The organism is Corynebacterium sp., from assembly GCF_052107835.1.
GTDB lineage: Bacteria > Actinomycetota > Actinomycetes > Mycobacteriales > Mycobacteriaceae > Corynebacterium.
In genome coordinates this window covers 1-49,862 of sequence record NZ_JBQEDF010000018.1, presented here as the reverse complement: position 1 = coordinate 49,862, position 49,862 = coordinate 1, and the positions used below count along the sequence as shown (strand labels likewise).

43 protein-coding genes are annotated in these 49,862 nt (G+C 69.2%); 27 read left to right on the top strand and 16 right to left on the bottom strand.

The window, feature by feature from the left end:
• Nucleotides 1-1,601: chaperonin GroEL (gene groL, locus ACTIL2_RS06685; protein ID WP_442336675.1), on the top strand; the 1,601-nt coding region annotated here is incomplete at its 5' end.
• A 210-nt stretch (nucleotides 1,602-1,811) separates the two neighbouring features.
• On the opposite strand, the gene ACTIL2_RS06680 is transcribed toward groL, so the two are convergent.
• Nucleotides 1,812-2,174: a WhiB family transcriptional regulator gene (locus tag ACTIL2_RS06680; protein WP_442336674.1), complete on the bottom strand. Its 363-nt coding sequence runs from the start codon at nucleotides 2,172-2,174 to the stop codon at nucleotides 1,812-1,814.
• A 428-nt stretch (nucleotides 2,175-2,602) separates the two neighbouring features.
• On the opposite strand from ACTIL2_RS06680, the gene shbA reads away from it, so the two are divergent.
• The gene (shbA, locus tag ACTIL2_RS06675; RefSeq protein WP_442336673.1) at nucleotides 2,603-3,187 is read left to right on the top strand and encodes an RNA polymerase sigma factor ShbA; all 585 of its coding nucleotides are present in this window, start codon (nucleotides 2,603-2,605) and stop codon (nucleotides 3,185-3,187) included.
• Entirely contained in the window at nucleotides 3,184-4,128 is a 945-nt protein-coding gene (locus ACTIL2_RS06670; RefSeq protein ID WP_442336672.1) for a hypothetical protein, read from the top strand. Before shbA ends, ACTIL2_RS06670 begins: the two co-directional genes overlap by 4 nt.
• A gap of 216 nt (nucleotides 4,129-4,344) precedes the next feature.
• Here ACTIL2_RS06670 and ACTIL2_RS06665 read toward each other — a convergent pair whose 3' ends face one another.
• Nucleotides 4,345-4,770, bottom strand: a complete 426-nt coding sequence (locus ACTIL2_RS06665) for a DUF5319 domain-containing protein (RefSeq protein ID WP_442336671.1) — start codon at nucleotides 4,768-4,770, stop codon at nucleotides 4,345-4,347.
• A 124-nt stretch (nucleotides 4,771-4,894) separates the two neighbouring features.
• Between ACTIL2_RS06665 and guaB the strand changes: the two genes are divergently transcribed.
• Together guaB and ACTIL2_RS06655 are read left to right on the top strand one after the other, a co-directional pair.
• Nucleotides 4,895-6,424, top strand: a complete 1,530-nt coding sequence (gene guaB, locus ACTIL2_RS06660) for an IMP dehydrogenase (RefSeq protein ID WP_442336670.1) — start codon at nucleotides 4,895-4,897, stop codon at nucleotides 6,422-6,424.
• Nucleotides 6,425-6,448: 24 nt separating this feature from the next.
• Nucleotides 6,449-7,600 carry a GuaB3 family IMP dehydrogenase-related protein gene (locus ACTIL2_RS06655; protein WP_442336669.1) on the top strand — a complete coding sequence of 384 codons (1,152 nt, stop codon included), beginning with the start codon at nucleotides 6,449-6,451 and terminating at the stop codon, nucleotides 7,598-7,600.
• 31 nt (nucleotides 7,601-7,631) lie between these two features.
• Here ACTIL2_RS06655 and ACTIL2_RS06650 read toward each other — a convergent pair whose 3' ends face one another.
• From ACTIL2_RS06650 to ACTIL2_RS06640, 3 genes are read right to left on the bottom strand one after another with little or no spacing between them, the layout of a single operon-like run.
• Entirely contained in the window at nucleotides 7,632-8,636 is a 1,005-nt protein-coding gene (locus tag ACTIL2_RS06650; protein ID WP_442336668.1) for a substrate-binding domain-containing protein, read from the bottom strand.
• Nucleotides 8,629-8,904 (bottom strand): hypothetical protein, encoded by a 276-nt coding sequence (locus ACTIL2_RS06645; protein ID WP_442336667.1) that lies wholly within the window; start codon nucleotides 8,902-8,904, stop codon nucleotides 8,629-8,631. Before ACTIL2_RS06645 ends, ACTIL2_RS06650 begins: the two co-directional genes overlap by 8 nt.
• A gap of 26 nt (nucleotides 8,905-8,930) precedes the next feature.
• Nucleotides 8,931-10,208 carry a Na/Pi cotransporter family protein gene (locus tag ACTIL2_RS06640; RefSeq protein ID WP_442336666.1) on the bottom strand — a complete coding sequence of 426 codons (1,278 nt, stop codon included), beginning with the start codon at nucleotides 10,206-10,208 and terminating at the stop codon, nucleotides 8,931-8,933.
• Nucleotides 10,209-10,388: 180 nt separating this feature from the next.
• Here ACTIL2_RS06640 and guaA point away from each other — a divergent pair, with 180 nt between their 5' ends.
• Entirely contained in the window at nucleotides 10,389-12,011 is a 1,623-nt protein-coding gene (gene guaA, locus ACTIL2_RS06635) for a glutamine-hydrolyzing GMP synthase (protein ID WP_442336665.1), read from the top strand.
• Between the two features lie 25 nt (nucleotides 12,012-12,036).
• On the opposite strand, the gene ACTIL2_RS06630 is transcribed toward guaA, so the two are convergent.
• Complete coding sequence (locus tag ACTIL2_RS06630) at nucleotides 12,037-12,477, bottom strand: hypothetical protein (RefSeq protein ID WP_442336664.1); 441 nt, start codon at nucleotides 12,475-12,477, stop codon at nucleotides 12,037-12,039.
• Nucleotides 12,478-12,532: 55 nt separating this feature from the next.
• Nucleotides 12,533-12,889, bottom strand: a complete 357-nt coding sequence (locus ACTIL2_RS06625; RefSeq protein ID WP_442336663.1) for a hypothetical protein — start codon at nucleotides 12,887-12,889, stop codon at nucleotides 12,533-12,535.
• A gap of 241 nt (nucleotides 12,890-13,130) precedes the next feature.
• Between ACTIL2_RS06625 and ACTIL2_RS06620 the strand changes: the two genes are divergently transcribed.
• The 3 genes from ACTIL2_RS06620 to ACTIL2_RS06610 are packed head-to-tail and all read left to right on the top strand — an operon-like array spanning nucleotide 13,131 to nucleotide 16,839.
• Nucleotides 13,131-13,889 carry a hypothetical protein gene (locus tag ACTIL2_RS06620; protein ID WP_442336662.1) on the top strand — a complete coding sequence of 253 codons (759 nt, stop codon included), beginning with the start codon at nucleotides 13,131-13,133 and terminating at the stop codon, nucleotides 13,887-13,889.
• On the top strand, nucleotides 13,886-15,529 hold the full coding sequence (locus tag ACTIL2_RS06615) for a Y-family DNA polymerase (protein ID WP_442336661.1): 1,644 nt from the start codon (nucleotides 13,886-13,888) through the stop codon (nucleotides 15,527-15,529). The genes ACTIL2_RS06620 and ACTIL2_RS06615 overlap by 4 nt, the downstream gene beginning before the upstream one ends.
• A 29-nt stretch (nucleotides 15,530-15,558) precedes the next feature.
• On the top strand, nucleotides 15,559-16,839 hold the full coding sequence (locus tag ACTIL2_RS06610) for a sucrase ferredoxin (RefSeq protein WP_442336660.1): 1,281 nt from the start codon (nucleotides 15,559-15,561) through the stop codon (nucleotides 16,837-16,839).
• Here ACTIL2_RS06610 and ACTIL2_RS06605 read toward each other — a convergent pair.
• The 4 genes from ACTIL2_RS06605 to ACTIL2_RS06590 form a co-directional block, all read right to left on the bottom strand.
• The gene (locus tag ACTIL2_RS06605) at nucleotides 16,811-17,491 is read right to left on the bottom strand and encodes an AMIN-like domain-containing (lipo)protein (RefSeq protein WP_442336659.1); all 681 of its coding nucleotides are present in this window, start codon (nucleotides 17,489-17,491) and stop codon (nucleotides 16,811-16,813) included. The genes ACTIL2_RS06610 and ACTIL2_RS06605 overlap by 29 nt on opposite strands.
• Before the next feature lie 75 nt (nucleotides 17,492-17,566).
• Nucleotides 17,567-18,250: a methionine ABC transporter permease gene (locus ACTIL2_RS06600; RefSeq protein ID WP_442336658.1), complete on the bottom strand. Its 684-nt coding sequence runs from the start codon at nucleotides 18,248-18,250 to the stop codon at nucleotides 17,567-17,569.
• The gene (locus ACTIL2_RS06595; RefSeq protein ID WP_442336657.1) at nucleotides 18,247-19,305 is read right to left on the bottom strand and encodes a methionine ABC transporter ATP-binding protein; all 1,059 of its coding nucleotides are present in this window, start codon (nucleotides 19,303-19,305) and stop codon (nucleotides 18,247-18,249) included. Before ACTIL2_RS06595 ends, ACTIL2_RS06600 begins: the two co-directional genes overlap by 4 nt.
• A complete protein-coding gene (locus tag ACTIL2_RS06590; RefSeq protein WP_442336656.1) occupies nucleotides 19,298-20,236 on the bottom strand; it encodes a MetQ/NlpA family ABC transporter substrate-binding protein in 939 nt (312 codons plus the stop codon). The genes ACTIL2_RS06595 and ACTIL2_RS06590 overlap by 8 nt, the downstream gene beginning before the upstream one ends.
• 167 nt (nucleotides 20,237-20,403) lie before the next feature.
• On the opposite strand from ACTIL2_RS06590, the gene ACTIL2_RS06585 reads away from it, so the two are divergent.
• Nucleotides 20,404-23,649 (top strand): error-prone DNA polymerase, encoded by a 3,246-nt coding sequence (locus ACTIL2_RS06585; RefSeq protein WP_442336655.1) that lies wholly within the window; start codon nucleotides 20,404-20,406, stop codon nucleotides 23,647-23,649.
• Between the two features lie 48 nt (nucleotides 23,650-23,697).
• Here the strand turns inward: ACTIL2_RS06585 and ACTIL2_RS06580 are convergent, their stop codons facing one another.
• Nucleotides 23,698-24,663 carry a MinD/ParA family ATP-binding protein gene (locus ACTIL2_RS06580; RefSeq protein ID WP_442336654.1) on the bottom strand — a complete coding sequence of 322 codons (966 nt, stop codon included), beginning with the start codon at nucleotides 24,661-24,663 and terminating at the stop codon, nucleotides 23,698-23,700.
• A 403-nt stretch (nucleotides 24,664-25,066) separates the two neighbouring features.
• Complete coding sequence (locus ACTIL2_RS06575) at nucleotides 25,067-26,482, bottom strand: lipase family protein (RefSeq protein WP_442336653.1); 1,416 nt, start codon at nucleotides 26,480-26,482, stop codon at nucleotides 25,067-25,069.
• A gap of 131 nt (nucleotides 26,483-26,613) precedes the next feature.
• On the opposite strand from ACTIL2_RS06575, the gene ACTIL2_RS06570 reads away from it, so the two are divergent.
• Entirely contained in the window at nucleotides 26,614-27,858 is a 1,245-nt protein-coding gene (locus ACTIL2_RS06570) for an alpha/beta hydrolase family esterase (protein ID WP_442336652.1), read from the top strand.
• Between the two features lies 1 nt (nucleotide 27,859).
• Here the strand turns inward: ACTIL2_RS06570 and ACTIL2_RS06565 are convergent, their stop codons facing one another.
• The gene (locus tag ACTIL2_RS06565; protein WP_442336651.1) at nucleotides 27,860-29,224 is read right to left on the bottom strand and encodes a C1 family peptidase; all 1,365 of its coding nucleotides are present in this window, start codon (nucleotides 29,222-29,224) and stop codon (nucleotides 27,860-27,862) included.
• Nucleotides 29,224-30,615, bottom strand: a complete 1,392-nt coding sequence (locus ACTIL2_RS06560) for an aminopeptidase C (protein ID WP_442336650.1) — start codon at nucleotides 30,613-30,615, stop codon at nucleotides 29,224-29,226. The genes ACTIL2_RS06565 and ACTIL2_RS06560 overlap by 1 nt, the downstream gene beginning before the upstream one ends.
• A gap of 155 nt (nucleotides 30,616-30,770) precedes the next feature.
• Here ACTIL2_RS06560 and ACTIL2_RS06555 point away from each other — a divergent pair, with 155 nt between their 5' ends.
• From ACTIL2_RS06555 to ACTIL2_RS06535, 5 genes are read left to right on the top strand one after another with little or no spacing between them, the layout of a single operon-like run.
• Complete coding sequence (locus ACTIL2_RS06555) at nucleotides 30,771-31,373, top strand: ECF transporter S component (protein WP_442336649.1); 603 nt, start codon at nucleotides 30,771-30,773, stop codon at nucleotides 31,371-31,373.
• Nucleotides 31,366-32,772: an ABC transporter ATP-binding protein gene (locus tag ACTIL2_RS06550; RefSeq protein WP_442336648.1), complete on the top strand. Its 1,407-nt coding sequence runs from the start codon at nucleotides 31,366-31,368 to the stop codon at nucleotides 32,770-32,772. Before ACTIL2_RS06555 ends, ACTIL2_RS06550 begins: the two co-directional genes overlap by 8 nt.
• A complete protein-coding gene (locus ACTIL2_RS06545) occupies nucleotides 32,760-33,539 on the top strand; it encodes an energy-coupling factor transporter transmembrane component T family protein (RefSeq protein WP_442336647.1) in 780 nt (259 codons plus the stop codon). The genes ACTIL2_RS06550 and ACTIL2_RS06545 overlap by 13 nt, the downstream gene beginning before the upstream one ends.
• A gap of 17 nt (nucleotides 33,540-33,556) precedes the next feature.
• The gene (locus ACTIL2_RS06540; protein WP_442336646.1) at nucleotides 33,557-36,202 is read left to right on the top strand and encodes a glutamate-cysteine ligase family protein; all 2,646 of its coding nucleotides are present in this window, start codon (nucleotides 33,557-33,559) and stop codon (nucleotides 36,200-36,202) included.
• 19 nt (nucleotides 36,203-36,221) lie between these two features.
• A complete protein-coding gene (locus tag ACTIL2_RS06535) occupies nucleotides 36,222-38,045 on the top strand; it encodes an alpha/beta hydrolase family protein (RefSeq protein WP_442336645.1) in 1,824 nt (607 codons plus the stop codon).
• A gap of 9 nt (nucleotides 38,046-38,054) precedes the next feature.
• Here ACTIL2_RS06535 and ACTIL2_RS06530 read toward each other — a convergent pair whose 3' ends face one another.
• Nucleotides 38,055-39,635: an HNH endonuclease signature motif containing protein gene (locus ACTIL2_RS06530; RefSeq protein WP_442336644.1), complete on the bottom strand. Its 1,581-nt coding sequence runs from the start codon at nucleotides 39,633-39,635 to the stop codon at nucleotides 38,055-38,057.
• 183 nt (nucleotides 39,636-39,818) lie between these two features.
• Here ACTIL2_RS06530 and ACTIL2_RS06525 point away from each other — a divergent pair, with 183 nt between their 5' ends.
• The 11 genes from ACTIL2_RS06525 (at nucleotide 39,819) to ACTIL2_RS06475 (ending at nucleotide 49,811) form a co-directional block, all read left to right on the top strand.
• The gene (locus ACTIL2_RS06525) at nucleotides 39,819-41,123 is read left to right on the top strand and encodes a M18 family aminopeptidase (RefSeq protein ID WP_442336643.1); all 1,305 of its coding nucleotides are present in this window, start codon (nucleotides 39,819-39,821) and stop codon (nucleotides 41,121-41,123) included.
• Nucleotides 41,124-41,615, top strand: coding sequence for a tRNA (cytidine(34)-2'-O)-methyltransferase (locus ACTIL2_RS06520; protein WP_442336642.1), 492 nt, complete (start codon nucleotides 41,124-41,126; stop codon nucleotides 41,613-41,615).
• Nucleotides 41,616-41,650: 35 nt separating this feature from the next.
• Nucleotides 41,651-42,532: a bifunctional methylenetetrahydrofolate dehydrogenase/methenyltetrahydrofolate cyclohydrolase gene (locus ACTIL2_RS06515; RefSeq protein WP_442336641.1), complete on the top strand. Its 882-nt coding sequence runs from the start codon at nucleotides 41,651-41,653 to the stop codon at nucleotides 42,530-42,532.
• The gene (locus tag ACTIL2_RS06510; protein ID WP_442336640.1) at nucleotides 42,529-42,936 is read left to right on the top strand and encodes a DUF3017 domain-containing protein; all 408 of its coding nucleotides are present in this window, start codon (nucleotides 42,529-42,531) and stop codon (nucleotides 42,934-42,936) included. The genes ACTIL2_RS06515 and ACTIL2_RS06510 overlap by 4 nt, the downstream gene beginning before the upstream one ends.
• Complete coding sequence (locus ACTIL2_RS06505; protein WP_442336639.1) at nucleotides 42,936-43,868, top strand: TIGR03571 family LLM class oxidoreductase; 933 nt, start codon at nucleotides 42,936-42,938, stop codon at nucleotides 43,866-43,868. The genes ACTIL2_RS06510 and ACTIL2_RS06505 overlap by 1 nt, the downstream gene beginning before the upstream one ends.
• Nucleotides 43,869-43,973: 105 nt before the next feature.
• Nucleotides 43,974-45,182, top strand: a complete 1,209-nt coding sequence (locus ACTIL2_RS06500; protein ID WP_442336638.1) for an extracellular solute-binding protein — start codon at nucleotides 43,974-43,976, stop codon at nucleotides 45,180-45,182.
• 1 nt (nucleotide 45,183) lies between these two features.
• Nucleotides 45,184-46,029: a sulfate ABC transporter permease subunit CysT gene (gene cysT / locus ACTIL2_RS06495; RefSeq protein ID WP_442336637.1), complete on the top strand. Its 846-nt coding sequence runs from the start codon at nucleotides 45,184-45,186 to the stop codon at nucleotides 46,027-46,029.
• Nucleotides 46,026-46,835, top strand: coding sequence for a sulfate ABC transporter permease (locus tag ACTIL2_RS06490; RefSeq protein WP_442336636.1), 810 nt, complete (start codon nucleotides 46,026-46,028; stop codon nucleotides 46,833-46,835). Before cysT ends, ACTIL2_RS06490 begins: the two co-directional genes overlap by 4 nt.
• Complete coding sequence (locus ACTIL2_RS06485; RefSeq protein WP_442336635.1) at nucleotides 46,832-47,830, top strand: sulfate/molybdate ABC transporter ATP-binding protein; 999 nt, start codon at nucleotides 46,832-46,834, stop codon at nucleotides 47,828-47,830. Before ACTIL2_RS06490 ends, ACTIL2_RS06485 begins: the two co-directional genes overlap by 4 nt.
• Nucleotides 47,831-47,948: 118 nt before the next feature.
• Complete coding sequence (locus tag ACTIL2_RS06480; protein WP_442336634.1) at nucleotides 47,949-48,767, top strand: SDR family oxidoreductase; 819 nt, start codon at nucleotides 47,949-47,951, stop codon at nucleotides 48,765-48,767.
• A gap of 57 nt (nucleotides 48,768-48,824) precedes the next feature.
• The gene (locus tag ACTIL2_RS06475) at nucleotides 48,825-49,811 is read left to right on the top strand and encodes a PLP-dependent cysteine synthase family protein (protein WP_442336633.1); all 987 of its coding nucleotides are present in this window, start codon (nucleotides 48,825-48,827) and stop codon (nucleotides 49,809-49,811) included.
• The last annotated feature ends 51 nt before the right edge of the window (nucleotides 49,812-49,862 follow it).

The following is a 49,862-nucleotide window of genomic DNA, read 5'->3' as shown; positions in this document are numbered from 1 at the left end:
TCGCATTCGACGAGGAGGCCCGCAAGGGCCTCCAGCGCGGTGTGGACACGCTGGCTGACTCGGTGCGCGTCACCCTCGGCCCCAAGGGCCGCAACGTGGTGCTCGCCAAGGCTTTCGGTGGCCCCACCGTCACCAACGACGGCGTGACCATCGCCCGCGACATCGATCTCGAGGACCCCTTCGAGAACCTCGGTGCGCAGCTGGTGAAGTCCGTCGCCATCAAGACCAACGACGTCGCCGGCGACGGCACCACCACCGCGACCCTGCTTGCCCAGGCACTGATCAACGAGGGTATGCGCATCGTCGCCGCCGGTGGCAACCCCATCGCAGTCAACGAGGGCATCTCCGCCGCCGCTGACAGGGCACTGGAGTCACTGCGCGAGCGTGCGGTGCCGGTCGCCGACACCGACGCGATCGCCAATGTCGCCACCGTCTCCTCCCGTGACGCCGAGATCGGCGCCAAGGTCGCCGAGGCCATGGAGAAGGTCGGCCGGGACGGCGTCCTCACCGTCGAGGAGTCCCAGTCGCTGGTCGACGAGCTCGTCGTCACCGAGGGCGTCTCCTTCGACAAGGGCTACCTGTCGCCCTACTTCGTCACCGAGGAGGAGTCCGCCCAGGCCATCCTGGAGAACCCGGCCATCCTGCTGGTGCGCGAGAAGATCAGCTCCCTGCCGGACTTCCTGCCCGTCCTGGAGCAGGTCGCCAAGGAGGGCAGGGAACTGTTCATCGTCGCCGAGGACGTCGACGGTGAACCGCTGCAGATGCTGGTCGTCAACTCCATCCGCAAGTCCATCAAGGCCGTGGCGGTGAAGTCCCCGTACTTCGGTGACCGCCGCAAGGCCTTCATGGACGACCTGGCCGTCGTCACCGGTGGCACGGTCGTGGACAAGGAGCTCGGCCACTCGCTGTCCGAGGTCAGTCTCGACCAGCTGGGCACCGCCCGCCGGATCACGGTCACCAAGGACGAGACCGTGATCGTCGACGGTGCAGGCACCGCCGAGGACCTGGAGTCCCGCCGGAACCAGATCCGTTCCGACATCGAGCGCACCGATTCCACCTGGGACCGGGAGAAGCTCGAGGAGCGTCTGGCGAAGCTGTCCGGGGGTGTCGCCGTCATCCGTGCCGGTGGTGCAACCGAGACCGAGGTCAACGAGCGGAAGCTGCGCGTCGAGGACGCCATCAACGCCGCCCGTGCCGCGGCACAGGAGGGCGTGATCGCCGGTGGCGGTTCCGTCCTGGTGCAGATCGCCTCCGAGCTCGACGAGCTGGCCGCCTCCCACGGGGGCGACAAGGCCGTGGGAGTGAAGGCCCTGGCCCGGGCGCTGCGGCGTCCCGCCTACTGGATCGCCGACAACGCCGGCCTCGACGGGGCCGTGGTGGTCTCGAAGATCGCCGAGCTGCCCAACGGTCACGGCTACAACGCCGCCACCGGTGAGTACGGCGACCTGCTGGCCCAGGGTGTACCGGACCCGGTGAAGGTCACGCACTCCGCGATCGTCAACGCCACCTCGGTGGCACGCATGGTGCTGACCACCGAGACCGCGATCGTCGACAAGCCCGCAGAGGCTGTCGCCGACGCGGGACACGGCCACCACCACTAGGCGGTACCGTCCGACTGAACGGCATCAACCCCCCTCCCCGACGCGTTCGGGGAGGGGGGTTTGCTGTGGTGGCACCGGTGACCCGGAACCCGTCGCTCCGTGAACTTCCGCACAGACCGCGATCACATGCCGATCACGACCTGGGGTTCCAGGGCAATGCGCGGCGCCGGTGGTGAGAGAATCAGGAGGACCCTGGGCCCGGTCGTGAGCCTAGGACGCCAGGCGGCGGGGCTCGGCGCGGCGCTCCGGGGCCCGCTCCGGACGGCGGTCGCCGCGGCGGGGCAGGCGGGTGGTCCGGTTCCGCTGGTCGAGGGCGGCGGCACGCTCGGACTCGCCCATCCCTCCCCAGATGCCGTAGACCTCGCCGACGGACAGTGCGTGCTCGCGGCACTGGGCCAGGACGGGGCATTCGTTGCAGATGGCCTTCGCGCGGTGTTCGCGCATGGTCCGGGCCCGGCCGCGTTCTCCGTCAGGGTGGAAGAAGACCGCGGACTCGGCGCCCCGGCAGGAGCCGTGGAGTTGCCAGTCCCAGAAGGTTGAGGCGGGTCCGGGGAGTTGGCTCGGCTGCGGCATGGAAGGTTTCTCCTGATCGTCGGGTGTTGATCACTTGCTGGGGACCAGAGTCCACGGCCCGTGTGAACACCAGGTAACCGTCTGCTGTTCAGTGTGTGACATTTGATTTCCACCGATTGACAGCAGTCCGGTTCCGAAGACGGTAATGAAAGAATAACTGCCTCTGACCTGTCGTGATGCCGGACGTCGTGGCGGGGAGGCGGGAGTGCGCACCGGGGTGAACTCCCGGCGAACTTTTTCCGTGCGCTGCCGGTACGTGGGGTACAGGGCGGGGAGTACTGCAACCGTGCCCTGCAGACGATAACAATGGTTGTCTGATGCGCTACGGTAATATGGTAGTTTCACCTCCACAGGACAGGCAGGTGGTGCAGCGCTCGACCACACAGAGGACGCGTTACTGGCGGCTACAACCGTTGATGACAAGGACCATGGCAGCTTCAGACGACCTTGATGGCTCATTGTCCCGACTGCTCCCGTCCGCGCTGGACGGGGACAGCCGGGCGGTCCAGCGCATCATCGACCTGATTCACCCGCCGGTCGTCCGTTACTGCCGGTCCCGGGTGCCGTCGACCAGGTACCCCACTCCCGAGGATCTCGCGCAGGAGATTTCCCTGGCTGTCGCCCGGGCATTGCCTGGCTACGATGACCAGGGGAAACCCTTCATGGCGTTCGTGTACCGGATCGCCGCGAACAAGATCGTGGACGCCCGGCGGTCGCAGTCCCGTGATCTTTCGATGCCCACGGAGGACGTGCCCGACAGCGAAGTGATGACCGACACCCCGGAAACCGTGGCGATAGAGGTGAACGCCTGTAACGAAGTGGCCGAACTTCTCGATACCCTCAGTGAAAAGGCACGGCACATCGTGTCACTCAGGGTCTTCGGCGGGTACTCCGCAGAGGAGACCGCGGACATCGTCGGTTCAACGGCAGGGGCAGTGCGCGTGGCGCAGTTCCGGGCGTTGGCGAAGATGCGGGAGACTCTGGAACAACGCGAGGACACGAGGACGAGATGATGGACAGGAACAGGTCGGGAGCCGACGGCTTCGAGGACGGCGCCATGGACGGTGCCGACCTCGATGCCGTCCGCGATGCCGACCGCCTGCTGGACGCCATCGGGACCGGCAGGACGCCGGACGCCGATGACGACCTGGTCCGTCTGCTCGCCTCCGCCCGGGCAGAGTCCGCCCGCGACATCCCCGCCGCACCGGTGGTCCCCACGGGAACCGCGGGCGCTGTCGGCGGGGAAGGGGACCCCGAGGCCACGGTCGTGGCACCTGCCGTGGGCGACGAACTGTCGGAACGCCGGAGCAGGCGTGGGGCCCGGCGGTCCGGGTCGCCGTTGTCCGCGGTCCTCATTGGCGGCGGAGTGGCGGCTGCCCTGGTGGTCGGCGGTTTCACGGTCGCCTCGATCAACGGGAACGGCCCCGGTGGTGACTCCTCCACCGTCGCCGAGAACACCGCGGAGCAGGGCTATGACCGCGGGAACGTCCCCAGTGAGGCACCGCCGGCTCCGGATGAGGGGGACGCGGAGGAGGGGGACGGGGCCCCTGCTCCGGAGGAGGCTCCCCCGGCCGAGGACGCCCCGCAGGACGAGGGCATGGTCCTCGCTGATCCGGAGACCCCGGAGGAACCCGCACCGCAGGACGGTACGGACACCACCGGCGACGGTGCAGAGGGTGGCGGGGCACCGGCCGAGGGCGATCCCGAGATCCTGGCGGAGACCCCGCCGCCGGAGGGCCCGATGGCGTTGAACGCCCCCAACCCGGGCTTCAACAACCAGGACCGTGGCAACGGTGCACCGGGTTCGACGAGTTCGTCGACGTCCGCCACGCCGCAGCCGGACGCTGGGCGGGGGTCCAGCGATGGCCACGAGCCCGCCCCGCAGAGTGGTCCCGAGATCGTCGAGACCCCCGAGCCCACCGGCGGGCAGATGACCATCCAGCCCGAGCAGTAAGGGAGCCCGGGGCGTGGCGTCCTGGGAGCGTGGGTCTTCAGGCCATGTCCGGGAGGCGCGACCGGCAGCACCGCACCGTTTTCGGTACCTCGGCTTAAGAGGAAATGGCCAAAGCGGTGCGAAGTTGCCGATGGGACCCTCTCCCCATGCCGATCAGAACTGCGGTACACCCCCTGCAGTGGGCCGACACGGGGAACAAGGTAGAGACCCTCGCTCCTAGGCCCAGCGCCCCCAGCGCCGGAAGCTGCGCGGACCCCGGCTGAGCCAGTCCGCGGCATCCGCGTATCCGGCGCAGTAGTCCCAGGTCACGTAGAAGTCCGGGTCGGGGTCCGCGCCCGGTTCGTGTACCGGGACCGTGTCGTCGTTGAGCATCGTCGACAGGTTGGACACCAGGATCGGCCAGTCGTAGTAGTGGAGTTCGTGGCAGTCCTCGCACGTCATCGAGATGCCGAGAATGCCCCTGGGCTCCAGCAGTTCACGGAACCTGCTCACGTTGGCCAGGTCCTCACGGAGCGCGGTGCGCTCCTCGTCGGACAGCGGCTCATCGATGTCATCGTAGGTGTCCTCGTCCATCATCGACGCCGGGTCCACCGGGTCGTCAGCGAACGGGTCCGGGGGCATCCGAGAGTCGTTGAAGTCCACGGCCCTCACCGTACCCGCTGCACCGGGCGAGGGGAACCACCTGATGCGTACTGCGGGCGCGGTCCGGGCTATCCTGTCTGGTAGAACCCAGACGGACGTGAAGGATGCAGGAGGCCTGACAGGCATGACCGATGCCCAGCTTGTGACCACTGGCGGCGACGACCCGGGGAAGGTGGAGTTGGTTGGTCTGACCTTCGACGACGTTCTCCTGATACCCGCGGCGTCCGACGTCATCCCCTCCGAGGTCATGACCACCACACAACTGTCGCGCAACATCACCCTCAATGTACCGGTGATCTCCGCGGCGATGGACACCGTCACCGAGGCCCGCATGGCCATCGGCATGGCGCGGCAGGGCGGGATGGGTGTGCTCCACCGCAACCTGTCGATCGAGGACCAGGCGGAGCAGGTCGAGATCGTCAAACGCAGCGAGGCGGGCATGGTCACCGACCCGGTGACCTGTTCCCCGGAGATGACCATCGGCGAGGTCGACGAGATGTGCGCCCGCTACCGGATCTCCGGGCTGCCCGTCGTCGACGGTGCCGGCCGACTCGTCGGCATCTGCACCAACCGTGACATGCGCTTCGAGGAGGATTTCTCCGCCAGTGTCGCCGACGTCATGACCCCGATGCCGCTGATCGTCGCGGAGAAGGGCGTGTCGGCGGACGCGGCCCTCCGGCTGCTCCGCGAGCACAAGATCGAGAAGCTCCCCATCATCGACGGTGAAGGGGTGCTGACCGGTCTGATCACGGTCAAGGACTTCGCCAAGCGCGAGAAGTTCCCCAACGCCGCCAAGGACGCCTCGGGACGCCTGCTCGTCGGAGCCTCCATCGGAACCGGCGATGATTCCTGGAAGCGCGCGGGGGCCCTGGTGGATGCCGGGGTGGACGCACTGGTCGTCGACACGGCCCACGCCCACAACACCGGTGTGCTGGAGATGGTCTCGCGGGTCAAGAAGGAGTTCGGTGACCGGATCGACGTCATCGGCGGAAACCTGGCGACCCGTGAGGCAGCCGAGGCGATGATCGAGGCCGGCGCGGACGCCATCAAGGTCGGCATCGGACCGGGCTCGATCTGCACCACCCGTGTCGTCGCCGGTGTCGGTGCCCCGCAAATCACCGCGATCCTGGAGGCCGCGGTCCCCGCCCGCAAGGCCGGCGTCCCGATCATCGCCGACGGCGGCATGCAGTACTCCGGCGACATTGCCAAGGCGCTGGCCGCCGGGGCATCGTCGGTGATGCTCGGTTCCCTGCTCGCCGGAACCACCGAGGCCCCCGGCGAGATCACCGTGATCAATGGCAAGCAGTACAAGATGTACCGCGGCATGGGCTCGCTCGGCGCGATGAAGGGCCGCGGCCTGCACGGCGAGCAGCGCTCCTACTCCAAGGACCGCTACTTCCAGGCGGACGTCACCAGCGAGGAGAAGCTCGTCCCCGAGGGCATCGAGGGCCGCATCCCCTTCCGCGGCAACGTCGACACGATCATCTACCAGATGGTCGGCGGACTGCGCGCGGCGATGGGCTACACCGGCTCCCGTAACGTCGCCGGGCTCAATGACGCGCACTTCGTCCGGATCACCGGTGCGGGGCTGCGCGAGTCGCACCCGCACGACATCCAGATGACCGTCGAAGCACCGAACTACTACCAGCGCTAGAGCGTCCGGGAAGAAGGAACTGCCATGCAGGAACAGGTGAACATCGGGATGGGCCGCGCGGCGCGGCGCGTCTACGGCTTCGACCAGGTCAACATCGTCCCGTCGCGGCGCACCAGATCGTCCCACGACGTCGACACGACGTGGCGGATCGACGCCTACCGCTTCGACATCCCCGTGATGGCGCACCCGTCCGATGCGGTTGTCACCCCGGAGTTCGCCGTGGAGTTCGGCAGGCTCGGCGGGCTTCCGGTGATCAACGCCGAAGGCCTGTGGGGACGCCACCGGGACCTCGACGCCGCCCTGGCGAAGGTGCGCGGGGCGGCCGGGGGAGGGGACCCGCTGGGTCTTCCCGAGCCGGACTACGCCGCCCAGCGGGTCCTGCAGGAACTCCACTCCGCCCCGGTGGACCACGGGCTGCTCGCTGAGCGGCTGGCCCAGGTGCGCGACTCCGGGGTGACCTTCGGAGTGCGTGTCTCCCCGCAGAACGCCCGTGACTTCGCCCCGGCCCTGGTCAAGTCCGGGATCGACCTGCTGGTCATCCAGGGCACCCTGGTGTCCGCCGAGCACGTCTACTCCAACGGTGAACCGCTGAACCTCAAGGAGTTCATCGGTTCGATGGATGTGCCCGTCATCGCCGGTGGCGTGGTGGACTACACCACCGCGATGCACCTGATGCGCACCGGAGCCGCCGGTGTGATCGTGGGTGCGGGATCGACCACGAACAGCCATGCCCTCGGCATCGACGTCCCCATGGCCACCGCGGTGGCGGACGCGGCCGCCGCACGTCTGGATTACCTCGACGAGACAGGTGGACGCTACGTCCACGTCATCGCGGACTCGCAGATGCAGGTGTCCGGGGACATCGCGAAGGCGATCGCCTGCGGTGCGGACGCGGTGGCGCTCGGTGCCCCGCTGGCGATGGCGGAGTCCGCCGGAGGGCGCGGAAACTTCTGGCCGTCGGTGGCTGCGCACCCGGGTCTGCCCCGCGGTGAGGCTGAGGCGGTCTACGGGGTGTCCGGCACCCGGGACACGGTGCCGCTGGAGAAGCTGCTGTTCGGTCCGACGGACAACCCCTACGGCGAGGAGAACCTCGTCGGCGGGCTGCGCCGCTCGATGGCGAAGTGCGGCTACACCGATCTGAAGAGCTTCCAGAAGGTGCCGCTGGCCGTGCGCTAGCTGTGGCTCCCTGCCCCCATCGGGGACGGGGTTACCGGGCGTCCTGCAGCAGCTCCACAACGTCCCCGCCACTGAACGGGTCCCCCTCGTAGACGCTGCCGGTGGTGCGGTGGTCGAGGCGTTCGCCGACCAGGTCGTAGGCGTCGCCGGGCAGCGGGTAGAAGTACACGCTCGGCAGCAGGTCGGCGACCCTGTCGACGTAGTCGGACGCGAAGTCGGAGATGTCCCCGCCCTCCAGCGCCTCGGTCGACACGTAGATGAACAGGGGGCGGGCCAGGGGGCCGTAGGATCCGTCCTGCGCATTCTCCAGGGAGGGCTCCACCCCGTCGATGCTGACCGTGGCGAGCTGGTCGAGATTGTCCTGGTCGTCGAGGTAGTTCCCCACGCCGGTGAACCCCAGGGCGTTCGGGTCGTCGGCGATTTTCGCGGAGATCTCCGCTGGGTCATCGACGGCCTCGTAGTCGTCCCGGATCGCTCCGGACTCACCGGTGACCACCGTGGTGAAGTAGTCGAAGGTGGCCGAGCCCTCGCCTCGTCCCACCAGGGAGATCTCCTCGTCCGGCCATTCCCCGCGGACATCGGACCAGGTGGTGATCTCGGATCCGGGTTCCCAGATCGCCCGGAGTTCCCCGGCCGTCAGGTCGTCCACGGCGCTGTTGTCCGCGTGCCGGACGAGGGTGATCGTGTCCAGGGCGACGGGCAGCTCCACGTAGTCGACGCCGTTCTCCTCGCACATGGCCATGAAGTCGGTGGCCTGACCGTCTCCGGGGATGGCCTCCGAGGCGTTGTTGATGTGGGTTTCCCCGGCGCAGAAGCGCTCGAACCCCTCGAGGGTGCCGTTGGTGGTCTGGTCGACGGACGCCCCGGTGTCCCGTGCGACGGCAGCGGTGATGGGATTGACGGTTGCCGAGCCGGAGGCCAGCACGGGGCTGTCCTGGTTGCTGTCGTCGTCCCCGCAGGCGGCGACCCCGAAACCGGCGGTGGCGGCGACGGTGAGCGCGGTGAACGTCCGGCGCCCCCCTCCGCGGCTAGCCATCACGGGGCTCCAGTTCCTCGCGGCTCTCCCGCAGCTCATCGACGAGTTCGTCGAAGAAGAGGCGTACGTTGTTCCACCGCTCGGAGGTGGCGTCCAGCAGCGTCGGCAACTGCTCGATGGCATCGTGCTGTGCGCGGAGGCGGCGGTGCTCGGCGAGTTCCTCGCGGAGTGCGCGGAGCGCCTCCTCGGCGTCGACGAGGATCTGCTCGAGCTGCTCCTCGGTGCCGGTGGGTGGTGTCGGGCTCGTCGGTGGTGTGGAGTCAGCCATGGTGTGTGCTCCCTAGGGAAGTGAGGTCAGAGAAGTACCGTCAGCAGGATCAGCAGGGCGGGCAGCAGGAGGAAAACCCCGATGACCCACACTGCGACATAGAGTTTGTTCTCGGCGCCGAGTCTGGCCAGCGTCGTCGCCCCCCAGGGCGGGATCCAGCGCAGGAACGGCAGTCCGTAGATCACCAGCAGGGCGAAGAGGTTGTAGAGCACGTGGACGAACGCGGCCTGCAGGGCGAGTTGCGCCTCGACACCGGAGAAGGCGAAGGCGGCGATCAGCGCGGTCAGGGTGGTTCCCACGTTCGCGCCGAGGGTGAACGGGTAGACCTGCTTGATGCTGAACGTGCCCGAACCGGCGAGCGGGACGATCAGTGAGGTGGTGGTGGAGGACGACTGCACCATGACCGTGATCAGGGTGCCGGAGGTGATGCCGGAGACCGGCCCGCGTCCGATGGCGGTGTGCAGCACCTGCTTGGCGCGGCCGACCATCACGACCTTCAGGAGTTTGCCGATCATGCTGATCACGCCGAGGATCAGGGCGATGCCCACCAGAATCAGCGCGATGCCGTCCCACGGGGTCGGCAGCGGGCTGAACACGGTGCCGATGAGGTCGCCGAGGGGTTCGGTCACGGTGGTCACCCCGTTGCCGAGGCCCTCGAACACCGCGGCCAACGGGCCGCCGTCGCTGCCGGCGAGCTGGTCGGAGAGCCAGGACGAGGAGCGTTCCAGGATGCCGAAGGTGAGCTCCAGCGGCAGGAAGATGATGACGGCGAGCAGGTTGTAGAAGTCGTGGATGGACGCGGCGGCGAAGGCCCTGCGGAAGGAGTCCTTGTCGCGGACCATCCCGAGACTGACCAGGGTGCTCGTCAGGGTGGTGCCGACATTGGCGCCCATCAGCATGGGGATGGCGGTGGCCATTGGCAGGCCACCGGCGCACAGGCCGACGATGATGGAGGTCACCGTGGTGGACGACTGGATCAGTGCGGTGGCCAGCAGGCCGATCATCAGGGCGACCAGCGGGTTGGAGGCGAAGGAGAAGAGCTCCTCGGCCTGGTCGCCGGTCGCCGCCTTGAATCCGTCGCCGACGACGGAGACGGCGGTGATCAGGACGTAGATCCCCAGGACGACGCTGATCCAGTTCGCCCAGTTCAGCGCCCTGCCCTTGAGCCCGAGACGTTCCAGCGGACTGGGCGGGGGCACCTCATTGGCGGTGTCCGCCGAGGTGTCGGTCGCCGCCGTGGCGGCTGCTGCCCTGGCGTCTGATGAGGTGTCAGTGGTGGGGTCGTGTGTGACCTCTGCCGGCACGGATCGTCTCCATTCGTCGTCAGGAACCCGTTGTCGGTTACTGAACTGAGTGCAGGCCGTTCACCTTGAATTGACGCACCCGGAAAGTGAACGGTAAATGAACACTCCGGGCCCTGCCGAAACCGCTGGTCGGGTACCACCCGGATAGTGCCCCCGCAGGCGTTCGGTAGAGTACGGGGGGTGACACAACAGCAGCAGTCCGGCACACCGGCCGGCAGTCCCCGTCCCGTCCTCGTCGTCGACTTCGGCGCCCAGTACGCCCAGCTCATCGCCCGTCGCGTGCGTGAAGCCAGGCTGTACTCCGAGGTCATTCCCCACACCATGACCGCCGAGGAGGTCGCCGCCAGGAATCCGGCGGCGTTGATCCTCTCCGGCGGCCCGTCCTCCGTCTACGCCGACGGTGCGCCGTCCCTGCAATCCGGTCTGCTGGATCTCGGCGTCCCGGTCTTCGGTATCTGCTACGGCTTCCAGGCCATGACCGACGCGCTCGGCGGCACGGTCTCGCAGACCGGTGACCGCGAGTACGGTCGCACCGACATCGAGGTCGACGGCGGTTCGCTGCACAACGGTTTCGAGGCCACCCACAAGGTGTGGATGAGCCACGGTGACGCGGTGTCCGAGGCCCCCGAGGGCTTCGAGGTCACCGCGCATTCCGAGGGCGCACCGGTCGCCGCCTTCGAGTGCCCGGCGAAGCACATGGCCGGGGTGCAGTACCACCCCGAGGTGCTGCACTCCCCGCACGGCCAGGAGGTGTTGACCCGCTTCCTCTATGAGATCGCCGGGCTGGAGCCCACCTGGACCGCCGGCAACATTGCCGAGCAGCTCATCGAGGCTGTCCGTGAGCAGGTCGGCCCGACCGGCCGCGCGATCTGCGCGCTCTCCGGTGGCGTGGATTCCGCCGTTGCCGCCACCATCGTCCAGCGTGCGATCGGCGACCGGCTGACCTGTGTCTTCGTTGACCATGGTCTGCTGCGCGCCGGCGAGCGCGAGCAGGTCGAGAATGATTTCGTCTCCGCCACCGGTGCCAGGCTGGTCACCGTGGACGAGCGCAAGGCGTTCCTGTCCAAGCTGGCCGGGGTCACCGAGCCGGAGGCCAAGCGCAAGGCCATCGGCGCGGAGTTCATCCGCTCCTTCGAGCGTGCGGTCACCGGGGTGCTCGTCGACACCGCCGGCGAGGCCGGTGCGGACGTGGATGCCGCCGATGCCCCCACCGTCGATTTCCTGGTCCAGGGCACCCTGTACCCGGACGTGGTGGAGTCCGGCGGCGGTAGCGGCACGGCGAACATCAAGAGCCACCACAATGTCGGCGGGCTGCCGGACGACGTGGAGTTCACCCTGGTGGAGCCGCTGCGTCTGCTGTTCAAGGACGAGGTCCGCGCGGTCGGCCGTGAGCTCGGCCTGCCGGAGATCATCGTGGGACGCCAGCCGTTCCCGGGGCCCGGGCTGGGCATCCGCATCATCGGCGAGGTCACCGAGGACCGCCTGGAGACCCTGCGTGCCGCCGACGCCATCGCCCGTGCCGAGCTGACCGCCGCGGGTCTGGACAACACGATCTGGCAGTGCCCGGTCGTGCTGCTCGCCGACGTCCGGTCGGTGGGTGTGCAGGGCGACGGCCGCACCTACGGTCACCCCGTCGTCCTGCGGCCGGTGACCAGCGAGGACGCCATGACGGCGGACTGGACGCGCGTGCCCTACGAGACGCTGGAGAAGATCTCGACCCGCATCACCAATGAGGTGGCGGAGGTCAACCGTGTTGTCCTCGACGTCACGAGCAAGCCCCCGGGAACCATCGAGTGGGAGTGAGCGGGTAGGTGGGGGAGACGGTCGGTCAGTTGTCCCGGCCGGTCTGCCGCGCTTCGGCGCGGGCGATCTCCTCGAGCTCGCGGGTGCCGTCCATGCGGGGCACGACCTGCCAGGTGTAGACACCGGCGACGGCCCAGGCGATCACGGCGATGGCCCAGTGGTCGAACTGGAAGGCGGGGACGAGCATCAGGGCCAGCCAGATGGGGAACAGGGGGATGACCTGCTTGATGCGCGTGGTGTAGCGGTCGCCGCGGGCTTCGACGGCGGCGCGGACGTCCCGCCGGTAGGGGTGGCTGAAGATCCACAGCAGACCGGCGCCCACGAACACGACCAGCATGATCACGCGGAACCCGACGGGCAGCGGTGTGGCCAGGGCGCCCACGCCCGCTCCGATCAGGACGGCGGAACCGGCCCGTACCTGGCGCGGGGTCTCTGGGGTCATGTTGATGCTGTCGCTACTGGCCATGGCGGTTGAGTCTACCCGGCGACCCCTTGGGTTGGTCCAACCGTCAGTCCGGCCGTCACTCGTTCAGGTACTCGCATCCCGGTACGGGGCTGTCGACGTTGGCGAATGGACCGCACCAGGGGAACAGCGGGGTACCGCCGGACAGGGGCATGGCGGTGGAGGCCAGTACGGCAGTGGAGATGGCGCCGATCGGGTTGTACTGGGCGGCCCACAGGGCGTCGCTGCCGAGCGCTGCCCAGCCCTCCACTGATGCTCCGGGGGACCATCCTTCGGCGGGGGTGAAGGCGGACCCGGTGGCGGGGAGGTCCTCGGCGGGTGGTTCGTCCTGCGCCATGGCGGGCGCGGTGGCCAGCCCGGTGGCGAGGATGGCGGTGCTGAGACCGATGGTGAGGCGGCGTGTGGTGCGGGACATGGTGTTCCTCCTGAAACGTGGAGTGGTGGTGGAAAATGTGTCCTCCCCCGAAAGTAGCGGCTCCCGTGGCGCGGTGCAGGACGTTTGACGGTCCTGGCCCCTGCCACTACCGTTGGACGGTATCGAACAGGTGTTTGTTTCCTGTTGTTCCGGGAAGAACGTTGTCCGGTCGGCAGGGTAGAAAAATACGTGCAGTTCAACAGGGATAACAGCAGCGCAGGAGGAGGTGTGACGGATGGGTGTGACAGGGCTCCGTGCGGGGGACAATGTCGCTGACGTGGTCGAGGAGCTGCGCGGAAAGATCACGCGCATCACGGGGGAGCCGGGGCCGCTGCCCCGTGACCCCGTCCGGCGTGACGGTGACGGCGCCGGTGGCCCCCGTACTGCAGGGCCGGCCGGTGTCCCCGTCCCGTCGTGGCTGGGACGCAACCTCGTCGCCGGGGCCCTGCCCCGTGGTGCGGTCACCGCGGCGGCGGACTGCCCGGCGGCCCTGGTGGATGTCCTCTCCACGTTGACCGCCGGTGGCGGGTGTGCGGCGGTGGTCGGCTATCCCCGCCTGGCGCTGGCCGCGGTGGCGGCCGGCGGTGGGGACCTGGAACGTCTGGTGGTCGTCCCGGACCCGACCCCGCATGCCACGGCGGTGCTCGGCACCCTGGTCGAGGGCCTGGACCTGGTCCTCTACGCCGCACCGGCGACGGTGTCCCCGACGGCGGCGCGTCCGGTGGAGGCCCGGTTGCGGCGCAGTGACTGTGCCCTGCTGGTCTGTTCCCCGGCGATGCCCGCTGCGGGGGTGAGGTCCTGGCCGAATGCACGCCTGCACCTGGACTGGCGGGCCGAGGGGGTCACGGGCCTGGGCGCCGGCTCGGGCCGGGTGCGCGGTGTCACTGTCGCCGGGCGTGCCTGGGGACAGGGACAGCCGCCGCAGAGCTTCCGGGAACTCGTCGGTGGCCGGGGCAGTGCCGGGACCGGTGCTGCGGTGGTGCAGGAGCTGGCGCAATGACCTCCCGTGTTGTCGTCCTGTGGTTCCCGGACTGGCCGGTGTACGCCGTGGCGGTGCGCCGCGGCTGGGACCTGCTGGCGCCGGCGGCCGTGGTGGACAACCACCGTATCCATGCCGCGAACGCGGCAGCCCGGCGGGCCGGTGTGCGCCACGGGATGAAGGAGCGCCACGCCCTGGGTACCTGTCCCGCGCTGCAGCTCGGGGAGGTCGAGGAGGCCGCCGAGGCGGAGGCGCACGAGGAGGTGCTCGCCGCGCTGGAGGACGTGGCCGCCGGGGTGGAGACCCTGCGTCCGGGACTGCTCGCCTTCCCCGCCGCCTCCCTGGTCCGCTACTACGGCTCGGAGGAGCGGGCGGCCGAGCTCCTCGTCGACGCGGCCGCCAGGGCAGGTGCGGACTGTCTGGCCGGTGCCGCCGATGAACTGGTCACCGCGGTGTGGGCGGCGAGGGAGGGGCGCAGCGTGGACCCCGGTGGGTCCAGGGGGTACCTGGCTGATCTGCCGCTGCGGGTCCTGGCCGCCGAACCGGCCCTGGGTGCGCCGGGGGAGCTGGTGGACGTGCTGTCGAGGCTGGGCATCCGGACGCTCGCCGACTTCACGGCCCTGCCCCGTGCCGATGTCTCCGGACGCTTCGGGGCGGATGCCGTCCATTGGCACCGGATCGCCGCCGGTGAACCGGAACGGCCCGTGTCCCCGCGTCGGATCGCCGCCCCCCTCGAGGCGCGCATCGAGCCGGACGAACCGGTCGCCGACACCGGTGCCGCGGCATTCCTCGCCAGGCAGGCCGCCGTGAAGCTGCACGGCCTGCTCGCCGATGCCGGACAGGTGTGCCTGCGACTGGCCGTGCGTGCCCACCTGGATCCACCGCCGGGGTACGACGGGCCGCTGAGCGTCGAACGGGTCTGGCGGTGCCGGGAACCGCTGGCGGAGGAGGACACCGCACAGCGGGTGCGCTGGCAGTTGGACGGGTGGCTGACCCGGGTCCGTGGTTCCCGGCCGGACGACGCCGACGTCCCGGACGGCGTCGGCGGCATCCGCGCCATCGACCTCGTCCCGGTGGAGTGCCTCCCCGCCGGTGAGGTCGCTGAGGCACTGTGGGGCAGACCGGACGCCGGGATCCGCGCGGCCCGTGCCGCCGCCGCCCGCGCCCAGGCGCTGCTCGGTGTCCGCGGTGTGCTGCGTCCGGTGCATCGTGGTGGACGTGCCGTGGCGGGACGGGTCGTCACCGTGCCCTACGGTGACGCCGACCCGGACGACGTCGCCGCGTTGGGCACCCGGAACTGGGACGGGGAGTTGCCCGCGCCGCTGCCCGCACTCATCGGGGCGCCGCACGCCGGAAGGGAGATGCCGACGACCCCGCGCGCCAACCACCCGGCCGCCGCCGTCCAGCTGCTCGACGGGGCGGGTGAGCAGGTGTGGGTCACCGGGCGTGCCCTGATGAGTTCGCCGCCCACCGCGATGCGGTGGGGCGCGAAGGTCCACCGCATCACCGGCTGGGCCGGACCCTGGCCGGTGGATGAGCAGTGGTGGTCGGAGGCCGGTTCCTCCCGCCGCTACGCCCGCGTCCAGGTCGCCACCGACGAACCCGGCGCCTACCTGCTGGTGTGCCGCGGGAAAGCCTGGCGGATCGAGGCAACGTACTGACGGACCGGCGGCGGACTAGAATCAGTGCCATGCCCACCACCAGGAACCCCCGGTCGGGGATGTGCTCCGACATCACCGCCGAGCCACTGCCCGGCACCGCGAAGACCGGACGGCTCACCCTCGCGCTCGAGTACCCGGGCGGCTGGGGCAGGGACATCCTCGACGGCGGGGCCCTCGGCGGGGAACTGTCCGGGACCATCAAACGCTGGCTCAAGGACAACCGTGCCCAACTGCAGTTCATCCGGCGTCCCGGACGGGAGGGGCAGGCCGGGCGTGCCACGTCCACCCTGTTCATCGCCGACGCCGGCCCGGAGGACGGGGCCACCCCGCCCACCCTGGAACGCATGGAGATCGCCGGGCCGGAAGCCCTGACCGGTGTCGACCTCTCCACACCCGGTGCCACGCCCGGGGCGACCCCTGTCGCCGGTCCGCTGCTGCTGGTGTGCACCCACGGCAAACGCGACCGGTGCTGTGCGGTGAAGGGGCGTCCACTGGCCGCCGCCCTGGCCGGGCACGTCGCCGACAGCCACCCCGACGCCGTCTGGGAGTCCTCGCACACCAAGGGCCACCGCTTCGCGCCGTCCATGATCCTGCTGCCGTGGAACTACTCCTTCGGCACCCTCGACGCCGGCGCCGCGACGGCGATGGTGGACGACGTCCTCGTGGGACGTCTCCCGGTCGCAGGCAACCGGGGACGCGGCACCCTGCACACCCAGGGCCAGGTCGCCGAACTCGCCGTCGCCGAGCTGCTCGCCGGTGAAGGGGAGATGGTCGGGCTGTCGGAGCTGACCGTGGAGGGGTACCGGGGCGAGGAATCCGACCCTGATGCGCCCGGCCCCGATTCCCCGGCGGATTCCCGGGCCGCTGCCGCCGACTACGCCGCGGTCGCCGACGCCGTCGACGCGGAGGACCCGACGCTGCGGCAGCGGGCGGGCGAACTCATGGTCCAGCGCGCCGAGATGAAAATCACCGGACGCTACGGCGAACTCAAGGACCTGAAACGCCAGGGCCACTTCCAGGCGGTCTCGGATTTCGAGCGGGCGGTGAAGGAGGCCGCGTCCGCCCGGGACGTCTACGGCAAGTACAGCAAGTACAACAGGAAACGCCACCGCGACCCCAAGGAGCCCAAGCGTGCTCCGCAACTCCTCGTCCGCCGGCCCGGTCACGCGGGCCAGCCGGGGAAGGCCTGGTTGGTCACCCTCGAATCGCAGGCCTGCTACCCCGTGGTGTCGTCCTGCGGTGACTCACCGAAGCAGGGGAGGGCCTGGGTGGCGGTGGACGTTACTCCGGATCACTCACCGGGTGCATGATGTCCACGACCAGGCGGGTGGGGGAGTCCAGCAGGTTCACGTTGAAGGAGAGGTCGGCCTCGTCCAGTCCGACGACGATGCGCTGCTGCCCCTCGAAGATTCCCTCGACGTCCACGGAGTTGACCAGCGTATTGGCGGCATTGGTCACCGGGGGGCCATCCGCGCCACCGTTCCCGGGGAGGACCAGCCCGCGTACATCGATGACCAGCGCGGTCTCGCCGTCGTAGTCGATGGGCCGACCGGAGCCGTCGGCGGTCGGGGAGTCGTCGTCCGCCACGAACCAGCCTGGTGAGCCCCTGCCGTCGAGTTCGATGACCACCCGGTCGAAATTGCCGTGGGTCCCCGCCCTGACGTCGACGACGTCCAACCGGGTCCCGTCGGCGGGCAGGACGTCCAGGGGCTGCGACCCGGGCAGCGGACCTGATTCGCTGGACGTCCGCGGCTGGGGCGACGACAGTTCCGCACCCGGCGCCGCCGGGCTGTCGGAGGCGGGCGAGTGCGCGGAGTTCGCCGGACTGAACACGGCGTCCTCCCCGTCGCCGTCCCCGTTGCCGCAGGACGCGAGAAGCGCACAGAGACACCCGCCGACCACGACGGCCGCCCCGAGGGTGGAGGGTGTCGCGGTGCGGCGGGTGAGCACTGAATTATTCACGTGGTCAGAGATTACCGGGGCAGGTGACGGAACACATCACTACAGCGCGGATTGTGACCGTAACGTGACCGGACGCTACCTCCGCATGATCCTGCGGGCCAGCCAGTTGCCGAACAGCTGCGCAATCTGGACGATCACGATGATCGTCACCAGGGCCACGTAGGTCACGTTGTTGTCGAAGGCACGGTAGCCGTACTGGATGGCGAAGTCACCCAGGCCGCCTGCGCCGATGTAGCCGGCCATGGCGGACATGTCCACGATCGCGATGAACATGAACGTCGCGCCCAGGATCAGTGGGCCGAGGGCCTCGGGGATGATCACCGTGAAGATGATCCGCACCGGTCCCGCACCCATGGCGCGCGCGGCCTCGATCACACCCGGGTCGATGGCGACCAGGTTCTGCTCCACGATGCGGGCGGCGCCGAAGGACGCGGCGATGATGATCGCGAAGGTCGCGGCGTTGATGCCCAGGATCGACCCGGTCACGATGTTCGTCAGCGGCCCCAGGGCCGTCAGCAGGATGATGAACGGGATCGGCCGGACGATGTTGACCAGGATGTTCAGGATCCAGAACACGGGACGGTTCGCCAGCACACCGCCACTGCGGGTGGTGTACAGCAGGATGCCGAGCACCAGGCCCACCAGCCCGCCGATGACCAGGCCCCAGATCGCCATGTAGAGCGTCTCGACGATGGCGTCCTGGTAGATCGGGCTCAGGAATTCCCAGTTGGTGTCCGCGGCGAGGATTGACTTATTCATCGGATCTCCTCGATCTCCGTCGTGGTGGACAGGGTGCGGTAGAACGTCTCGACGGCCTTCTCACCCGCGGCGTCCTGCGCCGTCATGCGGACGGTGAGCCGGCCGAAGGAGTGCTTCTGCAGCGTGGTGACGCCGCCGTGGACGATGTTCACGCTGACCCCGGCCCGTTCCACGTCGGAGACGGCGGAGAAGAATCCCGCGCCCTCCTTCATGGTGACGGTGAACAGGCGTCCGGTGTCGTCGTTCAGCGACTCGGCCTCGATCATGTCGGGGGTGTTGCGCAGTGAGGTGGCCACGAAGTTCGCGGCCGTGTCCGTCCTCGGAGCGGAGAAGACCTCGTAGACGGTGCCCTGCTCCACAACGCGGCCGTTCTCCATGACGACCACCCGGTCGCCGATGGTGCGCACGACCTCCATCTCGTGGGTGATGACCACGATGGTGATACCGAACTCCTCGTTGACCTTGCGCAGCAGCTCCAGGACCTCACGGGTGGTGGTGGGGTCCAGGGCGGAGGTCGCCTCGTCCGCCAGCAGCAGGGAGGGGTTGGTGGCCAGCGCACGGGCGATGCCCACGCGCTGCTTCTGCCCGCCGGAGAGCTGCTCGGGGTAGGAGCGGCCCTTGTCGGATAGTCCGACGAAGTCGAGGAGCTCGTTCACCCGGGCCTCGCGTTCGGTCTTCGACAGGCCCTGCATCTTCAGCGGGTAGGCGATGTTGCCCGCCACGGTGCGCGAGGTCAGCAGGTTGAACTGCTGGAAGATCATGCCGATGTTGCGGCGGATGTCGCGCAGCTGCCGTTCGTGCAGCGGGACGATGTCCCTGCCGTCGAGCAGCACCTGGCCGCTGGTCGGCTTGTCCAGCCCGTTGATCTGGCGGACCAGGGTGGACTTGCCCGCCCCGGAGTAGCCGATGATGCCGACGATCGAGCCGGACGGGACGGTGATCGAGACATCGTCCAGCGCGGTGATCTCGTGCTTGCCCTGGGCGAAGACCTTCCCGACGTTGCGGAACTCGACCTCGGTGCCCTTGGTGGCGAGCTGGTCGGTCGCCTTACTCATCGGAGTCTTCCGGGGTTCCCTGGTCGCGGAGCTTCTCCTCGGTGTCCGCCAGGATGTCCTCGAGCTCCTCGGCGGTGAACTCGGCCTTCACCGCGCTGCCGTTGGTGTCGTTCTGGACGGCCTCCTGGACCTCGTCGCTGTGCCAGATCTCGACGAGCTTCTGGTAGTCCTCGTTGTCCTTGTCCTCCTGGGTGGTCACCCAGACGTTGACGTAGGGCTGGGCGTCGGCGTCGTCCGGGTCGTCCTTGTAGACGGCGTCCTCCGCGGTGACGTCCGCGTTGGCCAGGTAGTTGTTGTTGATGACGGCCGGCGTGCCGTCGTTGTAGGCGACCGCGGTCTGGACAGCCTCGACCGGGGTGACCGTGACATCGGACTCATCGGTGACGATGTCGTCGGGGCCGGGGGTCAGGAGGGCATCGTCCTGCAGGGTCACCAGGCCGGCGGCGGCGAGCACCTTGATGGCACGGCCCTGGTTGGTGGTGTCGTTGGGGATGACGACCTCCCCGTCCTCGGCGATGTCCTCGACGCTGTCCGCGTCCTGGGCGTAGACGCCCATGGGGAAGGTCTGGGAGGAACCGAAGGGCACCAGGTCGTCGTCGGCGTTCACGTTGTACTCGGCGAGGTACAGGATGTGCTGGAACTGGTTGACGTCCAGGTCGCCGCCGGACAGTGCGGGGTTCTGCTGGTTGTAGTCGGTGATGTTCTCGACCTCGACGTCAATACCCTCCTCCTGGGCCTTCTCCTGGAAGACCTGCCACTGGCTCTCCTGTGCCTCGGTGGAGCCGATGGTGATGGTGCCGCCACCGTCTCCGTCTCCGGCACCGTCATCGTCACTGCCGTCGTTCATGCAGGCGGTGAGGCTGGCAGCGGTGGCTGCGGCGACGACGCCGGCAGCGGCCTTGCGGGCCGAACGGTTGAAACGCAGGGTCATGGTGTCCTCCTCAGGACGTCAGGGGTCGGGACGAACCCGGTTCTCTCATCCCGGGGTGTCCGGGTAATGCTAGTAGTAGTACCGCATAATGAACCGCTCTGTCTACTTCGGTTCCTTTCGCTGTGATCCGTTCGACACCGGGGCGGTACCGGGTTACTGTCGAACGTATGTTCAGTAACGCGGGAGCCCTCAGCTGGTCACGCCTGGAGCGCATCCTCTCCGGCGTGGACACCGGGTTCCTGCACGCCGTCGGCGAGGGGGAGGGGGGACGCGAAACACTGTGGAATGAGGGGACGCAGCGTCCTGCACCGGGACGCTCCACCGTCCCCTTCGCCGAACTGCACGCCGCCGGCTCCTACAACTTCCTCCACGGGGCGAGTGAACCCGGGGAGTACGTCGACGCCGCCGTCGACCTCGGGCTCTCCTCCATCGCCGTGGTCGACCGGGACGGACTCTACGGTGCCGCCCGCCTGGCCACCGCCGCCGCCGAAGCGGGGATCGGCACCGTCTTCGGTGCTGAACTCTCCGTCGCGGGAACCGGTGAACCACCCCTGACCGTCCTGTGCCGGGGGCAGGACGGCTACCGCAGGCTCTCCCACGCCATCACCGCCGCGCGCATGGGGGCCACGGGCGGGGAGCAGAGCAAGGACACCGCCGACTACCCGCCGCTGCCCGATCTCGCCGCAACCGCGGACGGGACCTGGTACGTGCTGATCGACCACCACGCACTCGCCTCCGGGACGGCCACCGGCACCATCGACGCCTTCGGCGCGGACAACTGCCTCGTCGAACTGGCACTGACCTCCAGCCCCGCGGACGTCGACCGCAACGCCGCCCTGCACGACCTGGCCGGCCAACGGGGGATCGCCGAGATCGTCACCACCGCAGCGACCTGCGCCACCCCGTCCCAGTCCCGGCTCTCCGCGGCGAAAACCGCCCTGCACGACCGGGAGGACGTGGCTGCCGCAGCCCCGCGGACCCATCCCCTCGGCGGGGCCTGGCTGCACTCCGGTGACGAAATGGCCACCCTCGCCGGTGACTGCGACTGGCTGCACGCGGCCATCGCCACCAGCGTGCGCATCGCCGCCGAATGCACCTTCACCCTCAACCTCGTCGCCCCGCAGCTGCCGCACTTCGACGTCCCCGACGGCCACACCGAAATGACCTGGCTGGCCGAACTGACCCGCCGCGGCGGTGAGCGCCGCTACGGCACCCGCGCGGACAATCCGCGTGCGTGGGACGTCATCGACCATGAACTGCGCATCATCGAGGACCTGGGCTTCCCCGGCTACTTCCTCATCGTCCACGACATCGTCGACTTCTGCCACAGCCACGGCATCTTCTGCCAGGGTCGGGGTTCCGCGGCGAACTCCGCGGTCTGCTTCGCACTCGGCGTCACCAACGTCGACGCGGTGGCCGCCGACCTGCTCTTCGAACGTTTCCTGTCCCCCGAACGCGATGGCCCGCCCGACATCGACCTCGACATCGAGTCCGGCCGCCGCGAGGAGGCGATCCAGTACGTCTACTCCCGCTACGGACGCGACAACGCCGCCCAGGTCGCCAACGTCATCACCTACCGGTCCAAGGGTGCGCTGCGGGACGCCGCCCGCGCGCTGGGCCACGACCCCGGGCGGGTGGACGCCTGGTCACGGGGCCTGGAGGAGCCGCCATCGCCTGTGACGAAGTTGGCGTCCCGGTTGAAGGGGCAGCCCCGGCACCTCGGCATCCACTCCGGCGGCATGGTCATCTGCGACCGGCCCATCGCCGATGTCGTCCCCACGGAGTGGGCGCGTATGGCCGACCGCTCCGTGCTGCAGTGGGACAAGGACGACTGCGCCGCCGTCGGCCTGGTGAAGTTCGACCTGCTGGGCCTGGGCATGCTCGAGGCCCTGCACCACGCCGTGGACCTCGTCGAGGAATCCACGGGCGAGCGGGTGGAACTGTGGCAGCTGCAACCCACCGACCCGGATGTCTTCGCCATGCTCGCGGACGCCGACGCCGTCGGGGTGTTCCAGGTCGAGTCCCGCGCCCAGCTCGCCACCCTGCCCCGGCTGAAACCCCGCACGTTCTACGATCTCGTCGTCGAGGTCGCGCTGATCCGGCCGGGGCCCATCCAGGGCGGCTCGGTGCACCCCTACATCCGCCGGCGCAACGGTGGGGAGGAGGTCACCTACGACCACCCGTGCCTGGAACCCGTCCTGTCCCGGACCCTGGGCATCCCGCTGTTCCAGGAGCAGCTGATGCAGATGGCCGTCACCGTCGCCGGATTCACCCCCGGCGAGGCGGACACGCTGCGCCGGGCGATGGGCTCCAAACGCTCCCCGGAGAAGATGGAGAAAATGCGTACCCGCTTCCTTCACGGCGCCCGTGACCTGCACGGGCTCGGGCCCGAGGTGGCGGAACGGTTGTGGGACAAGGTCGTCGCCTTCGCGTCCTACGGCTTCCCCGAATCCCATGCGCAGTCCTTCGCCTCGCTGGTGTACTTCTCCGCCTGGTTCAAGTACCACCACCCCGCCGAATTCTGTGTGGCGCTGCTGCGTGCCCAGCCGATGGGTTTCTACTCCCCGCAGTCCCTGGTGTCGGACGCCCGGCGCCACGGGGTGCGCGTCCTGCCGGTGGACGTCAACCGTTCCGGGGTCGAGTCCTCGGTGCAGGACGGGGCGGTCCGGCTCGGCCTGGCATCCGTGAAGGGCATCGGGGAGGACGTGGCGGCCGCCGTCGTGTCGTCCCGGCCCGGCAGCCGGGGCTACTCCTCGATCGCCGACCTGTCCCGCGAGGCCGGGCTGACCGTGGATCAGGTGGAGGCCCTGGCCAGCGCCGGGGCATGCGGTTCCCTGGGCATCAGCAGGCGCCAGGCCATGTGGGCCGCCGGCGTCGCGGCGACGGAACGTCCCGGTATGCTGCCCGGGACCTCATCGGTGTCCACCCCCGCACTGCCCGGGATGAGTGCCTTCGAACTCGCCGCCGCGGATGTGGCCGCCACCGGTGTGACCGCTGACGGACATCCGGTGGAGCTGCTGCGTGCGCGGTTGGACGCCTGGCCCGGGCCGTTCCCGGTGGTGCCCGCCTCGTCACTGCGATCGGTGGAGGATGGACGGCGCATCCTGGTCGCGGGGGTCGTCACCCACCGGCAGCGGCCCATGACCGCCGGCGGGGTGACCTTCCTGGGGATGGAGGACGAGACGGGCCTGGTCAACGTGATGATCTCCCCGGGACTGTGGCGGGCCCGGCGGCGGATCGCCTCGACCTCCCGGATGCTGGTGGTCCGGGGCATCGCCCAGACTGACGGTGGCGCGGTCACCATCGCCGCCGACCAGCTGGAGCCGCTGGAGCTGGGTGCGCCAGCCGCCGCGTCACCCTCCGTGGCATCCTCCACCCAGTCCCTGGCCTCCCCGTCCCGCGATTTCCGCTGACCTGCCGTCCTCGTCACGGAGAACCCTGGTAGATCTTCTCAGAGCCCGTCACACCGCGGCGTGGCGGTGCCAGCTCAGGAAGTCCTCCGCCACCGTTGCCGCGAGTTCCCGGTACGCCCGGAACGTCGACGGGTGCAGACGGTCCAGGTCGACCACCCCGCCCTCGGACAGGTGGCGGTCGAAGGGGATGCCGCGCACCGCGCGCGTCCTCGCCGAGAAATGCGAGGCCAGGATCTCCGGGTCAACGGCGGCCTGGCCCGGGTGTGCACCGGACACCACGACAACCGCATTCGCCACCAGGTCACCGTGGCCGTGGTGGTCCAGCCAGTCCAGGGTCGCCTCCGCGGAACGTGCCCCGTCCAGGGCGGGCGAGGTGACCAGCACCAGCATGTGCGCCAGATCCAGCACACCGGACATGGCCGAATGCATCAGTCCCGTCCCGCAGTCGGTGAGGATGATGTTGTAGTGGTGCTGCAGGATGTCCACCGCCTGCCGGTAGTCGGTCTCGCTGAATGCCTCGGAGACCGCCGGGTCCCGGTCGGAGCCGATCACTTCCAGACGGCTGGACGCCTGGCTCGTGCATGATCTGATCTGCGGGTACCGTGAGGCGTCCGGTAGGTTGAGCAGGTCCCGCACGGTGGGCGTGGCTGCTTCGGCGGCGTCGTCGACGACCCTTCGGGCCAGCGTCCCGAGATCGGGGTTCGCGTCCACCGCGATGACGCGGTCGCCGCGTCCCGAGGCGAACATGCCGCCGAGCGCGACCGTGGTCGTGGTCTTGCCCACGCCACCCTTCAGACTGAGCACGGCGATTCGGTAGTCGCCGCGCAGGGGCGTCCGGATCCGCTCGGTCACCTCACGCCCGGCGGCCTGGACCGTGGATTCCCCGGGGTTCACCCGGCCGCCGGACATGCGGTGGACGAGACGGCGCCAGCCGGAGGGTGGGGCGGCGTCCACGGCCCCGACCATGGCGGTGGCGTCCAGTGTCGACGTGTCGAGTCGGGTAGGCGTGGTCATGGCTGGTTCCCCCTGTGTCCGGCGAATGCTGGTGGTGGCCGGTCCCCTTGTTGTCCCGGCCCGTGGTTGAGGATACCTGGTATTATTGCTTCGCGAAGGGTTTTAGTGGGGAATGTTCTTGTGGGGCAGTGGAGGGGTAGGACGTGGCATACCTGGGTGGCATGTCCTGCGGATCACCTGGGGGCATCTGGTGGACCGGAAGCTCCTCCGCAGGACCGTGCTCGACGGGATCCGTCTCTGTGAGCTGCGTCGGGCTGGGAGTTGTCCGGTGGGTGCTGAGGTGCTGCGCGGGCGGGAGAAGTCCTACCAGTTTTCGGTGGTAGGACTTCCCATCACCTGCGGTTATACGAGTTCAATCGCCCGAACACTGGTAGGACTTCCTATGCCACCCGCTACCGCGGGCCTAGAACCCCCCGCAGTTGCTGGGCGCGGGTTCGTCATTGAACCGGTCGACCATGTACTGGAATGCCGTCCCCGCGTTCGACAGCATCGGCACAGCATGGTTGATCACGAATCCCGGCAGCACCTCCGGCATCGGGTCGGTGGTGAACTGCACCGTCCCCTCGGCCTCACAGTAACGTGCGGCGGTGTCGCGGGCCTGCTCCCAGGGGATGGTGTCGTCGTTCTTGCCGTTGACCATCAGCATCGGCGCGTTCAGGTCCTTGTGGGTGTTGGCCAGCTTGTAGCTCTCCAGCACCTCGAACAGTCGCTCGTCCTCGCGGGCGATCTCACCGAACGAGCGGCCGTCCTTCGTCATGGTGCGGGTGTCGGTGAATGCCCAGCGTCCCACCGTGTCACCGATGCAGCGGTCCTTCGTGTCGGCCAGGAACTCCTTGCCGCGCTCGTTGAAGTACTCGTCCTGCAGTGGTGCCAGTTCCGGGTGGCGGGCCAGTGCGCCGTTGAGCGCGAACCCGATCACGCCGGTGATCGCGTGGTCGTCGACATAGTCCACGACCTCCAGCAGGTCGGACGGAGGCGCACCGGCGAAGGTGCCCTTGACGTTGAGCTCGGACGCGTAGGTTGATGCCTGCTCGGCCGCTGCCGCTGAGGCGCCGCCACCCTGCGAGTAGCCGTAGAAGCCGATGGGGGAGTCGCCGGGCAGGCCCAGCTGGGACAGTCCGGCACGCGCGCCGTCGAGTGCGGCGGTGCCCTCCTCCAGGTGGTTGACGTAGGTGTGCTGGCCGGGGGTCCCCAGGCCGATGAGGTCCACGACGACCACATTCATGCCCATCGCGCTGGCGATCGCATGGAAGGGGTACTCGTAGTTGAGGTTGACCGCGCCGTTGCCGTCGTCGAAGCCGAAGAGCTGGTGGGACGACCGGGACGGTGCGCAGATGTCACCGGCGCCACGGGTGCCGGGGGTGAACACCATCGTCGGCGCCTCGCCCTTGCCCTGCCACTTCCCGGTCGGCTTCAGGACGGCACCGCTGGCGGCGACCCGTTCACCGTGCTCGTTGGTGGTCGAGTAGAGGATCCGCTCGGCGCTCCCCGGGCCACCGTCGGAGGCCATATTCAGCAGCTGCGGGGCGTCCTGGCTGCGGATGATTTCGCCGGGGTTCTCGGGGAGGGTCTCCGGGGGCACGTAGAAGGGGTTCGAGCCGTCGGCGTTCGACTCGCCGGAGAACGGTGGGACGTCGACGCCGGGCAGGACGGACTCGCCGGAGAGCACACTTCCGGAGGCGTCCGTCTCCGGGGTCCCGGGCGTGTCCTGGGCGCCTGCGGTTCCCGCGGCGGTGAGGGAGATCGCGGCGGTGGCGGAGAGGGTCACGAGGGAGAGTGCGGTACGTGACAATGGGGTGCGGGATGTGAGGCGCTTCATGGTGGGAACGCTAGCGGAGAAAAGCTTACTTGGTGCTGAAATCAAAATAACTGGGTGACATGCCCCTCAAATACGCCCCGGGGTGCGTGGCGGAGTTGATTCAGGTGGTGATGACCACTAGAAATGGGAGGGTGCAGCAGCCCCCCGAACTCCCCCCGGTCCGACGGTCGACGGCCCCTGTGCCCAGTCCGCGCCAGGAAACCGAGGGCGGCGAGGTCACGGAGTGGCCCGACCGTTCGATGTGGGCTGAACCCCTGGCGCAGCCGGAGCGTCCTGGGCACGACTCCCTGCGTGAGCGCCGCCCGAGGCTGTCCGTGGGACGCAGGGTCGGACGCTCCGTCACCCTGCTCGCCGCCACCCTCATGGTCGGGGCCCTGGTGTGGGTCGGGCACACCCCGGCCGGCGAGAACACGGCGGCCCTGGACAACTACCGCGAGCAGACCCTGAAGGAGAACGCCGACGCCGCGGAGGCGGCCGCCGCAGCGTCCGGCAGCATCGTGAACACCGCCGCGGAGGCGGAGCTGGGATCGGGGCCGAAGATCGACGGCCCGGCGCCCGGCGACACCAAGAAGATCACCCTGCAGAGTGGCGACCGCAAGCGCGAGGCGATCCTCTCCCTGCCGAAGGACTACAACCGCGAGGAGTCCTACCCGGTCATCCTGACGTACCCCGGCTACCGCGAGTCCGCCGAGAACATGCACAAGTACTCGAGGTTCGACCGCTTCCCGGCGATCGTGGCCACCCTGCAGGGCATCGGCAATTCCTGGGAGGGCGCCCCGTACTCGAAGACGAAGGACGGGGAGGACATCCGCTTCAGCCGTGACATGCTCGCCGCGCTGAACTCGACCTACAACGTCGACGGGTCCCGGATCTACGCCGCGGGCATGTCCAACGGCGGGGGCATGGTCGCCAAGCTGGCCTGCCGTCAGCCGGACCTGTTCGCCGCCGTCGCCTCGGTCGGCGGAGCCTACTACAAGGGCACCCGGACGAACTGTGTCGAGGACTCCGACCGGGCGCCGTCCTTCCTGGAGATCCACGGGACGAAGGACGAGACGATCGCCTACGGCGGCGGCAACCGGCACGGTGGGCCTTACATGGCGGCCCGGGACCTGGTGGAGGAGTTCGCCGAGCGCAACAACTGCCAGCGGACCCCGATCACCACGGCACTGGCCGGGGACGTGCAGCGTCTGCAGTGGCCGATGTGCCAGCCGGGCACCTCGGTGGTGCACCTGCGCGTCGGCGACGGCGGCCACACGTGGCCCGGCGACGCCTCGGGTGAGTCAGGTGCGGCGTCCAGTTCCGCGGAGGCGACGTCCTACTCGCTGGACGCCACCAACGAGGCGTGGGACTTCCTGTCCAGGCAGCGACTGACGTAGGTTACGCCAGCGCACCCATCGGGTCCCAGGCGGGCAGGACGTGCGGGGTGGCGAGTCCCTGTTCCGCGGCGGTGAGGACGTCCCGGTACTCCTCCGGCAGCCGGCTGCGGTGCACGGCGATCTCGAAGACGTACTCGTCGAACCAGTTGTCGTTCATCGTCCAGAACCCCTTCTCGGCGGCCTTCGGGCCCCAGGAGTTCTCCACGCGCCAGCGCAGCGGGACGTCAGCGCCGTCGGCACCGTCAGCCAGGTCGACACCGGTGAACACCATCGCGTGGGTCATCTGGGATTCGCCGGTGAGCAGCCGCTGCTCCTTCCCCAGGTCCAGGTCCACGCCGTAGAAGCCCTCGTAGTCGTGCAGGTTGGCGTCCCACACCCCGGCGTCGCGGTTGGCCTGTTTGGCGGTGTCGCAGCCGAACCAGACCGGGGTGCCCGCGACCAGGGAATCGACGGCGGCGGCCCTGATCACGGACATCGGCGCATTGAGGTAGGTGACCGGCTCCGCGCCGTCCTCGCCGATGACGTTGCCCAGGTACTCCACGGTGAACAGTTCGCCGTAGGGCGAGGTCTGCCGCGGGTCGTTGACCACGCACACGTAGTCGCCGAGGTCGTCGGGCAGGTAGTCGGCGGCGAACTGCGCCGGGGTGATCTCGCCGACACGGTGGAACTCGTCGTCCTTGGTGCGGTACTGCCAGACGAACGTCTCCGGAGGGGTGCCGAGGTGCACGGTGAGGATCCGGTGGATGTCCCGCAGCGTGGACCCGTAGGCGCCGTCGACCCCGGCCCGGATCCGTGCGGCGCCGGCCCGCAGGCTCGTCGACAGGTCGCGGTTCATCGCCCGGGTGTCGGAGGACGACCGGGTCTCCGGCATCGCGTACTTCGGCACCGCACCGTACTTGTCCAGCAGGGCGACGAACATGTTCCACTGCCCGCCGTCCTCGATCGGGTCGGTGAGCAGGTGCTGCACGGTCCGGTCGTCGATGTCCCTGTCGGCTAACTCCGTCATCGCGTTGAGGAAGAAGTTCGCCTTCTCCAGTTTGTCGAAGAAGTGCAGGTAGGACTGGGACAGTTCCAGGTCCTTGATGCCGGTGTCGGCCATCACGGTGCCGCGCAGGGCGTTGAGCCCGGCGAATATCCAGCAGCGTCCGGATCGCTTCTGGTCGGCGACCGCCCACTTGTCGATCTTCACGGAGGTGGAGGTGTCGGTGGTGGCGAGCACGTCGCGGTCCAGGGTCACGGTCTCCACGTCCGCGGCGGTGGCGGCGTTGCGGGCCACCCGGAAGGACGGGTCGTTGCGCAGGGAGTCGTTCAGGGCACCCAGGTGTGCCGGGTCGATTCCCGGGAGGGAAGTAGTGAGGGTAGTCATCAGGCCATCGCATCCCAGATCGGAAGGTCGGTTGTCTCGCCGCGGTCCAGGGCCGCGACGGCGTCGGTCAGGGTTGTCGCCGACGCGTCCAGGAAGCGCCGGGGCACCACGATCTGGAACACGTTCCCGGCGAACCAGCTGTCGGCCATTGTCCCGTACCCCTTGCCCGCCAGCTCGGTGTGCTCGGCGTGGCTGGAGGTGCCCCAGGAGTTCTCCACGCGCCAGCGCAGGCCGGAGGTGGAATCCGCGGATCCGCGGTCGTAGCCGGTGAAGACCATGCCGTGGGTCAGCCGCGACTCGGCGGTGGACATCTCGTCGGCCTTGGAGGTCGCCGAGTCGGTGCCGTAGAGGGCGTCGAGTTCCAGCAGGTTGGCGTCCCACACCCCGTTCTTCGCCACGAACTGCCGGTTGACGTCGCAGGCGAACCACACCGGCTCACCGGCGTCCAGCGAGGCGAGCGCGACCGTGCGCAGGTCGTCGATGCCGGCGGTGACGTAGCTGAAGTCGGGCGTACCCCACACGTTGTTCTCGTGGGAGATGCTGAACGCCTGCCCCACCGGGTGCCGCGGGTCGTGGACGATGCTCACGTACCCGTCGAGGTCCCCGGGGACGTAGCGCGAGGCGAACTCCTGCGGGGTCAGTGTCCCCCCGTCGTGGAAGACGTCGTCGGAATTGCGGTACTGCCAGGTGAACTCCGTCGGCGGCAGTCCGAGGTGCACCGCGATCACACGGTGGGCGTCGGCGACCACGTCGGCGATGACCGGTTCGGTGTCGGCCCCCTCGGCCACCGCGTCCCGCACCCGCAGTGCACCGCGGCGCAGGACGGTGCGCAGCCGTCCGTCGAGCTGTGCGGTGCGTCCGGACGCGAAGGTCTCCGGCATCGCGTACTTCGGCATCACCCCGTACTTCGCGACGAGGTTGGTGAAGTAGTTCCACTGGCCGCCGTCGGACGCCGCCCCGGCGAGGAGGTTGGCGACGGTACGGTCGTCCAGGTCCGTGGCACCTGCCTGGAAGAGCTGCTCCAGTGAGCGCAGGACGTGGTTCGACTTCTCCAGCTTGTCGAAGAACTGCAGGTAGGTGTGGGAGAACTCGAAATCCTTGAGCCCCAGCTCCGCGGCCACCCTGTGGCGGAAGACGTTGTACGCGGCGAACATCCAGCAGCGTCCCGACTGCTTCTGGTCACTGACCCCCAGCGAGTCCAGCTTGATCTCGGTGGTGGGGTCCAGCGCGACCACGGCGTCCCGGTTCAGCGCGACCGCGTTGACGTCTGCGGCGGTGACCGCGTTGCGTGCGATGCGCAGCGCCGGGTCGTCCGCGGGTGTCGCGAAGGAGTCCAGGGGCGGTAGAGGCTGCTGGGCGTGCAGGGGAGGCGATGAGGTCGATGCAGTCATGGGGTCCGTTATACGCCATCCGGCCGTCTGCTACAGTCGGCGCCAACCTCAACGGGAGCCCCACGGAAGCGGGCTGAGAGCGGACCTGACACCGGTCCGGACCGACTGAACCTGATCCGGGAAATGCCGGCGTACTAGGGAGAGTGCATCCACACATGGGAAGACGTCTGTCCGTGCCGCGAAGGTGGCGCGTCGTCGACATCGTCAGCGCCAGCGTCCTGGCCGTGGCCTGCGGGGTGGTCTTCTGGGTCTGGAGCGTGGTCGGCTCGGCCGGCTACGGCCTCTTCGACGCGGTCACCCCGGGCCTCGGCGGCCTGCTCAGTGGGGTATGGCTGCTCGGCGGGGTGCTCGGGGGCCTGATCATCCGCAAACCCGGCGCCGCACTGTTCGTTGAGCTGCTCGGGGCCATCGTCGAGGCGGTGCTGGGGACCCATTTCGGCCCCGGGGTCATCTACGCCGGACTTGCCCAGGGCCTCGGGGCGGAGATCGCCGTCGCGCTGTTCCGCTACCGGCGTTTCGACCTGCGGGTGGCGGTCACCGCCGGGGTGCTGGCCAATGTCGCGCAGTGGGCGCTGATGTTGGTGACCTCCGCGAACTACGCGATGAGCCTCACGTTCAATATGGTCCTGCTGGGCTGCATGGTGGTCTCCGGGGCGCTGCTCGCCGGGGTGTCCGGCCACTACGTGGTGCGTGGTCTGGCCGCGACCGGGGCGCTGGACAGGTTCGCCGCGGGCCGGGAGAGGCAGCAGCTTGTCTAGCCCCGCGACCGTCAGTGCCCGCGGCTACGGCTGGCGCCATGCGGGACGCCGCGACCCGGCGCTGAGTGGCCTGGACCTGAACATCCCCGCCGGCCAACGCGTCCTGCTGCTGGGGCCGTCCGGATCGGGGAAGTCCACGCTGCTCTCCGCGATGGCCGGGGTGCTCGGAACCGGGGAGGACGGCGAGGCCACCGGCACCCTCGACACCGGCAGCGCACCGGTGGCCCTGCTGGGCCAGGACCCGGAGTCACAGGTGATCGCCGCCCGGGTGGCGGATGACGTCGCCTTCGGCTGCGAGAACCTCGGCGTGCCCCGCGACGCGATCCCCGCCCGTGTCCGTGACGCGCTGACCACTGTGGGCCTGGATCTCCCGGACGACCACCCCACCGAACGCCTCTCCGGCGGGCAGCAGCAGCGCCTGGCGCTGGCCGGTGTGCTGGCGATGCGGCCCGGACTGGTCCTGCTCGATGAACCGACCGCCAACATCGACCCGGACAGCATCGCCGCCGTCCGCGACGCCGTGGTCAGCGTGCTGGACGCCACCTTGGCCACCCTGGTCGTCGTCGAGCACCGGGTGGACGTCTGGGCGGGCACCATCGACCGCGTCATCGTACTCGGGGAGTCCAGGGACGGCGCCGCGGTCATCGCCGACGGTCCTCCGGAGGTGGTGCTCCCCACCCACGCCGAACGCCTCACCGACCAGGGCGTGTGGATTCCGGACGTCCCGCTGGACCTCCCCGCCCTGGCTCCCCGGGACACCACGTCCGCACCACCGGCCCTGCTCACCACCACCGACCTCGCCATCGGCTGGGACCGGCACCCGGTGCGCAGCGACCTGAACCTGGCGCTGCACCCCGGATCCACCGTGCTCACCGGCGCGAACGGTGCTGGCAAGTCCACCCTGGCGCTCACCCTCGGCGGGCTGCTGGAGCCGGTGGCGGGACGCGTCGACCATCCACAGGGGCCACCGCACCGGTGGCGCGCGCGGCAGCTCGCCGACCGGATCGGGATGGTCTTCCAGACCCCCGGGCACCAGTTCGTCGCCCGGACGGTCCGGGACGACCTGCTGCTCGGCCCCAGGGTCACCGGCGTGGACGCCACCGTCGCCGAACAGCGGGTGGACGCGCTGCTCACACGCCTGCGCCTGCACCACCTCGCCGCGGCGAATCCGTTCAGCCTCTCCGGCGGCCAGCAGCGTCGCCTGTCGGTGGCGACCGCCCTGGCGACCCGCCCCGGCATGGTCATCCTCGATGAACCGACCTTCGGCCAGGACCGCCGGACCTTCCGGGACCTCGTCCTGCTGCTGCAGGAACTGGTGGGGGAGGGCACCTCGCTGCTGTCGGTCAGCCACGACCCGGAGTACGTGCGGCTGATGGGGGCGGTCCGGTGGGAGTTCTAGAACGCACCGACCCCACCACCCGTCTGCTGGTGATGCTGCTGGTCGGTACGCCCCTGATGGCCACCGTCGACCTGACCTCCGCGGCGGTGGCCCTGGTACTGGAGGTGCTGGTCCTCGCCCCGTTCTGCGGTTACGGCGCCGGTGCAGGGGCGCGGCGTCTGCTGCGCCGCGCCTGGCCCGTCCTGGTCATCGCCCCGCTCGCCGGACTGTCCGCCCTGCTGTACGCGCGCCCGGGTGGCGCGTCCCACCTGTCCTTCGGTCCGGTCAACGTCACCGAGAACTCCGTCACCTTGGCCACCGCCCTGACGGTGCGGGTCGTGGCCATCGCCCTGCCGGCGGTCATGCTCACCACGGGACTGGATCCCACCAGGCTCGGCGACGGCATGGTACAGCTGTGGCGCCTCCCGGAGCGCTTCGTGGTCGGTGCGGTCGCCGGGGTACGGCTGGTCGGACTGTTCCGGCGTGACTGGGCGGCCCTGGAACGCTCCCGGCGGGCCCGCGGTCTCGGCGACGGGGCCAAGGTGGGACGCCTGGCAGGGCAGACCTTCGCCCTGCTTGTCCTGGCTCTGCGCCGCGCCGGCCGCCTGTCCACCGTGATGGAGGGCAGGGGCTTCACCGCCGGGGGCACCACACCCCGTACCCGGGCCCGGGAGGCGACGCTGGGCAGGTGGGACGCGGTGCTTGCCGGGCTCGGCGTGGCGGTCCCCGTCCTGGCGCTGGCCACGGCGGCGGTGACCGGCAGTTTCACCCTGCTCGGTGTCCACTGATCGACTAGCGTGGGGGAATGAGTTCAGCGCACGTGGGTACGGTTCGCGTGGAGGAGGACCTCCACCTCGTCGACGAGGTCGCCCGGACCCTGGCCCCCTGCGCCGACGAGGTCGTGGAGCGCCTCGGCGACTCGGACCGCTGGTCGGTGTCCCTCGACGACTGCTCGCTGGTGTCGAGCACCGCACGGCACAGCGGACTGGACGCCCTCGTCGACGAGGTCCGGGGCAACCGGCTCCGGGTGGCCCAGGCAGCAGCGGTCGTCGACTCCGGCGACTGCCTCCCCGTTGCCGCCGGTGTCGTCCCCTGGCCGCGCTCCGCTGCACCGGTCGGCTCCCGTGAGCATGACATCCGTACCCGCTACGGACTGCTCGGCAGGCAGCGCACCACCGGGGGAACGCGGATCATTGTGGAGTGCGGTGCCCCGGTGCTGGATGTCTGCCGCGGCATCTCCCGGCACCTGCCGGTGCTGCTGGCACTGAGCGCGTCCTCCCCGTTCGACGCCAATGCGGAGGACACCGGCTACGCCAGTTCACGGCTGCTCGGCTGGCGGCGCTGGCCGACCTCCGGGGTCTTCCCCCCGGCGGCGACCATGGAGGAGTACCGCGCCGACATCGCCTTCCTGCAGGAGACCCGGGTCATCACGGATCCCGGCATGATGTACTACGACGTGCGTCCCGGCGGGGACACGGGGGAGGAGGCCGGCACCGTCGAGATCCGGCTGTGCGATGCGGCGTCGTCGGCCGAGACCGTCGGTGTGCTCACCGCACTGGGCCGTGCCCTGGTCGAACGGGAGGCCTCCCTGGTGGCCGCCGGCACCCCCACCGCCCCGCTGTCCCCGCTGCAGCAGCGCACCGCCACCTGGCGGGCGGCGCGCTCCGGGCTGGAGGGCGAATTGCTCGACCCGGAGTCCCTCCGGCAGCGTCCCGCCGAGGACGTGGTCAGTGCGCTGATCGACCTGCTCCACACCCAGCTCGGGGAGGACGCCGCCTGGGTCCGCACCCAGGTCCACGAGTTGCTGCGCGCCGGGTCGGGGGCCTACCGGCAACGCCGCGCGCTGCGACGCCGCGGACGCGCCGACGACGTGATCGGCCTTCTCGCCGCCGAGACCCTCGGCACCGTCGAACTCGAGGACGCCGTCCCGTCCACCACCCTCGGCCTGGCCGCCTACGAACCCAGCTCCGGCGACGAGTTCGACAGCCTCTACGGCGCCGAGTTCTGGGACGAGGCCGTGGACTTCTCCGGCGAGCCGCGACCGGCGTCCGCCGCCGCCCTGCGCACCGCGGTGGGGATGGGGACGCTGCGGCTGCGCTCCCGGCTGCAGGAGTCCGAGGAGGAGCTGAACACCCGCGGTGTCACCTTCCGGGCCAGCGGCACCGACCAGCACCTGGTATTCCCGATCGACCCGGTGCCGCGCATCATCGGCGAGGACACCTGGAACCGGCTCGCCACCGGAGTGGAGCAGCGGATGCGGGCGATCAACGCCTTCCTCGACGACAGCTACAACGACCGCGCGATCGTGAAGGCCGGGGTGATGGACATCGGCACCCTGGAGCGCGCGCCGGGGTTCCGCCGGGTCGGACGCCACGCCCCGGCCGGACGCGTGCGCAACCACATCAGCGGTGCCGACCTGGTGTGCTCCGATGACGGCCGGTGGCAGATCCTCGAGGACAATGTGCGGATGCCGTCCGGGCTGACCTTCGCCCTGGCCGCCCGGGACGTGACCCGCACGCACTTCCCGGAGTTGCTGGCCGCCACCGAGGAGGCCCTCGGTGAGGTGGTGGACCCGGACGGCTCCCTGGAGACGATGTGCGCGACACTGCGCATGGCCGCGCCGGAGGGGATCGACCCGTCGGACGCCCACGTGGTCGTCGCGACCGCCGGGACCGACGACAGCACTTTCGCCGAGCAGGCGAGCCTGGCCCGTATCGGCGGCTTCGTCCTGCGCACCACCGACCAGTTGGCCGTGGACCGCGACGACCACGGCGTCCCGACGCTGTGGGACGTGGCCCGCGGGGGTCGCAGGCGGGTGGACGTGGTCTACATGCGCATGGAGGAGGAGATGTTCCTGTCCTCCACCGACGCCACCGGGACCGAACTGCGCGAGCCGATCCAGGAGGTGCTCTCCGCCGGGACGGTGGCTGTGGCCAACGCCCTGGGCAACGGGGTCGCCGACGACAAGGCGATCTACGCCTACGTCCCGGAGATGATCGACTTCTACCTGGGGGAGACTCCGGCGCTGGACTCCGTGCCGACCTACCTGTGCTCGGTGCGCGAGCAGCGCGACCTGGTGCTCGAGCGGCTCGGTGAACTGGTGGTCAAACCCATCGACGGCTACGGCGGGGCGGGCATCACCGTCGGCCCCGAATGCTCCGAGGAGGAGCTGGAGGACCGGCGCCGCGAACTGTTGACCCACCCGGACCAGTTCATCGCCCAGGAGGTGGTGCGTCTGTCCACCCTGCCCAGCTTCGACGGACTCGGCATCCAACGTCGCCACGTGGACCTGCGCATGTTCTCCCACCTGCGGCAGGAGGGTGGTGCCGGATCGGACGTCTCGACGCTGACCGTGCCCGCCGGTCTGACCCGCGTGGCGCCGGCCGGGTCGATGATCGTGAACTCCTCGCGCGGTGGCGGTGGGAAGGACACCTGGATCCTGCGTGGTTAGCAGGTAGACTCCAACACCTGTGAGACATACCTACGCCCCCAGCATCGCACCGGACGGTTCCGCGATCGCCTACATCATGCACGACGGGTACTCCCCGCGGGCGATGCAGTCGACCCTCGCCGACCCGTCCGACCGGGAGCGGGCGGTGTCCATCCCGACCGAGGGGCCGGCCGTCGCGGTGAGCTATTCCCCGGACGGACGCTGGCTCGCGGTGGAGGTGTCCCCGCGCGGTACCGAGCGCAACGAGATATGGCTCGTCGCCAATGACCCGGAGGATTCCTCGGCCCACCTGGTCCGCGACAGCGGTGACGCGAAGACCTCCCTGGTGGAATGGGACAACCACATGCTCGCCATCGACGCGGTCAGTGGGGACGGCGTGGCCGAGGGACGCCTGATCGACCCGACGACCAACCGCACGGTGTCGATCGACCGGCGTACAGACGGCGAGCTCGTCGCCGCGGAGAGCGGCTTCGCCCTGATGCGGGTGGGGCCGCGGGCGAACCGGGAGCTGCTGCTGATCCGCCCCGACGGTACGTGGCGCCCCGTCCTGCCCCCGCAGCCCGGCTCGACCACCGACGCCGGGCATATCCTGCCACCCACCGGTGGGCAGCCGCCGGTCCTGCTGGTCGTCGGGGACCATGGTGCGGACCGTCGGCGGGTGATGCGTGTGCGTGACCGCGGTGGCGTGATGTCGTCGCGTGAGCTGATCGGCAACCCCGACGCCGACGTCGACGAGTTCCTCGTCAGCGGGGACCAGCAGACCGCGGCGGTGCTGTGGAACCGGGACGGCGCGTCCACGTGCGAGATCCTGCGCCTCGACGACCACCAGCGGGTGACGGTGCGGCGTACGGTGCAGCTGCCGGGGATGGTGGCGTCCGGCCTGTCCATGACCGGGGACGGCTCCACGCTGGCGCTGACGGTGGAGAGCCCGGACGTGGCGAAGTCGGTGCACATCGTGGACTGCCGGACAGGGGAGGTCACCGAGCTGACCGGTGCCGGGGGTGGGAGGACCGGTGACACCGACTGGTCGGACCTGCCGCTGCTCGGGGCCGGGCAGCAGCCCCAACTGCTGCATTTCGCCGCCCGGGACGGGGTGGAGTTGTCCGGGTGGCTCTACCGCGGGGCGGTGCCGGAGTTCGAGCCGGCCGGGGGACCGCGGCCCGTGCTGCTGCATTTCCACGGCGGGCCGGAGGGGCAGTCGCGTCCGGAGCACCACGATGTCCTGCGCGAGGTCATCGACGCCGGGGTGACGGTGTTCACCCCGAATGTGCGGGGCTCCTTCGGCAGCGGACGCCGTTTCATGCACGCCGACAACAGGTACGGACGTTTCGCCGGTATCAATGACCTGGAGGACTGCGTGAACTTCCTGGTGTCGATGGGTATCGCCGACGCGGACCGGATGGCGATCAGCGGCAGGTCCTACGGTGGCTACCTCACGAACATCGGGGTGACGTGGTTCCCCGGACTGTTCCGCGCGGCGGTCAGCGCGTGCGGCATGAGTGACCTGCAGACGTTCTACCGTGACACCGAGCCGTGGATCGCCTCGGCGGCGTACCCGAAGTACGGCTACCCGATCCAGGACGGTGAACTGCTGCGGGCGGTGTCGCCGCTGCACCGGGCTGACCGGGTGCGCACGCCGATGCTGTTCATCCACGGTGCCAATGATACGAACGTTCCGCCGACCGAGTTCCGGCAGATGAGGACGGCGCTGGACGGCCAGGGGGTGCCGACGGAGGAACTGGTGATGGTGGACGAGGGGCACGAGTTCATCAAGGCGGTGAACCGGCGGACGATCGCCGAGCGGATGGTGCTGTTCCTGCGGCGCTACGGGGTGGCCGGGTAGGGGCGGAGGTCAGAACGGAAGCTCCTCCGTGTCGGCGGTGTCCGTTGTGGCGCGGGCGTCGAGGAGTGCCTGACGTAGGGCGAGTTGGCGTCCGGTGAGCCGGATGTTGTGGTCTCGGGTCGTCCGGTATCTGCGGGAGGCACGTTCGGCGAAGGTGGTACGTGCGTATCCGGCGAGTGGACCGGTGGGTTCGGTGATGTAGTCGTGCCCGTCGTTGATGCTGGTCCACATCATTGCGCCGTCCGGTGATCTGGTGACGTCCCACCATCCGAGTGTCTTGAGGAGGTGGTGTTTCCGGCACAGGGGGTGGAGGTTGTGGCTTGAGGTTGGTCCGCCGTCGTCCGGGGTGTCGTGGTTGTACCGCTGTATGTGGTCGAGATCGCAGTCTTCCGCCGGCACCTCGCAGCCGGGGAAGGTGCAGGTTCCGTAGCAGGCGGCAACGAAATCGCGGATCGGTTGGGTCGGGGTGTAGCTTTCCGAGGCATCGTGGCCGGGAATGCGGAGATGGGTCACGCGTTCCATGAACCGTTCGGTGGCCACGGTGTCGAGCCAGTGGCCGGTGTCGGTGGTGGCGACATCGCTGCTGATCTCCCGGTAGATGTTGAGTGTGACCTCGACATCGGCGGTTCCGCGGGCGAGATGCATGAGCCCGTCGGCGCGGTTGCACCTCATGCTGGTGCATACAGCGTCGAGGATGGTCATGAACTCCGCGGCTTCGGCCGGCTCGAGGGTCGCGGTGATCACCGTCGACATGGGATCGTAGGTGTCCACTGACACGCGACGGTTGACGGAGTCCGCGGTGAAAGTACCGTCCTCGAGTGCTGCCGCGGCGACGGCGGTGGCCTCGACTATGGCGTCCTGTTCTGCGTCCAGCTCGGCCTCGCGTTCGGGACTCGGCTCGGGGAGGTTGGCGTCCTCCTCCGCCGTGCCATCGGCGTCCTCCTCCTCGGGCTCGGCCGGATCGGTGTAATCGGCGAGCCCGATGGGTGGAACGTCCGGGTCGGTGCGGTCGATGGGGCGGGCCAGCGCGTCGATCGTGTGTATCGCCTTGAGAATGCGGTTGAGCATTGCACGCGGAGAGTGCAGTGCCTGGTCCTGTCGTCGCGGGGAGAGGATATCGATGAGTGCCTTCTCCGCGGCCCCGGTGTCGTCGGGGTGGATCCCGTCGGTGCTGCGGGCCAGCATGCGGAGGTGGTCGAAACTGAGCATTCCGAGGGACAGGTGCTGTGCGAGGGCGGGCATACGCTGACACAGCAGGCCAATGGTGCTGTAGGTCTCCGCGCGCGCCCGTGTGATTCCGAGGCGGGCCTGGACGCTGCTGAGGTGGGCTATCACGTCGTCCCCGGGACCGGGGGTGCAGCATTGCGCGATGGTGATCATCGCCCTGTTGGCCTGCACCGTTGCGCGGGCTGCGGGGTCGGTGGAGCGCAGCAGGGCCCAGTTCCCGGTGTCGTCGACCGGTCCCCAGGTCACGGTCACGTCAGGGAAGACCATCATGCCCCCGGACGTCAGGATGAACACTCCCGGGGGATGCCGGTCGGGCGGAGACGGCGGTACCGGTGGTGACGGCGGTGGTTGTGTGGTGGTCATGTCGCTCACGCTATCAACCGGTCCGGGCACGGTATCGCGATTATCGCTGAAAATCGAACATATATTCTAACTAGGCTGACAATGCCCGGTCGGGGACTGCCGGTGTCCGTGTCAGGAACAGTTGCACCTGCGTCGCCGGGGTGGCGGCGAACTGAGCGGGGATCCGGCGCTAACGTGGACGCCATGATCGCCGCCGAGGATTCCGCAGATTCAGCACAGCGCTTCACCGACTTCATCGACGCGTCCCCGTCCAGCTACCACGCCGCCGCGGAGGTCGCGGCGCGCCTGGAGGACGCCGGGTTCCGCCGCCAGGACGAGACCGCCACCTGGGACGCGGGTCCCGGCGGGCACTACATCGTGCGTGGTGGGGCGGTGCTGGCCTGGCAGATTCCGGAGGACATCCCCGGACGGGACGCTCCGGCATTCCGCATCGTGGGTTCACACACCGACTCACCGGGCCTGAAACTCAAGCCCGTCGGCGACATCACCGGCCCCGGCGGCTGGCACCAGGCCGCCGTGGAGATCTACGGCGGCGCGATCCTGGCGTCCTGGCTCGACCGGGAACTTCGCCTGGCGGGGCGCATCGTGCTGGACGACGGCCAGGGTGGTGTCACGGAGAAGCTGGTCAGCACCGGCCCCGTCCTGCGCGTCCCGCACCTGGCGATCCACCTGGACCGCAACGTCAACGCTGATCTGACGCTGGACCGGCAGCTGCACATGCAGCCGGTGTTCGCCGTCGGTGACGGGGCGCCGACCATCGGCCAGGTCATCGCGGAGGCGGTGGGCGAGGCGGGTGTGGACGCCGACAGCATCCTCGCCCACGACCTGATCACCGTCGACGCCCAGCACGGCGAGATCTTCGGCGCGCGGGGCGACTTCATCGCCGCGGGACGCATGGACAACCTCAGCAGTGTGTTCACCTCACTGGAGGCGTTCCTCGCGGCGGATCCCGCGGCCAACGTTGTTCCCGTGCTGGCGGCGTTCGACCATGAGGAGGTCGGCAGCTCCACCACCAGCGGCGCGGCGGGACCGGTCCTGGAGGATGTGCTGACCAGGACGGCGGGCGCACTGGGCCTGGACGCCGACGGAACACGCGCGATGTTCGCCCGGTCGTCCTGTGTCTCCGCGGACGCCGCCCACTCCGTCCACCCGAACTTCGCCGGGAAGCATGATGGGGTGAACCGCCCGGTGATGAACGCCGGGCCCGTGCTGAAGATCAACGCGAACCAGCGCTACGCCTCGGACGCCCCAACCGCCGCGGCGTGGCGTGCGGCGTGCCGGACGGCGGGCGTTCCGGACCAGGTCTTCGCCGGGAACAATGATGTCCCGTGCGGTTCCACGATCGGGCCGATCACCGCCACCCGCCTCGGGATTCCCACGGTGGACGTCGGGATCCCTTTGCTGTCGATGCACTCCGCCCGGGAGATGGCGGGGGTCCGTGACATCGCCTGGATCACCGAGGCGCTGCGCACCTGGTGGGAGATGTAGGTGGGACAGCCGAACCAGCCGTACTGCCACATCCTCTTCGACCAGCCGGTGATCCCGCCGAACACGGGCAATGCGATCCGCCTGTGCGCGGGGACCGGGGCGTCCCTGCACCTGGCGGAACCGTTGGGGTTCAACTTCGACGACAAGCACGTGCGTCGCGCCGGGCTGGACTACCACGACCTGGCGGACGTGCACATCCACCCGTCGTTGGACGCGGCGCTGGGGGAATTGTGCACCGGTGGCAACCGCGTCTTCGCCTTCACCACCGGTGCCGGCACCTGGTACACCGACATCTCCTACGAACCGGGGGACGTCCTGCTCTTCGGTACCGAGCCCACCGGTCTGTCGCAGGACGCGCTGGCGGATCCGCGGATCACCCGGCAGGTGCGCATCCCGATGCTGCCCGGCAGGCGCAGCATGAACCTGTCGAACTCCGCCGCGGTGACCGCGTACGAGGCATGGCGGCAGGCAGGGTTCCCCGGGGCGGTGTGACGCATCTTGGGGGCACCGGTCGGGCAGGGGATAGGATGGTGCCCGTGACTGAATCGACTGCGACCGGAACGACAGCGACGAGGCTGGACGGAAAACTGTACCGCGATGAGATCGTCGGGGATCTCACGAGCCGCGTGGCGGCGCTGAAGGAGAAGGGCATCGTGCCCGGGCTGGCGACCGTGCTGGTCGGCGACGACCCGGGATCCCACTCCTACGTGAGGATGAAGCACCGCGACTGCGAGCAGATCGGGGTGAACAGTATCCGCCGTGACCTGCCCGCGGATGTCACCCAGGACGAGCTCAACGCGGTGATCGACGAGCTCAACGCCGACCCGGCCTGCACCGGCTACATCGTGCAGCTGCCGCTGCCGGAGCACCTCGACGAGAACGCGGTGCTCGAGCGCATCGACCCGGCGAAGGACGCCGACGGCCTGCACCCGGTCAACCTGGGCAAACTGGTGCTGATGGAGCCCGCCCCGCTGCCGTGCACGCCCAACGGGGCGATCTCGCTGCTGCGCCGGTACGGCGTGGAACTCGATGGCGCGAAGGCCGTGGTCATCGGCCGTGGCGTGACAGTGGGGCGTCCGATCGGTCTGATGCTCACCCGCCGCTCCGAGAACTCCACCGTGGTGCTGTGCCACACCGGCACGAGGGACCTGGCCAAGGAGACGAAGGACGCCGACGTCATCATCGCCGCCGCGGGCAAGCCGCACATGCTCACCGCGGACATGGTCAAGCCCGGTGCCGCGGTGCTGGACGTCGGGGTGTCGCGTGTGGACGGCAAGCTCGCCGGGGACGTCCACCCGGACGTGTGGGACGTGGCCGGCCATGTGTCGCCGAACCCCGGCGGTGTCGGCCCGCTGACCCGTGCGTTCCTGATCCACAACGTTGTCGAGCGTGCGGAGCTGCTGGTGTGACTGGATCCGGTGCAGGTGAACCGGGGGCGAGGGGCGTCGGCGGGGCGGACCCCGCCGATCTGGTGGAGTTGTCCCCGCGCGAACGCCGCAGGCTGCTGCGCAACCCGCACGACCGGCCGCTCCCGCCGTCGAAGCTGAACCAGACGCTGCAGATGCTGCTCGTCATCGGGTTCGTGGTCGTGATGATCACCGGCCTGGCCTTCCTGGTCGCCGACCGCTGGCGCCGTGGGACAGTGACCATCGGTTCCGGGATGCTGCTGCTCGGCCTGCTGCGCCTGGTGGTGGACGGCAAGATCCTGGGCGTGCTGTCGGTCCGGTCCCGACGGTTCGACTCGGGGTTCTGCGTCGCGGTCGGGGTAGCGATGCTGGTGGTTGCGCTGTCCGTCGATCCGTTGGGGAGCTGATGGAGGGTATCACCGACCTCCCCGGTTTCCGGCGTACCTTCGCCGAGGGGGAACTGACCCTCGGGTTGTCGCTGCCCCTGGGCAAAACCGAGGACATCCCCTCCCTCGACGGGCAGGTTGCCCTGGTCAGGGAGGCCGAGGATGTGGGCGTTGCCGCGGTGTGGGCCCGCGACATTCCGCTGCGCGTGGACACCTTCGGTGACGTCGGTCAGGTCTACGACCCGTTCATGTTCCTCACCTGGCTGGCCGCGCACACCGGCAGGATGGCGCTGGGAACCGCGGCTATCGTGCTTCCCCTGGCGCACCCGCTGCTGCTGGCGAAGCGGTCGGCGGGTCTGGACCTGATGAGTGGCGGGCGGTTCCTGATGGGCATCGCCAGCGGGGACCGTCCCGAGGAGTTCCCGGCGTTCGGTCTGGACAAGGGGGAGCGTGGAGAGATCTTCCGCGAGAACCTGGAGGTGCTCGAGGCCGCGTGGGGCAGAGGTGGGCGCCCCGTCGTGTGGCCGCGCGGGCGCATGGGTGGCGCGGACGTGGTGCCGAAGCCGTCGTCCGGACGGGTCCCGGTGCTGCCGACCGGATCCTGCCTGCAGAACATGGGGTACAACGCCGCCCACGGTGACGCCTGGTTCACCTACCACCGGGCGCTGCCGCAGCAGAAGGTGATGGTGGACCGGTGGCGGGCGGCGGGGGAACACTTCCAGCCCTTCGCCGAGTCGATGTGGATCGACCTGGTGGAGGACGCGGACTACGCCGTCGAGGGCAGGGACTTCGGCTACCGGACGGGGCGCACCGGCCTGCTGGAGATCCTGCGGACCCAGCGGGACATGGGGATCAACCACGTGTCGCTCCACCTGACGGGTGCCAGGGCGGTGGGGGAGGTCCTGGACGAGCTCGGAGAGTACGTCCTGCCGGAGTTCGCCGCCCACGGGTGAGGGGATTCAATTCACAGTGAATGGAACTCTGTGGGGGTGTGGTGAAAGGCGGATACGCTCAATCCTCGAAGTAGACAGAGCAGTCTGTACAAGCAAAGGATGAGCATGGCGTTCAAACCCAGCCTGGGTGCCGTACTCGCCGGAGTCGGCCTGGTGGCCGTCGCCGGCGTGTTCGTCATCCCCGGCGGCACCACCGACGAGCCGGGGGTGGAGGACGCCTCGGACGGCGACCACCGCCTCAACCTCGCCGCCTACGCCGTCCCGAAGCCCGGTTTCGAGGAGACCATCAAGGGGTTCCGTGAGACCGACGAAGGCGCGGACACCGGATTCGCCGAGTCCTACGGGGCCTCCGGCGACCAGTCGCGCAAGGTGTCCCGGCACATGCCGACCGACATCGTGAACTTCTCCGTCGAACCGGACATCACCCGCCTGGTGGATTCCGGCCAGGTCGTGGAGGACTGGCGCGAGGACGTCCCCGACGACGAATCGGGACGTTCCGTGCCCTTCGGTTCCGTGGTCGCCTTCGTCACCCGTGAAGGCAACCCGCAGGGGCTGGAGAGCTGGGACGACCTGCTGGAGGAGGGCGTCGAGGTCATCAGCCCGAACCCGGCGAGTTCCGGTTCGGCGAAGTGGAACCTGCTCGCCCCCTACGCCAGCTGGTTCTTCCAGTCGCTGGAGGAGAACGGTGGGACCTCGGCCGACGACGTGCAGGACGCCGACCCCGCCGACATCGAGACCGCGCACGAGGAGGCGCTCGACAAGGTCACCCAGCTCGTCGGCGACCACTTCACCGTGCGCCCGAAGTCTGGCCGTGAGGCGACCTCAGCCTTCGAGTCCGGTCAGGGCGACGTCCTGCTGTCCTACGAGAACGAGGCGATCGAGCTGGACCGCAACGGCGGGCAGATCGACTACGACGTGCCGGACGACAGCTTCCGCATCGAGAACCCCGTGGCCGTCATCGACACCTCCGACGACCCCGACGGTGACCTGGGGAAGGCCACCGAGTTCCGCGACTACCTGTTCAGCCCGGATGCCGAGGAACGCTGGGCGGCCACGGGCTTCCGCCCCGGCCCCGACCTGTTCGGCGATACCACCGAGGTGATCGACGCCCTGCCCGACGAGGAGCGCGGCGCGTTCCGCGAGGTCGACACCGTCTACACCATCGACCAGCTCGCCGAGGCGTTCACCACGCTCGATCCTGAGCTGGAGGGCGAGGACGCCTGGGACATCGTGGACAATATCCTGTTCAACCGGGCCGAGCCCGGAAGTGGCGAGGACGACGGCGCCATCACGACGATCTACAAGGTGGTGTGACATGGCGACGACAGTGAAGGAAACCAGCCGGAGAACCCGGCGGGGGAGCGGTCGCGTGACCGGCCAGACGACGAAGCTGGGCATGGGCACGGCCGTCCTGTGGCTGAGTGTGATCGTGCTGCTGCCGCTGATTGCCCTGACCACCGAGGCATTCTCCGGGGGGATCGGTGGATTCTGGGAGGCGGTGACCTCCGACGGCGCGGTTGACGCCCTGAAGGTCACGGTCACCGTGTCCCTGGTTGTCGCGTTGATCAACGCGGTGACCGGGGTCCTGATCGCCTGGGTACTGGTCCGCGACGACTTCCCCGGCAAGCGCATCGTGGACGCGGTCATCGACCTGCCCTTCGCGCTGCCGACCATCGTCGCCTCCCTGGTGCTGCTCAGTATCTACGGGCCGGACAGTCCCATCGGCATCACACTGAACGCCACCCAGCCCGCGCTGGTCATCGCCCTGGCGTTCGTGTGCCTGCCATTCGTGGTCCGGGCCGTGCAGCCCGTGCTCATCGAGCTCGACAAGGACGTCGAGGAGGCGGCGGCCTCGCTCGGTGCGTCCAACCTCACGATCTTCCGCCGGATCATCCTGCCCGCCATATGGCCGGCGGTGCTGTCCGGCACCGGACTCGCCTTCGCCCGTGCGATCGGCGAGTACGGCTCGGTCGTGCTCATCGGCGGCAACGTCCCCGGTGACACCCAGGTCGCCTCGCAGTACATCCAGGAGCAGATCGAGTCGGACGTGCCCTCGGCGGCGGCGGCCGTGTCGATCGCCCTGCTGGTCATCACCTTCGTCGTCCTGCTGGTGCTGCGGCTCATCGGCGATTACCGCGTACGTAAGGAGCAGGACGCATGACCCCCTCGAAAACCGGTGTGCTGACCCTGCGCACCCTCGCCCTGGCCTACCTGGCCGTGCTCGTGGCCCTGCCCGTCGGCACCATCCTGTGGCGCACCTTCGAACCCGGCCTCGGCCAGTTCTGGGAGTGGATCACCACGCCCGCGGCGATCTCCGCCCTGCAGACCTCGCTGCTGATCGTGATCATCACGGTTCCGCTGAACGTGGTCTTCGGCATCGTCGTCGCCCTCGGCCTGGTCCGTGGACGGTTCCCCGGTAAGTCCATCGTCCAGGCCATCGTGGACCTGCCCTTCGCGGTCTCCCCGGTGATCGTGGGCGTGGCCCTGATCATGCTGTGGGGTACCGACGGCTGGTTCGGCGGCGTGGAGGACCTGGGCTTCCGTGTGATCTTCGGGCTGCCCGGCATGGTGCTGGCCACCGTGTTCGTGACCCTGCCGTTCATCGTCCGCGAGGTCGAGCCGGTGCTGCGCGAGATCGGCACCGAGCAGGAGCAGGCGGCGTCCACCCTGGGTGCGTCGGCGTGGCAGACCTTCCGGCGGATCACGCTGCCGTCGATCCGCTGGGGCCTGTCCTACGGCATCGTGCTGACCGTGGCACGCTCCCTCGGCGAGTTCGGTGCGGTGATCATGGTCGCCTCCGGCCTGGCCGGGGGCGGGCAGACCCTGACCCTGCTCGTCCACGCCCGCTACCTCGACGACAACAACGTCTACGGCGCCTACTCGGCGGCGACACTGCTGATGATCGTCTCCGTGATCGTGCTCGTCATCATGACCCTCCTCCAGAAGAAGCAAGAGGTATCCAAGTGACCATCTCCGTCTCCCACGCCGTGAAGACCTACGGCGATTTCACGGCCCTCGATGACGTCTCCCTGGAGATCCCCGAGGGCTCCCTGACCGCCCTGCTGGGACCGTCCGGCTCCGGTAAGTCCACGCTGCTGCGCACCATCGCCGGGCTGGAACTGCCGGACTCCGGCGCCGTGGTCATCGACGACAACGACGTGACCCGGTTGAGCCCGCAGGACCGCGGCATCGGCTTCGTCTTCCAGCACTACGCAGCCTTCAAGCACATGACCGTGCGTGACAACGTGGCCTTCGGGCTGACGGTGCGCAAGCGTCCGAGGAAGGAGATCGAGGACCGCGTCAACGAGCTCCTGGAGATCGTGGGCCTGTCCGGCTACCAGACCCGCTACCCCGCACAGCTGTCCGGCGGCCAGCGGCAGCGCATGGCGCTGGCCCGTGCCCTGGCGCCCAACCCGGGCGTCCTGCTGCTGGACGAGCCCTTCGGCGCGCTGGACGCGAAGGTGCGCGAGGACCTGCGCACCTGGCTGCGCCACATGCACGAGGAGTTCACCGTCACGACGGTGCTGGTCACCCACGACCAGGAGGAGGCGCTCGACGTCGCCGACCGGATCGCCGTGATGGGGGAGGGACGCATCGAACAGGTCGGGGCCCCCTCGGAGCTCTACGACCACCCGGAGACGCCGTTCGTGCGGTCCTTCCTGGGCCATGTGACGGAACTGGACGGCAGGACGGTGCGTCCCCACGACATCCGTCTGGGCCGCAACGCCACCCCTGAGGTGGCCGGCAACGAGATCCCGGCGACCGACGTACGCGAGGCCGTGGTGCAGCGCGTGGCCGTGCTGGGCTTCGAGGTGCGTGTGGAGTTGAAGGACGTGGTGGACGGGGGTCTGTTCACCGCGCAGATCACCCGCGGCGATGCCCGCGCCCTGGGCTTGTCGGACACCAGTGCGGGGGAGACGGTGTACGCCCGGGCAACCGAGGTTGAGCCGGCGGTTTCCTGACCCCCCTCCCTGGTTCAGGGTGAACTGAACGGTACCGTCCACGGCCGGCCACGGAGTAGACAGATCGGTATAGATAATGTCTACTCGAGCCCTGGGACCAGGGAGCCAAGGGGATACCGTGGCAGCAGGGAATGCAGGACGTGTCGCCGACCGGGTCGCTCTGGTCACCGGCGCCGCCGGGGGAATCGGGGACGCCACCGTCCGACGGCTGGTGGACGAGGGCGCCCGGGTCGCGGCGGTTGATCTGCACGGCAGGGCACCGGACCTGGAGCACCTCCGCGACGATCTGGGTGCCGGTGCCGTCCTTCCCCTGGTCGGCGACGTCACCGACCAGGCCAGTCTCGACCGTGCCGCGGCGGAGGCGGTGGAGCACTTCGGACGCATCGACATCCTCTTCGCCAACGCCGGGATCCTCGTCCCCGAAGGCTCCGTGGAGGACCTCGACGAGGAAACCTGGCAGCGCATCATCGACATCGACCTCACCGGGGTGTGGCGCACCGCGAAGGCGGTGTTCCCCCATCTGAAGCGCAATCCACAGGGGTCCAGCGTGATCCTGGCGTCCTCCACCGCTGGAATCCGGGCCAGCGCGGGTGCGGGTGCCTACGCCGCCGCGAAGACCGGGTTGACCGCACTGACGTCCGCCTGGGCCCATGAGCTCGGCCCGTTCGGCGGGCGGGTCAACGCCACCCACCCCACGGCGGTGGGCACCGATCTGGTGCTCAACCGGCAGAACCTGCGCCGCTACCGGCCCGACCTCGACGACCCGCTCCCGGCGGACGTTGTCGGGGCGTTCTCCGCCGGCAAGCTCCTCGACGTCCCCTGGATAGAACCGGTCGACGTCGCCAACGCTGTCCTGTTCCTGGCCTCGGACGAGGCCCGCTACATCACCGGCACCAGTCTCGTCATCGACGCCGGCTCCACCGTCAAGTGGGGCTGACGACCACCACCATCCCCACCAGCACCATCCCCCACCAGCACTGAAGGGACCACACACATGACCACTGCAACCACCACCGAGACCCCCACACCGATCGCGTCCGACATCACCGACCTGATCGGTAACACACCCCTGATCGACCTGTCGTCCTTCGCCGCACAGCGTGGCGGGGCGGCCCGGCTCCTGGGCAAGGTCGAGTTCTTCAACCCGCTGTTCAGCGTCAAGGACCGCATCGCCGCATCGCTGATCCGCCAGGCCGAGGAGAGCGGGGAACTGACGCCCGGTCAGCTGATCATCGACGTCACCAGCGGAAACACCGGGATCGCGCTGGCCGGCATCGCCGCCGCCCGCGGATACCGCACCAAGTTCTACCTCGGTGACCGCACCAGTCCGACCAAGCGGAGGATCCTCGAGGCGATCGGTTCCGAGATCATCCCCACCGACAACTCCATCTTCATCGACCCCGAGGGCCTGGAGAAGCTGGTGGAACGGGTCAAGGAGGAGAACCCGGACGCCTACTTCACCGACCAGCTCGGCAACCCGGTGAACCGGGCGACCCACTTCGAGACGACCGGCCCCGAGATCTGGCGCGACACCGCCGGCGAGGTCGACATCCTCGTCGGCGGGGTCGGGACCGGTGGAACCGTGTCCGGGGCGGGGCGCTTCCTCAAGGACCGGAAGGCCGAGGTGAAGGTGGTCGTCACCGAACCCGGGGAGAACTCCGTGCCCAGTGAGGAGAAGATCAACCCGGACGCCGAGATCGACGGCGTCCACAAGGTCGCCGGGCTGGAGGACGAGCAGCTCCCGCCGAACTACGACCTGACCATCGCCGACGAGATCGTGGGGGTGGAGGCCCCCGACGGCTACGCCACCGCACGGGCCGCGCTCCGGGAGACGGGGCTGTTCATCGGTGCCTCGGCCGGGGCGATCCTGACCGTCGCCACCCAGCTCGCGGCGCGTCCGGAGAACAAGGGGAAGACCATTGTCGCCGTCCTGCCGGACGCCGGGGAGCGTTACCTCGCCGCCGGGGTCTTCGACGACTAGGGCGTGTCTCCTAAAGGGGCCAGCCAGGCGACGATTGCGGACAGTACCGCC

Excerpts from the sequence above, each read along its gene's own strand:
- ACTIL2_RS06680 (WP_442336674.1), bottom strand. The coding sequence starts at position 2,174 with ATGCCGCAGCCGAGCCAACTCCCCGGACCCGCCTCAACCTTCTGGGAC.
- shbA (WP_442336673.1), top strand. The coding sequence starts at position 2,603 with ATGGCAGCTTCAGACGACCTTGATGGCTCATTGTCCCGACTGCTCCCG.
- ACTIL2_RS06670 (WP_442336672.1), top strand. The coding sequence starts at position 3,184 with ATGATGGACAGGAACAGGTCGGGAGCCGACGGCTTCGAGGACGGCGCC.
- guaB (WP_442336670.1), top strand. The coding sequence starts at position 4,895 with ATGACCGATGCCCAGCTTGTGACCACTGGCGGCGACGACCCGGGGAAG.
- ACTIL2_RS06655 (WP_442336669.1), top strand. The coding sequence starts at position 6,449 with ATGCAGGAACAGGTGAACATCGGGATGGGCCGCGCGGCGCGGCGCGTC.
- ACTIL2_RS06650 (WP_442336668.1), bottom strand. The coding sequence starts at position 8,636 with ATGGCTAGCCGCGGAGGGGGGCGCCGGACGTTCACCGCGCTCACCGTC.
- ACTIL2_RS06645 (WP_442336667.1), bottom strand. The coding sequence starts at position 8,904 with ATGGCTGACTCCACACCACCGACGAGCCCGACACCACCCACCGGCACC.
- ACTIL2_RS06630 (WP_442336664.1), bottom strand. The coding sequence starts at position 12,477 with ATGGCCAGTAGCGACAGCATCAACATGACCCCAGAGACCCCGCGCCAG.
- ACTIL2_RS06625 (WP_442336663.1), bottom strand. The coding sequence starts at position 12,889 with ATGTCCCGCACCACACGCCGCCTCACCATCGGTCTCAGCACCGCCATC.
- ACTIL2_RS06615 (WP_442336661.1), top strand. The coding sequence starts at position 13,886 with ATGACCTCCCGTGTTGTCGTCCTGTGGTTCCCGGACTGGCCGGTGTAC.
- ACTIL2_RS06610 (WP_442336660.1), top strand. The coding sequence starts at position 15,559 with ATGCCCACCACCAGGAACCCCCGGTCGGGGATGTGCTCCGACATCACC.
- ACTIL2_RS06600 (WP_442336658.1), bottom strand. The coding sequence starts at position 18,250 with ATGAATAAGTCAATCCTCGCCGCGGACACCAACTGGGAATTCCTGAGC.
- ACTIL2_RS06595 (WP_442336657.1), bottom strand. The coding sequence starts at position 19,305 with ATGAGTAAGGCGACCGACCAGCTCGCCACCAAGGGCACCGAGGTCGAG.
- ACTIL2_RS06590 (WP_442336656.1), bottom strand. The coding sequence starts at position 20,236 with ATGACCCTGCGTTTCAACCGTTCGGCCCGCAAGGCCGCTGCCGGCGTC.
- ACTIL2_RS06585 (WP_442336655.1), top strand. The coding sequence starts at position 20,404 with ATGTTCAGTAACGCGGGAGCCCTCAGCTGGTCACGCCTGGAGCGCATC.
- ACTIL2_RS06580 (WP_442336654.1), bottom strand. The coding sequence starts at position 24,663 with ATGACCACGCCTACCCGACTCGACACGTCGACACTGGACGCCACCGCC.
- ACTIL2_RS06575 (WP_442336653.1), bottom strand. The coding sequence starts at position 26,482 with ATGAAGCGCCTCACATCCCGCACCCCATTGTCACGTACCGCACTCTCC.
- ACTIL2_RS06565 (WP_442336651.1), bottom strand. The coding sequence starts at position 29,224 with ATGACTACCCTCACTACTTCCCTCCCGGGAATCGACCCGGCACACCTG.
- ACTIL2_RS06560 (WP_442336650.1), bottom strand. The coding sequence starts at position 30,615 with ATGACTGCATCGACCTCATCGCCTCCCCTGCACGCCCAGCAGCCTCTA.
- ACTIL2_RS06555 (WP_442336649.1), top strand. The coding sequence starts at position 30,771 with ATGGGAAGACGTCTGTCCGTGCCGCGAAGGTGGCGCGTCGTCGACATC.
- ACTIL2_RS06540 (WP_442336646.1), top strand. The coding sequence starts at position 33,557 with ATGAGTTCAGCGCACGTGGGTACGGTTCGCGTGGAGGAGGACCTCCAC.
- ACTIL2_RS06530 (WP_442336644.1), bottom strand. The coding sequence starts at position 39,635 with ATGACCACCACACAACCACCGCCGTCACCACCGGTACCGCCGTCTCCG.
- ACTIL2_RS06525 (WP_442336643.1), top strand. The coding sequence starts at position 39,819 with ATGATCGCCGCCGAGGATTCCGCAGATTCAGCACAGCGCTTCACCGAC.
- ACTIL2_RS06515 (WP_442336641.1), top strand. The coding sequence starts at position 41,651 with ATGGTGCCCGTGACTGAATCGACTGCGACCGGAACGACAGCGACGAGG.
- ACTIL2_RS06505 (WP_442336639.1), top strand. The coding sequence starts at position 42,936 with ATGGAGGGTATCACCGACCTCCCCGGTTTCCGGCGTACCTTCGCCGAG.
- ACTIL2_RS06500 (WP_442336638.1), top strand. The coding sequence starts at position 43,974 with ATGGCGTTCAAACCCAGCCTGGGTGCCGTACTCGCCGGAGTCGGCCTG.
- cysT (WP_442336637.1), top strand. The coding sequence starts at position 45,184 with ATGGCGACGACAGTGAAGGAAACCAGCCGGAGAACCCGGCGGGGGAGC.
- ACTIL2_RS06490 (WP_442336636.1), top strand. The coding sequence starts at position 46,026 with ATGACCCCCTCGAAAACCGGTGTGCTGACCCTGCGCACCCTCGCCCTG.
- ACTIL2_RS06475 (WP_442336633.1), top strand. The coding sequence starts at position 48,825 with ATGACCACTGCAACCACCACCGAGACCCCCACACCGATCGCGTCCGAC.